The sequence below is a fragment of the Kribbella caucasensis genome, assembly GCF_004361855.1.
Classification (GTDB): domain Bacteria; phylum Actinomycetota; class Actinomycetes; order Propionibacteriales; family Kribbellaceae; genus Kribbella; species Kribbella caucasensis.
In genome coordinates, this window is sequence record NZ_SNWQ01000012.1 from 190,715 (window position 1) to 246,169 (window position 55,455).

General features: G+C 68.4%; 59 protein-coding genes (2 of these 59 only partly in view). 27 read left to right on the top strand and 32 right to left on the bottom strand.

The features are described from left to right. The 3 genes in view from EV643_RS45845 to EV643_RS24530 are tightly spaced (at most 36 nt apart) and all read left to right on the top strand, a layout consistent with a single transcriptional unit that may run on beyond the window. Nucleotides 1–206, top strand: the 3' portion of a protein-coding gene (locus EV643_RS45845; RefSeq protein WP_238165767.1) for a transporter substrate-binding domain-containing protein. It extends 169 nt beyond the left edge of the window; only the last 206 of its 375 coding nucleotides appear in the window; its start codon lies beyond the left edge, outside the window; the stop codon is at nt 204–206. Then, nucleotides 203–526: a type 2 periplasmic-binding domain-containing protein gene (locus tag EV643_RS45850; RefSeq protein WP_238165768.1), complete on the top strand. Its 324-nt coding sequence runs from the start codon at nt 203–205 to the stop codon at nt 524–526. The genes EV643_RS45845 and EV643_RS45850 overlap by 4 nt, the downstream gene beginning before the upstream one ends. A gap of 36 nt (nt 527–562) precedes the next feature. Continuing rightward, nucleotides 563–2,440, top strand: coding sequence for an ABC-F family ATP-binding cassette domain-containing protein (locus EV643_RS24530; RefSeq protein ID WP_133802474.1), 1,878 nt, complete (start codon nt 563–565; stop codon nt 2,438–2,440). 456 nt (nt 2,441–2,896) lie between these two features. Here EV643_RS24530 and EV643_RS24535 read toward each other — a convergent pair whose 3' ends face one another. Beyond that, complete coding sequence (locus tag EV643_RS24535) at nt 2,897–3,394, bottom strand: MarR family winged helix-turn-helix transcriptional regulator (protein ID WP_133802475.1); 498 nt, start codon at nt 3,392–3,394, stop codon at nt 2,897–2,899. 121 nt (nt 3,395–3,515) lie between these two features. On the opposite strand from EV643_RS24535, the gene EV643_RS24540 reads away from it, so the two are divergent. Both EV643_RS24540 and EV643_RS24545 read left to right on the top strand, forming a co-directional pair. Beyond that, a complete protein-coding gene (locus tag EV643_RS24540) occupies nt 3,516–4,412 on the top strand; it encodes a methyltransferase domain-containing protein (protein ID WP_133802476.1) in 897 nt (298 codons plus the stop codon). Further along, nucleotides 4,412–4,759 carry a VOC family protein gene (locus EV643_RS24545; RefSeq protein WP_133802577.1) on the top strand — a complete coding sequence of 116 codons (348 nt, stop codon included), beginning with the start codon at nt 4,412–4,414 and terminating at the stop codon, nt 4,757–4,759. Before EV643_RS24540 ends, EV643_RS24545 begins: the two co-directional genes overlap by 1 nt. A gap of 23 nt (nt 4,760–4,782) precedes the next feature. On the opposite strand, the gene EV643_RS24550 is transcribed toward EV643_RS24545, so the two are convergent. The 16 genes from EV643_RS24550 to EV643_RS24625 all read right to left on the bottom strand — a co-directional run bounded on the left by EV643_RS24550 (nt 4,783) and on the right by EV643_RS24625 (nt 18,543). Beyond that, entirely contained in the window at nt 4,783–7,242 is a 2,460-nt protein-coding gene (locus EV643_RS24550; protein WP_133802477.1) for an ABC transporter permease, read from the bottom strand. Between the two features lie 3 nt (nt 7,243–7,245). Continuing rightward, nucleotides 7,246–8,025: an ABC transporter ATP-binding protein gene (locus EV643_RS24555; protein WP_133802478.1), complete on the bottom strand. Its 780-nt coding sequence runs from the start codon at nt 8,023–8,025 to the stop codon at nt 7,246–7,248. A 134-nt stretch (nt 8,026–8,159) separates the two neighbouring features. After that, entirely contained in the window at nt 8,160–8,834 is a 675-nt protein-coding gene (locus EV643_RS24560; protein WP_133802479.1) for a response regulator transcription factor, read from the bottom strand. Then, complete coding sequence (locus EV643_RS24565) at nt 8,831–10,078, bottom strand: sensor histidine kinase (RefSeq protein WP_133802480.1); 1,248 nt, start codon at nt 10,076–10,078, stop codon at nt 8,831–8,833. Before EV643_RS24565 ends, EV643_RS24560 begins: the two co-directional genes overlap by 4 nt. A 77-nt stretch (nt 10,079–10,155) precedes the next feature. Continuing rightward, complete coding sequence (locus EV643_RS24570) at nt 10,156–10,758, bottom strand: TetR/AcrR family transcriptional regulator (protein WP_238165769.1); 603 nt, start codon at nt 10,756–10,758, stop codon at nt 10,156–10,158. 114 nt (nt 10,759–10,872) lie between these two features. Next, nucleotides 10,873–11,874 carry an acyl-CoA desaturase gene (locus tag EV643_RS24575; RefSeq protein ID WP_238165770.1) on the bottom strand — a complete coding sequence of 334 codons (1,002 nt, stop codon included), beginning with the start codon at nt 11,872–11,874 and terminating at the stop codon, nt 10,873–10,875. A 262-nt stretch (nt 11,875–12,136) separates the two neighbouring features. Further along, nucleotides 12,137–13,408 carry a site-specific integrase gene (locus tag EV643_RS24580; RefSeq protein ID WP_133802482.1) on the bottom strand — a complete coding sequence of 424 codons (1,272 nt, stop codon included), beginning with the start codon at nt 13,406–13,408 and terminating at the stop codon, nt 12,137–12,139. After that, nucleotides 13,405–13,584 (bottom strand): helix-turn-helix domain-containing protein, encoded by a 180-nt coding sequence (locus EV643_RS24585; protein ID WP_202869737.1) that lies wholly within the window; start codon nt 13,582–13,584, stop codon nt 13,405–13,407. The genes EV643_RS24580 and EV643_RS24585 overlap by 4 nt, the downstream gene beginning before the upstream one ends. Before the next feature lie 17 nt (nt 13,585–13,601). After that, a complete protein-coding gene (locus EV643_RS24590; protein WP_133802484.1) occupies nt 13,602–15,179 on the bottom strand; it encodes a replication initiator in 1,578 nt (525 codons plus the stop codon). Further along, nucleotides 15,176–15,376, bottom strand: a complete 201-nt coding sequence (locus EV643_RS24595; protein WP_133802485.1) for a hypothetical protein — start codon at nt 15,374–15,376, stop codon at nt 15,176–15,178. The genes EV643_RS24590 and EV643_RS24595 overlap by 4 nt, the downstream gene beginning before the upstream one ends. Next, on the bottom strand, nt 15,373–15,762 hold the full coding sequence (locus tag EV643_RS24600) for a WhiB family transcriptional regulator (protein WP_238165771.1): 390 nt from the start codon (nt 15,760–15,762) through the stop codon (nt 15,373–15,375). The genes EV643_RS24595 and EV643_RS24600 overlap by 4 nt, the downstream gene beginning before the upstream one ends. After that, complete coding sequence (locus EV643_RS24605) at nt 15,759–17,171, bottom strand: type IV secretory system conjugative DNA transfer family protein (protein WP_133802486.1); 1,413 nt, start codon at nt 17,169–17,171, stop codon at nt 15,759–15,761. The genes EV643_RS24600 and EV643_RS24605 overlap by 4 nt, the downstream gene beginning before the upstream one ends. 7 nt (nt 17,172–17,178) lie before the next feature. Beyond that, a complete protein-coding gene (locus tag EV643_RS24610) occupies nt 17,179–17,454 on the bottom strand; it encodes a hypothetical protein (protein ID WP_133802487.1) in 276 nt (91 codons plus the stop codon). Between the two features lie 5 nt (nt 17,455–17,459). After that, nucleotides 17,460–17,729: a hypothetical protein gene (locus tag EV643_RS24615; protein ID WP_133802488.1), complete on the bottom strand. Its 270-nt coding sequence runs from the start codon at nt 17,727–17,729 to the stop codon at nt 17,460–17,462. Beyond that, nucleotides 17,729–18,121 carry a hypothetical protein gene (locus EV643_RS24620; RefSeq protein ID WP_133802489.1) on the bottom strand — a complete coding sequence of 131 codons (393 nt, stop codon included), beginning with the start codon at nt 18,119–18,121 and terminating at the stop codon, nt 17,729–17,731. Before EV643_RS24620 ends, EV643_RS24615 begins: the two co-directional genes overlap by 1 nt. Before the next feature lie 5 nt (nt 18,122–18,126). Further along, a complete protein-coding gene (locus EV643_RS24625; protein WP_133802490.1) occupies nt 18,127–18,543 on the bottom strand; it encodes a plasmid replication, integration and excision activator in 417 nt (138 codons plus the stop codon). A gap of 127 nt (nt 18,544–18,670) precedes the next feature. Between EV643_RS24625 and EV643_RS24630 the strand changes: the two genes are divergently transcribed. Further along, the gene (locus tag EV643_RS24630; protein WP_166665561.1) at nt 18,671–19,459 is read left to right on the top strand and encodes a GntR family transcriptional regulator; all 789 of its coding nucleotides are present in this window, start codon (nt 18,671–18,673) and stop codon (nt 19,457–19,459) included. Beyond that, nucleotides 19,456–20,079 carry a GNAT family N-acetyltransferase gene (locus EV643_RS24635; RefSeq protein WP_238165772.1) on the top strand — a complete coding sequence of 208 codons (624 nt, stop codon included), beginning with the start codon at nt 19,456–19,458 and terminating at the stop codon, nt 20,077–20,079. Before EV643_RS24630 ends, EV643_RS24635 begins: the two co-directional genes overlap by 4 nt. A gap of 369 nt (nt 20,080–20,448) precedes the next feature. Here EV643_RS24635 and EV643_RS24640 read toward each other — a convergent pair whose 3' ends face one another. Further along, on the bottom strand, nt 20,449–20,835 hold the full coding sequence (locus tag EV643_RS24640; RefSeq protein ID WP_133802492.1) for a hypothetical protein: 387 nt from the start codon (nt 20,833–20,835) through the stop codon (nt 20,449–20,451). Between the two features lie 386 nt (nt 20,836–21,221). Here EV643_RS24640 and EV643_RS24645 point away from each other — a divergent pair, with 386 nt between their 5' ends. The 3 genes from EV643_RS24645 to EV643_RS24655 all read left to right on the top strand — a co-directional run bounded on the left by EV643_RS24645 (nt 21,222) and on the right by EV643_RS24655 (nt 25,105). Beyond that, nucleotides 21,222–22,556: a hypothetical protein gene (locus tag EV643_RS24645; protein ID WP_133802493.1), complete on the top strand. Its 1,335-nt coding sequence runs from the start codon at nt 21,222–21,224 to the stop codon at nt 22,554–22,556. Nucleotides 22,557–22,640: 84 nt separating this feature from the next. Beyond that, nucleotides 22,641–24,110, top strand: a complete 1,470-nt coding sequence (gene glmU, locus EV643_RS24650) for a bifunctional UDP-N-acetylglucosamine diphosphorylase/glucosamine-1-phosphate N-acetyltransferase GlmU (protein WP_133802494.1) — start codon at nt 22,641–22,643, stop codon at nt 24,108–24,110. Nucleotides 24,111–24,124: 14 nt separating this feature from the next. Next, a complete protein-coding gene (locus tag EV643_RS24655) occupies nt 24,125–25,105 on the top strand; it encodes a ribose-phosphate diphosphokinase (protein WP_133802495.1) in 981 nt (326 codons plus the stop codon). 4 nt (nt 25,106–25,109) lie between these two features. Here EV643_RS24655 and EV643_RS24660 read toward each other — a convergent pair whose 3' ends face one another. After that, nucleotides 25,110–25,790 (bottom strand): hypothetical protein, encoded by a 681-nt coding sequence (locus EV643_RS24660; RefSeq protein ID WP_133802496.1) that lies wholly within the window; start codon nt 25,788–25,790, stop codon nt 25,110–25,112. A 135-nt stretch (nt 25,791–25,925) separates the two neighbouring features. On the opposite strand from EV643_RS24660, the gene EV643_RS24665 reads away from it, so the two are divergent. The 3 genes from EV643_RS24665 to EV643_RS24675 are packed head-to-tail and all read left to right on the top strand — an operon-like array spanning nt 25,926 to nt 29,309. Continuing rightward, nucleotides 25,926–27,887 (top strand): sensor histidine kinase, encoded by a 1,962-nt coding sequence (locus tag EV643_RS24665; RefSeq protein WP_133802497.1) that lies wholly within the window; start codon nt 25,926–25,928, stop codon nt 27,885–27,887. After that, the gene (locus tag EV643_RS24670; protein ID WP_133802498.1) at nt 27,875–28,516 is read left to right on the top strand and encodes a response regulator; all 642 of its coding nucleotides are present in this window, start codon (nt 27,875–27,877) and stop codon (nt 28,514–28,516) included. Before EV643_RS24665 ends, EV643_RS24670 begins: the two co-directional genes overlap by 13 nt. 28 nt (nt 28,517–28,544) lie before the next feature. Then, nucleotides 28,545–29,309 carry an NAD(P)-dependent oxidoreductase gene (locus EV643_RS24675; RefSeq protein ID WP_133802499.1) on the top strand — a complete coding sequence of 255 codons (765 nt, stop codon included), beginning with the start codon at nt 28,545–28,547 and terminating at the stop codon, nt 29,307–29,309. Here the strand turns inward: EV643_RS24675 and EV643_RS24680 are convergent, their stop codons facing one another. The 8 genes from EV643_RS24680 to EV643_RS24715 form a co-directional block, all read right to left on the bottom strand. Then, nucleotides 29,310–29,990, bottom strand: coding sequence for a hypothetical protein (locus tag EV643_RS24680; protein ID WP_133802500.1), 681 nt, complete (start codon nt 29,988–29,990; stop codon nt 29,310–29,312). Between the two features lie 111 nt (nt 29,991–30,101). Further along, nucleotides 30,102–30,740, bottom strand: a complete 639-nt coding sequence (locus tag EV643_RS24685; RefSeq protein ID WP_133802501.1) for a choice-of-anchor M domain-containing protein — start codon at nt 30,738–30,740, stop codon at nt 30,102–30,104. Continuing rightward, nucleotides 30,737–31,399, bottom strand: a complete 663-nt coding sequence (locus EV643_RS24690) for a choice-of-anchor M domain-containing protein (RefSeq protein WP_133802502.1) — start codon at nt 31,397–31,399, stop codon at nt 30,737–30,739. Before EV643_RS24690 ends, EV643_RS24685 begins: the two co-directional genes overlap by 4 nt. 11 nt (nt 31,400–31,410) lie before the next feature. After that, the gene (locus EV643_RS24695; protein WP_133802581.1) at nt 31,411–32,238 is read right to left on the bottom strand and encodes an anchored repeat-type ABC transporter permease subunit; all 828 of its coding nucleotides are present in this window, start codon (nt 32,236–32,238) and stop codon (nt 31,411–31,413) included. A 35-nt stretch (nt 32,239–32,273) separates the two neighbouring features. Further along, nucleotides 32,274–33,017 (bottom strand): anchored repeat-type ABC transporter ATP-binding subunit, encoded by a 744-nt coding sequence (locus EV643_RS24700; RefSeq protein WP_133802503.1) that lies wholly within the window; start codon nt 33,015–33,017, stop codon nt 32,274–32,276. Then, on the bottom strand, nt 33,014–33,856 hold the full coding sequence (locus EV643_RS24705; RefSeq protein ID WP_133802504.1) for a TIGR03773 family transporter-associated surface protein: 843 nt from the start codon (nt 33,854–33,856) through the stop codon (nt 33,014–33,016). Before EV643_RS24705 ends, EV643_RS24700 begins: the two co-directional genes overlap by 4 nt. Then, on the bottom strand, nt 33,853–35,403 hold the full coding sequence (locus EV643_RS24710) for an anchored repeat ABC transporter, substrate-binding protein (protein WP_370452353.1): 1,551 nt from the start codon (nt 35,401–35,403) through the stop codon (nt 33,853–33,855). Before EV643_RS24710 ends, EV643_RS24705 begins: the two co-directional genes overlap by 4 nt. Further along, a complete protein-coding gene (locus EV643_RS24715) occupies nt 35,400–37,904 on the bottom strand; it encodes a TIGR03773 family transporter-associated surface protein (RefSeq protein ID WP_133802506.1) in 2,505 nt (834 codons plus the stop codon). Before EV643_RS24715 ends, EV643_RS24710 begins: the two co-directional genes overlap by 4 nt. 342 nt (nt 37,905–38,246) lie before the next feature. Here EV643_RS24715 and EV643_RS24720 point away from each other — a divergent pair, with 342 nt between their 5' ends. Genes EV643_RS24720 through EV643_RS46980 form a run of 5 tightly spaced genes read left to right on the top strand, consistent with a single transcriptional unit; the run spans nt 38,247 to nt 44,938 of the window. Next, nucleotides 38,247–38,894: a 50S ribosomal protein L25/general stress protein Ctc gene (locus EV643_RS24720; RefSeq protein WP_133802507.1), complete on the top strand. Its 648-nt coding sequence runs from the start codon at nt 38,247–38,249 to the stop codon at nt 38,892–38,894. 50 nt (nt 38,895–38,944) lie between these two features. Beyond that, entirely contained in the window at nt 38,945–39,520 is a 576-nt protein-coding gene (gene pth, locus EV643_RS24725) for an aminoacyl-tRNA hydrolase (protein ID WP_133802508.1), read from the top strand. A gap of 13 nt (nt 39,521–39,533) precedes the next feature. Further along, entirely contained in the window at nt 39,534–43,193 is a 3,660-nt protein-coding gene (gene mfd, locus EV643_RS24730; protein WP_133802509.1) for a transcription-repair coupling factor, read from the top strand. A 25-nt stretch (nt 43,194–43,218) separates the two neighbouring features. Next, nucleotides 43,219–43,842: a SurA N-terminal domain-containing protein gene (locus EV643_RS24735; protein ID WP_133802510.1), complete on the top strand. Its 624-nt coding sequence runs from the start codon at nt 43,219–43,221 to the stop codon at nt 43,840–43,842. A 34-nt stretch (nt 43,843–43,876) separates the two neighbouring features. Beyond that, on the top strand, nt 43,877–44,938 hold the full coding sequence (locus EV643_RS46980) for a nucleoside triphosphate pyrophosphohydrolase (protein ID WP_133802511.1): 1,062 nt from the start codon (nt 43,877–43,879) through the stop codon (nt 44,936–44,938). 3 nt (nt 44,939–44,941) lie between these two features. On the opposite strand, the gene EV643_RS24745 is transcribed toward EV643_RS46980, so the two are convergent. From EV643_RS24745 to EV643_RS24755, 3 genes are read right to left on the bottom strand one after another with little or no spacing between them, the layout of a single operon-like run. Next, nucleotides 44,942–45,373: a type II toxin-antitoxin system VapC family toxin gene (locus tag EV643_RS24745; RefSeq protein ID WP_133802512.1), complete on the bottom strand. Its 432-nt coding sequence runs from the start codon at nt 45,371–45,373 to the stop codon at nt 44,942–44,944. Then, on the bottom strand, nt 45,370–45,603 hold the full coding sequence (locus EV643_RS24750; RefSeq protein ID WP_133802513.1) for a hypothetical protein: 234 nt from the start codon (nt 45,601–45,603) through the stop codon (nt 45,370–45,372). The genes EV643_RS24745 and EV643_RS24750 overlap by 4 nt, the downstream gene beginning before the upstream one ends. Continuing rightward, nucleotides 45,596–46,135 carry a hypothetical protein gene (locus EV643_RS24755; RefSeq protein ID WP_133802514.1) on the bottom strand — a complete coding sequence of 180 codons (540 nt, stop codon included), beginning with the start codon at nt 46,133–46,135 and terminating at the stop codon, nt 45,596–45,598. The genes EV643_RS24750 and EV643_RS24755 overlap by 8 nt, the downstream gene beginning before the upstream one ends. A 69-nt stretch (nt 46,136–46,204) precedes the next feature. On the opposite strand from EV643_RS24755, the gene EV643_RS24760 reads away from it, so the two are divergent. Genes EV643_RS24760 through EV643_RS24785 form a run of 6 tightly spaced genes read left to right on the top strand, consistent with a single transcriptional unit; the run spans nt 46,205 to nt 50,933 of the window. Next, nucleotides 46,205–47,056 (top strand): LysR family transcriptional regulator, encoded by an 852-nt coding sequence (locus tag EV643_RS24760; RefSeq protein ID WP_133802515.1) that lies wholly within the window; start codon nt 46,205–46,207, stop codon nt 47,054–47,056. Next, nucleotides 47,053–47,607 carry an RNA 2'-phosphotransferase gene (locus tag EV643_RS24765; RefSeq protein ID WP_133802516.1) on the top strand — a complete coding sequence of 185 codons (555 nt, stop codon included), beginning with the start codon at nt 47,053–47,055 and terminating at the stop codon, nt 47,605–47,607. The genes EV643_RS24760 and EV643_RS24765 overlap by 4 nt, the downstream gene beginning before the upstream one ends. A gap of 40 nt (nt 47,608–47,647) precedes the next feature. After that, nucleotides 47,648–48,928: a phosphopyruvate hydratase gene (gene eno / locus EV643_RS24770; protein WP_133802517.1), complete on the top strand. Its 1,281-nt coding sequence runs from the start codon at nt 47,648–47,650 to the stop codon at nt 48,926–48,928. A 4-nt stretch (nt 48,929–48,932) separates the two neighbouring features. Next, entirely contained in the window at nt 48,933–49,544 is a 612-nt protein-coding gene (locus tag EV643_RS24775; protein WP_133802518.1) for an FtsB family cell division protein, read from the top strand. Further along, nucleotides 49,541–50,023 carry a DUF501 domain-containing protein gene (locus tag EV643_RS24780; protein WP_133802519.1) on the top strand — a complete coding sequence of 161 codons (483 nt, stop codon included), beginning with the start codon at nt 49,541–49,543 and terminating at the stop codon, nt 50,021–50,023. Before EV643_RS24775 ends, EV643_RS24780 begins: the two co-directional genes overlap by 4 nt. Beyond that, nucleotides 50,016–50,933 carry a Ppx/GppA phosphatase family protein gene (locus EV643_RS24785; RefSeq protein WP_133802520.1) on the top strand — a complete coding sequence of 306 codons (918 nt, stop codon included), beginning with the start codon at nt 50,016–50,018 and terminating at the stop codon, nt 50,931–50,933. Before EV643_RS24780 ends, EV643_RS24785 begins: the two co-directional genes overlap by 8 nt. Nucleotides 50,934–51,121: 188 nt before the next feature. Here EV643_RS24785 and EV643_RS24790 read toward each other — a convergent pair whose 3' ends face one another. After that, a complete protein-coding gene (locus tag EV643_RS24790; RefSeq protein ID WP_133802521.1) occupies nt 51,122–51,595 on the bottom strand; it encodes a luciferase domain-containing protein in 474 nt (157 codons plus the stop codon). Between the two features lie 52 nt (nt 51,596–51,647). Here EV643_RS24790 and EV643_RS24795 point away from each other — a divergent pair, with 52 nt between their 5' ends. The 3 genes from EV643_RS24795 (at nt 51,648) to EV643_RS24805 (ending at nt 54,300) form a co-directional block, all read left to right on the top strand. Then, nucleotides 51,648–51,992, top strand: coding sequence for a winged helix-turn-helix transcriptional regulator (locus EV643_RS24795; protein ID WP_133802522.1), 345 nt, complete (start codon nt 51,648–51,650; stop codon nt 51,990–51,992). A 9-nt stretch (nt 51,993–52,001) separates the two neighbouring features. Beyond that, nucleotides 52,002–52,898 carry a uracil-DNA glycosylase gene (locus EV643_RS24800; RefSeq protein WP_133802523.1) on the top strand — a complete coding sequence of 299 codons (897 nt, stop codon included), beginning with the start codon at nt 52,002–52,004 and terminating at the stop codon, nt 52,896–52,898. Between the two features lie 91 nt (nt 52,899–52,989). Further along, nucleotides 52,990–54,300 (top strand): NAD(P)/FAD-dependent oxidoreductase, encoded by a 1,311-nt coding sequence (locus tag EV643_RS24805; RefSeq protein WP_133802524.1) that lies wholly within the window; start codon nt 52,990–52,992, stop codon nt 54,298–54,300. Between the two features lie 60 nt (nt 54,301–54,360). Here the strand turns inward: EV643_RS24805 and EV643_RS24810 are convergent, their stop codons facing one another. Continuing rightward, on the bottom strand, nt 54,361–55,455 hold the 3' portion of the coding sequence (locus tag EV643_RS24810) for a GH92 family glycosyl hydrolase (RefSeq protein ID WP_133802525.1). Its footprint extends 1,275 nt past the window's final position; only the last 1,095 of its 2,370 coding nucleotides appear in the window; the start codon falls outside the window, past its right edge; its stop codon occupies nt 54,361–54,363.

The window sequence follows — 55,455 nt, forward strand, 5'->3', positions numbered from 1 at the left end:
TCTGCTTCGACGCGGCGCGCAAGTCGTTCGAGGCGATGACGTCCGGCCAGGCGGACATCTGCTTCCTGGCGATCGAGCCGGCTCGTGAGGCCCAGGTCGCGTTCACCGCGCCGTACGTCGTGATCGAGGGCGTGTACGCCGTGCCGACAGACTCCGAGCTCGCCACGGTGGCCGATGTGGATCGCGAGGGTGTCCGGATCGGGTGAAGCGCGGATCGGCGTACGACCTGTTCCTCACCCGGACCCTGGAGCACGCGACCGTGGTACGGGGTGACGAGGGCGTCGACATCTTCCGCGCCGACGGGCTGGAGGTCGCGGCCGGCATCCGTCAGCCGCTGACCGCCTACGTCGCCGCGAACCCGGACCTCCGCGTGATCGAGGACCGCTTCATGGAGATCCGCCAGGCCCTCGGCACCACTAAGACCCGAACCCCCGAGACCGTCCAGTTCCTCACCGACCTGATCGAGGAACTCAAGGCGAACGGCTTCGTCGCGGACTGCCTCCAGCGCTCCGGGCGAGACGTCTGATCAGTCCCCTGACCGATCACGTACGCTGGCTCGGTCATGGCTGGTACTTCTGCACCTAATCTGGTCAACCTGGAAGCTGTTTCGAAGGGCTTCGGGACCCGCGTTCTGCTCGACAAAGTGAGTCTCGGCGTCGGCCGGGGCGACCGCGTCGGCGTGGTCGGGCGCAACGGCGACGGCAAGTCGACGCTGTTGCAGCTGCTGGCCCGCCGGGAGGAACCGGACGACGGCCGGATAACCCATAACCGGGACGTCCGCCTGGGATACCTCGGCCAGAGCGACGACCTCGACCCCGAGCTGACCGTGCTGCACGCGGTCCTCGGCGACGTCGAGACCTACACATGGGCAGCCGATCCGCGCGCCCGCTCGGTGATGGAGCACCTGCTCGGCGGCGTCGATCACCAGGCACTGGTCGGGACGTTGAGCGGTGGCGAACGGCGACGCGCGTCGCTGGCCAGGTTGCTCCTCACCGATGTCGATCTGCTGATCCTCGATGAGCCGACGAACCACCTGGACATCGAGGCGGTCAACTGGCTCGCCGCGCACGTGGTGGACCGGGCCGGTGCGCTGATCGTGGTAACTCACGACCGGTGGTTCCTGGACGCCGTGTGCACCGACACCTGGGAGGTCCAGGGCGGCCGGGTCACGTCGTACGACGGCGGCTATGCGGCGTACGTGCTCGCCAAGGCCGAGCGATCCCGGACCGAACAGGTGACCGAGACGAAGCGGCAGAACCTGCTGCGCAAGGAGCTGGCCTGGTTGCGTCGTGGTGCGCCGGCGCGGACGACCAAGTCGAAGTTCCGGGTGGACGCGGCGAACCAGCTGATCGAGGACGAGCCGGCTCCACGGGACAAGCTCGCGCTGTCGCAGCTGGCCACCTCGCGGCTGGGCAAGGACGTGTTCGACGCCGAGGACGTCAGCCTGGTGTTCGGTGACCGGGTGATGCTGGACCGCGTCACCTTCCGTCTCGGCCCGGCCGACCGGATCGGCCTGCTCGGCCCGAACGGCGCCGGCAAGACCACGTTCCTCAAGGTGCTCACCGGTCAGCTCCCACCGGACCACGGTTTGGTCAAGCAGGGCAAGACGGTCCGGATCGCCAACCTCTCGCAGACGCTGGAGGAGATCGACGACTCGGTGACCGTACTCGCGCACATCACCGCGATCCGCCGTACCGCGGCTCTGGCCGGGCGCGGCGGCGAGCTGACCTCGTCGCAGCTGCTGGAGCGGTTCGGGTTCACCGGTGACAAGCTGACCACCCGGATCAGCGATCTGTCCGGTGGCGAGCGGCGGCGGCTGCAGTTGCTGCGCATCTTGCTGGACGAGCCGAACGTGCTGATCCTGGACGAGCCGACCAACGACCTGGACGTCGAGACGCTGACCGTGCTGGAGGACTTCCTCGACAGCTGGCCGGGCGTCGTCGTGGTCGTCACTCACGACCGGTACTTCCTCGAGCGGGTCAGCGACATGGTCTACGCGGTGATGGGCGACGGCCGCATCCGGCACCTCCCGCGCGGAGTCGAGCAATACCTCGACGAACTAGAAGCCGGTACGCCGCCCCGCCGCCCCACGACCGCCAAGCCGACCGCGAACGCCGGCAACGCCAAGCCGAACGCCGGCGCCAGGTCGACCGTGGAGGCCAGGGCAGGCTCCGATGCCCAGGCCGCCCCGGTCGGTGAGGGCGCCGACTCGCGGCCGGTTGATGCCACCGCGGCACGGGCGGCGAAGAAAGAGCTCAACCGGATCGAGCGGCAGTTGAGCAAACTCGGCCAGCTGGAGGCGAAACTGCACGACCAGCTGGCCGCGCACGCCGCCGACTACGAACGGCTGGCCGAGCTCGACACGGAACTCCGCAAGCTCACCGAAGAACGCGAGGAGCTGGAAACCGCCTGGCTGGAAGCAGCCGAACGCGCCGAATAATCGCGGCCGGCACCCCGCTCTGGGCGGTGCCTCATTACGGGTTGAATAGCCGTCATTGCAATTGTGTATACACGCCTAACGAGTCGCGGCGCACCCTCCGATCCCCTGTGATGTGGGAGGGTGCGCCGCGGCTTTACGGGTGAGCGGGCCCTGGTCGGCCGGCGTTGTCCGGGCCCCGAGCCCCGGACACCGTCGGCCGGTTCGGCGGACCACCTCTTGCCGCCGAAGTCACCAAGAATTGGACGATATGTAGTCGATCAGGTACCGACAGTGAGGACCTTAGTCCGGTCGCTCACCGGGTGTCGATAGTCGTCCGCTACAGCAGTCTCACGATCTCGTTGCAACTAGCAACGATCGTCCAGGGTATTAAGTGACGGGGCGTCTTTTCTGTTTATTCCAATTGCATTTCGGTGGATGACTTCCGATCCTGTGGAAAACCATCCTGTGGAAAAGTCGTCAGTGCTTTTCCTGGTCGAACGGGCCGACGAGTTCGCGCAGCAGGCCGGCGATCCTAGCCTGGTCGCGTTCGCTGATCGCGCCGAGCAGGTTCCGTTCGTGGGCGAGCAGATCCGCCATCGCGGCGTCGACCGCGTCGCGGCCTGCGTCGGTCAACTGGACCAGCACGCCGCGCCGGTCGGCCGGATCGGGCAGCCGCTCGACCAGACCACGAGCGGCCAGCCGATCCACCCGGTTCGTCATCGTCCCGGACGTCACCAACGTCTCCTTGAGCAGCCGGCCGGGGGACAGTCGGTATGGCATGCCGGCCCGGCGGAGCGCGGCCAGTACGTCGAATTCCCACGACTCCAGGCCGTGCGTCTCGAACGCCTGCCGCCGGGCCCGGTCCAGGTGCCGGGCCAGCCGGGTGACCCGGGACAGCACTTCCATCGGCGCGACGTCGAGATCCGGCCGCTCCCGGCGCCAGGCCTCGATCAGCCGGTCGACCTCGTCTCTCATGGTCCCGAGCGTATTCCATCAAGACTCTTGACATCAAGACAACTCGCAGGCGTAAAGTATCTCGACGTCAAGACAAACCTCGAAGCGAACCCCAGAATCGAACCGAGCATGGAGGTGCCGGATGCGCACATCACCGGTCTGGAGCCCAGAGCAGTACGGCACGTACGCCGACGAGCGAGGCCGCGCGTTCGCCGACCTCATCGGCCGGATCAAGGCGGAGGATGCGACGACCGTCGTCGATCTCGGCTGTGGCCCAGGAAACCTGACTCTTACCTTGCTGGACCGCTGGCCGTCGGCAACGATCCGCGGCGTCGACAGCTCACCCCAGATGCTCGCAGCCGCCCAGAAACTAACCGCCGACCTACCCGCCGAGGCGCCCGACGACGCGCGTGGCGAGGCGCCCGGCGGGGTGAGCGGTGGGATGCCGGGTGGGGTGTCCGGCGGGCGTGGGCGGTTGAGGTTTGAGTTGGGGGATCTGCGGGACTGGTCCGCGGAGCCGGAGTCGATCGACATCATCGTGACGAACGCGACCTTGCAGTGGATTCCTGAGCAATTGGACTTGCTGCCCGGTTTCGTCAGGGCCCTCAAACCCGGCGGCTGGCTGGCGATCCAGATCCCCGGCAACGGTGACGCGCCCTCGCACGCGATCCTCCGCGAGCTCGCCGCCACCGATCCGTACGCCGAGTACGCCGCGGACAGGTCGTTGCGCCCGGAGGTGCCCGGTCCGGCGGAGTACATCGCCGCGCTCAGCGCCGAAGGGTGCACGGTCGACGCGTGGGAGACGACGTACTTCCACGTGCTGTCCGGCGACAACGCGGTACTGGAGTGGGTCAAGGGAACCGGTGCGCGGCCCGTCCTGCAGTCGTTGCCGGACGGGTTGCGGGAGCGGTTCGAGGCGGAGTACGGGGCTCGGCTTGCGGAGGCGTACCCGCAGCGCGAGTTCGGCACGGTGCTGCCGTTCAGGCGGATCTTCGCCGTTGCTCAGAAGAGGCCTGTTGCTCAGGAGGGACAGGCGTGATGAAGCTCGACCACGTGCAGGTGTCCTGTCCGGCCGGTGGAGAGGAGGTCGCGCGGGCGTTCTACCGGGACGCGCTCGGGATGACCGAGGTGGAGAAGCCGCCGCTGCTCCAGGCTCGGGGCGGGTGCTGGTTCCGGGCCGGCGAGGCGGAGATCCACATCGGCGTCGAACCCGTGTTCCAACCAGCGAAGAAGGCGCATCCGGCGTTCAAGGTCGACGACCTGGACGCGCTGGCGGCCAAGCTCGAGGGACTCGGCTACCCGATCATCTGGGACAACGACACGATCCCGGGCCGCCGGCGCTTCCACACCGCCGACGGCCACGGAAACCGCATCGAAATCGTGTAGTGCCCTGCGGCACTGGCGCCGGCCTACTCGGTTGCCAGGGCACCGGCGGGTGCGACCTTGGCGGCACGGCGGGCCGGTAGGACCGAGGCCAGCAGGCCGGCCACCGCGGCAACCACCGCGATCGTGATGAGCAACCGGCCGGGCACGGCGTACTCGACGGCGCCGCTGGTCTGCGCGCCCATCAGGGCAGCCGTCCCGGTCCAGCCGTAGATCAGGCCGAGCGCGATCCCCAGGCCGGCCGCGACGAGTGCCATCAGCAACGATTCGATCGCGAGCATGCCGCGCAGCTGGCGTCTGGTCAGGCCCATCGCCCGGAGCAGGGCGTTTTCGCGGGTCCGCTCCAGCACCGACAGGCTGAGCGTGTTGCCGACGCCGACCAGCGCGATCAGCACCGAGACGCCGAGCAGACCGACCGCGACCGCGAGAAGCACATCGAAGACCTTCGTGTACGCGCTGCGTTCCGCGAGGCCGCCCTCGACCGACATGTCCTTGACGGAAGGGATGGACTGCTCGACCGCGTCGATCACCTCCGGTCCGTCCGCCTTCGGGTCCGTGGTCAGCCAGAATCCAGAGATCCCGGCGTTCGGCGACAGCCTGCGCAGATCGGTCTGGGTGACCGTGAACGACTCCAGACCGTTCCCTCGGTAGGCCTTCAAGGTGAGCTTGCTCTGCCCGGCGACGAGAGTGACGTCCGCTCCGTCCTTGAGGTCGAGCGTGGTCATCGTGGCGCGATCGAGCAGCGCGACACCTGGCTTGAGCTGACCAACCAGGTCCGGGTTGTGCACGACCGCGGGCGCCTTCGTCTGATCGATCCCGGTGACGGTCAACTGTTGCTCGCCCGCCTTCACCTCGACGGTCCGGACCGGGACGACCTCCGTGATCCCCTTGATGTCGCGCAACTGCTGCTCGGCACTGGCCGGCATCTTCTCCTGGTAGGCCTTCACCATCAGGTCGACCGGATACGCCTCGTCCATCGTCGCGTCGAACGTCTTGCGCACCGAGGCGATCCCGACACAGGTCAGGCTGATCAAGGTGACGCCGATCAGCAGGGCCGACGTGGTCGCCGCGGTCCGCTTCGGGTTCCGGACCGCGTTGCCGACGGCGATCCGCGCGGGCACGCCGCCACTCCGCGCCGGTAGTGCGCCCAGCAGCCGGACGAGCGCGGGCACCAGCAACGAACCGATCGCCAGCACGCCGAGGAACGAGATCACCCCGCCGCCGACACCGACCAGCACCTCGTTCGTGCTCGCACATACCGCCAGCAACGATCCGCCACCGGCCAGCAGCAGGAAGCCGAACACCAGCCGGACCACCCCTGCCTTGGACGCGGCCACCGGCGCCGCCTCCGGCCGCAGCGCGGCCAGCGGAGCCACCCGCGTCGCCCGGCGGGCCGGCACGACGGCCGCGAGGATCGTCGCGATCGTGCCGAGCAGGAGCGGCAGGAAGATCGAGGCCAGGTCGAGGTGCAGCTGCACCGGCGGAATGCCCCAGTCGAACTCACGCGCCAGGGCCAGGCCGAGCGCGGACAACGCGATGCCGAACACCACACCGATCGTGGAGGCGACCAGGCCGACGATGCTGGCCTCGGCGATGACCGAGGAGAACACCTGGCGGCGGGAGGCGCCGACACAGCGCAGCAGGGCCATCTCGCGGGTGCGCTGCGCGATCACGATGGTGAAGGTGTTCGCGATCACCAGGCAGGCGACGAACAGGGAGATCAGGGCGAACATGCCGAACACCCCGCCGATGACGTCGATGCCGTTGGTGAAGCCTTGCACCTCGTGCTGGATCCAGCCTTCGCCGGTGTAGACCGTCAGGCCGCTACCGATCACCGGCGTGATCGCGGCGGCCAGGGCGTCCTGGCTGACGCCGGGCTTGGCGGCCACCTTGACGGAGTTGATGTAGCCGTTGGGCTCGAACACCTTGACCGTCTGCGCCGTCGCCACCGCGTTCGACGGGCCGACCGTGGTGCTGTCGTCAAGCAGGCCGACGACGGTCACCGTCCACCGCTTGTCGTCGTACGAGCTGATCGTGAGCTTGGTGCCGAGACCGACCTGGTACTTCTCGGCCAGCTTGGCCGGCAGGGCGAGCTCCAGGGTGCTGTCGGGCAGCCGACCCTGGATCGCCTTGGGGCCGGCGATCCGGGACGTGTCGTAGCGGGCCGCGATGCCGAGGTAGTCCGGCCGGACCTTGCCGGCCCAGGCGACCTGCATGTACGCGCTGGTGTCGACCACGACCGAATCCGCCTGCGGGAGCTTGCGGATCGCGTCGACCTGTTTGGGCAGGATGGACTCCCGGTCGGCTGTGACCGCCGCGTCGACGCCGGCGTTGGCCTTGCCGATCGTCTCGTTGACACCGTGGGACGCGGAGGCGTGCGCGGTCATCGCCAGGGCGCCGAAGCCGACCCCGAGCACGATCGCCAGGCAAGCGGCGATCAGGCGGCCGAGGTGGGCCCGCAGCGAGGAGAGGATGGAACGTCGCACGGTTCAGGCCCCCAGCTGCCGCAGAGCGTCGAGCACGGTCTCCGGGGTCGGCTCCAGCAGCTCGCCGGCAAGCTTGCCATCGGCAAGCATCACGACGCGGTCCGCGTACGCCGCCGCGAGCGGGTCGTGGGTGACCATCACCACCGTCTGGCCGAACTCTCGGACCGAGCGACGGAGGAAGCCGAGCACCTCGGCCCCGGACCGGGAGTCCAGGTTGCCCGTCGGCTCGTCGGCGAACACCACCTCGGGGCGCCCTACCAGGGCACGAGCGACGGCGACCCGCTGCTGCTGACCGCCGGACAGCTCGGACGGGCGGTGGGTCAGCCGGTCGCCGAGGCCGAGGACATCGACCAGGGTGGACATCCACTGCTGATCGGGCTTGCGGCCACCGAGCTCCAGCGGGAGCAGGATGTTGTCCTTCGCCGTGAGCATCGGCAGCAGGTTGAAGGACTGGAAGACGAACCCGATCCGGTCCCGGCGGATCCTGGTCAGGTCCGCGTCCGGCAACCGGGTCAGCCCGGTCTCGCCGAGCAGCACCTGACCGTCGGTCGGAGTGTCCAGCCCGGCCAGGCAGTGCATCAGTGTCGACTTGCCCGACCCGGACGGCCCCATGATCGCGGTGAACCGGCCGACCCCGAAGTCCACCGAGACGCCGTCCAGCGCCGCCACCGCGGTGTCGCCCTGCCCGTACACCTTGCGCAGCTCGTGCGCCCGGATCGCCGTCCTGGGCAAGCCGTCCTGGGTCAACCGCCCGAGCGGAAGCTCACCGGTCTGGATGCTCATCGGTCTCCTTGAAGTCCCTCGGTGGTGGGGCTGTCCCACCACCCTCCAAGAAGCTATTCAGGATCACCATGAACTGAATCGGACCTGAGACTGCACTCTTCGTACGACCTGGGTCGTACGACTCCGCCGACCACTCAGCCGTTGGGCTTGACCAGGCCGGTTTCGTAGCCGAGGACCACCAGCGCCACCCGGTCGCGGAGGCCCGTCTTGGCCAGGATGCGGCCGATATGGGTCTTGACCGTTGCCTCGGACAACGTGAAGAGCCTGGCGATCTCGGCGTTCGACAGACCGCGGGCCACCTCGAGCAGGACCTCGCGCTCGCGGGCGGTGAGGTCGGCCAGATCGGGCTGTTCGCGGTCCCCGTCGGGGAGTGCGCCGGCGAAGTGCTCGAGCAGCCGGCGCGTCGTACTGGGGGAGACGACCGCGTCGCCGGAGTGCACCTGGCGGATCGCGTTCAGCAGGTCGGCAGGCGGCGTGTTCTTGAGCAGGAACCCGGCCGCGCCCGCCTTGATCGCGGCGAACGCGTACTCGTCCAGGTCGAAGGTGGTCAGCACGATCACCCTCGGGGCCTGCGGCAACGACTGCAGCCGCCTGGTCGCCTCGACGCCGTCCAGCCGCGGCATCCGGACATCCATCAGCACGACGTCGCTGCCGGTCACCTGCAACTTCTCCAGTGCCTGGCCGCCGTCGCCGGCCTGACCGACCACCCGCATGTCGGGCTGCGAGTCCACCAGCATCGTGAACCCGGCCCGGACCAGCTCCTGGTCGTCCACCAGGAAGACCCGGATCACCCCGTCGGTCTCGCTCAATGCACTCCTCCAGTCGGCAAACCGCCGCCGTTGCCCGGCAGGCGGCTGCTGTTGTCCGGCAGGTTGCTGCCATTGTCCGGCAGGTTATAGGGCAGCTTGGCGATCACCTCGTAGCCACCGCCCGCCTTCGGCCCGGCGTTCACCGTACCGCCGGAGATCGAGGCGCGCTGCCGCATCCCGACCAGGCCGTGACCCGGATCGCTGCTCGGCGCGACCCCCGCACCCCGGCCGTCGTCGGTGACCACCACGGTCAGCAGCTCGCGTCCGAAGTCCAGCGTGACGGAGGTCCGCGCTCCCGGCCCGGCGTGTTTCAACGTGTTGGTCAACCCTTCCTGCACGATCCGGTACGCCGTGAGGCCGAGCAGCGCGGGGAGATCGCGAGGCTGTCCCGTCACCTGGTAGTCCACGGTCAGCCCGGCGTCGCGGACGTTGTCGATCAGCTCGGGCAGTGACGACACCCCGGGTTGCGGGCGTGGCTGGTTCGGGTCGAGCTCGTTCTGCTCGTCCTGTTTCAGCAGACCGAGCATCTTGCGCATCTCGGTCAACGACGCCCGGCCCGTGTCGCCGATGGTGGCGAGCGCCTTCTTGGCCTGCTCGGGGGACGCGTCCGCGGCGTACAGGCCGCCGTCTGCCTGGACGATCATGATGGACAGGCCGTGCGCGACCACGTCGTGGATCTCCCGGGCGATCCGGGTCCGCTCGTTCGAGACGGCCAATGCGGCCTCACGATCGCGGTCGCGTTCGAGTTGGGCGGCGCGCTCCTCCAGCTGTGCGACGTACAGGCCTCTGGTCCGGCGGCGTTCGCCGATCGCCCAGACCCCGAAGACGAGGGCGCCGAGCGCGACCATCATGGTGATCTGCTGGCGCCAGTCGGAGTTGCCGTAGTACCTCGCGGTCGCCATCAGCACGCCGAGCCCGCCGACGCCGAGGGCGATCCGGCTGTACCGGACCTCGCCGTACACCGAGATCGTGTAGAGCGCGACGAGCAGTCCGACGTTGCCGGCCATCAGGTTGGAGCCGCTCAGCCATTGCAGCACAGCCACCGACGAGACGGCGAGGAATACCGCCTCCGGATGCGTCCGGCGCCAGACCAGCGGGACCAGCATCGCCACGCCGAGCAGGCCTGACCACCGTTCCTGGGCGAGCGACAAGAACCCGAAGAACATAGTGAGCCCACCGGCCAGCAGCAGATCGAACGCCTTGCTGCTCGCCGGTAACGGCCGCGCCTCGAGGATCCCCGTCATGCGGGCCAGGGTACGGCGGTCGATGGGCTGGTACGTCGTTCCGCGGGCTGATGTCGGCTCGTCCTGGGGGAGGACTCCTACTTGTGCGGCCGGGTCGACAGGGTCGGCTTGGCCTCGAGTCCGGACAGGCCGTTCCAGGCCAGGTTGACCAGGTGGGCGGCGACGTCGGGCTTCTTCGGTTTGCGGGCGTCCAGCCACCACTGACCGGTCAGGGCGACCATGCCGACCAGCATCTGCGCGTACATCGGCGCGTTCTTCGGGTCCAGCCCGCGGCGCTTGAACTCCTCGGCCAGGATGTGCTCGACCCGGGTGGCGACATCGCTGAGGATCGAGATGAACGAGCCGGTGGCCGAGCCGACCGGGGAGTCGCGGACCAGGATCCGGAACCCGTCGGACGAGCTCTCGATGTAGTCGAGCAGGGCGAGCGCGGCCTGCTCCACCAGCTCGTGCGCGCGGCCGGCGGTCAACGAGGCCGTGACCGTGTCCAGCAGGCTGCGGACCTCGCGGTCCACCACCACGGCGTACAGGCCTTCCTTGCCGCCGAAGTGTTCGTACACGACAGGCTTGGAGACTTCGGCACGGGCCGCGATCTCCTCGACCGAGGTCGCTTCGAACCCCTTCTCGGCGAACAGGCCGCGGGCGATGGTGATGAGTTGCTCGCGACGCTCCGCACTCGTCATCCGGATCCGTCCGGATCGCCGCGGTTTGGGTTCCGTCACGTCGAGATCACGTCAGCATCATGCCGTACAAAGGTGTTTCCAGGTCGGAGATTTACAGCGCGGGGAAGGTCCGTCTCAGGCCGCGACCTTATCCGCGGCGGTGACCCGGCGGGCCTCCAGGCGCTCCTTGACCGGCCAGCGGACGTCGGACACCCAGCCCATCTTCTCGAAGAACCAGATGCACCGGGCCGACGTGTCCAACTGGCCCTTCAGTACGCCGTGCCGCGCGCAGGTCGGGTCGGAGTGGTGCAGGTTGTGCCAGGACTCGCCCTGGCTGAGGATCGCCAGCCACCAGACGTTGCCGGACTTGTCCCGGCTCTTGAACGGCCGGTCGCCGATCGTGTGGCAGATCGAGTTGATCGACCAGGTGACGTGGTGCAGCAGCGCGATCCGGACCAGCGAGCCCCAGAAGAACGCGGTCAGCGCGCCCTCGATCGACCAGGACAACAGCCCGCCGATGACGGCCGGCAGCAGCACCGAGATCAGTACCAGCAGCGGGAACAGCCGGGACACCTTGACGATGTCCTTGTCCCTGAGCAGATCCGGCGCGTACTGCCGCTGGGGGGTCTGCTCGGTGTCGAACAGCCAGCCGACGTGCGCGTGCAGGAAGCCCTTGGTCAGCGCGCCGACGGTGTTGCCGTACTTCCACGGGCTGTGCGGGTCGCCGTCGCGGTCGGAGAACTTGTGGTGCTTGCGGTGGTCGGCCACCCAGCGGACCACCGGCCCCTCGATCGCGAGCGAGCCGGCGATGGCCAGCGCGTACTTGAGCGGGCGGTTCGGCTTGAACGACTTGTGCGTGAACAGCCGGTGGAAGCCGATCGAGATGCCGTGCCCGGCGATCGTGTAGAAGACGACCGCGATCACGATGTCCCGCCAGCCCAGCCAACCACCCCAGGCGATCGGCACCGCCGCCAGCACGGCGAGGAACGGGATACCGATGAACAAGGCCAGGGCGACCTGTTCCCAGGGCCGCTTCTGCTCACCCCCGAGCGTTCCGGTGTCGACGTCGAACTCGTCGGCCTGGGCGCGGCTGGGCGCCTCCGGTGTTGCCACGGCGGGTGGAGTCATTGTGTTCATCCCTCGACTGGAGGTTTCCTTACCTACGCAACCGTAACCTACGGAGCCGTAGGTTAGGAACCCCTTGGCGTGTCGGCACCCCCTGCATGGCACACTCTTTCCGGAGTCCCGCGATCCCCCGTGGGGTAATCGGCAGCCCGCGAGACTTTGAATCTCGAAGATCTGGATCGAAACCAGGCGGGGGAGCAACACGAACCCCCAGGTCAGAGCGCTTCTGACCTGGGGGTTCTCTCATGCAGGGGCCGTTTTGCTAACGGATTTGCTAACAAGCGACTATGGCCGGTGCCTCGCCGTCGTCCTCATCGGGGTCGGTCGTGACCGGCGGAGTGGTCCCGTCAACGGCAGCGGCGAAGGTTGCTGCGACGCCGTCCGCATGCTTCCGGATCACGTGCGCGTAGACCCGAAGTGTGATGGCCGGGTCGGCGTGGCCGAGCCGTTCGGCGACGACGTGGACCGGCACGCCAGCCGACAGGAGCATGGTGGCGTGAACGTGGCGGAGGTCATGCAGGCGAGCCGGAGGCAGCGGCTTCGGCGGCCGAGGCAGTTCCTGACGGGGAGTCTTCCGGGTGCCCGGGATCGCGGGTTCATTGAATTGCCGAATGAGTACGGCGATCAGGTTGGTGACCGTGTCGGGTGGAACCGGCTTACCGAGTCCGGTCGTGAACACGTAGTCGCCGTCAACCCAGGCATCTCCCGCGATCTCCCGTTCAGCCTTCTGGCGACCCCGGTGCTCGCGAAGGATGGCCATGGTTTCAGGATCGAGGGAGACGGTGCGCTCACGACCGCTCTTCGGAGTGCCCTCGATTCGCTGACCGCCGACCATCCCAGCCGTTCCCCGGATGCGGATGGCGGGAGTTTTCCAGTCCACGTCTGGCCAGCGCAGGAACAGCAGCTCACCGCGACGAGCGCCTGAGTACGCGGACAGCCGGTAGAACGCGTAGAGCCGGTGAGACTCAGCCAGCCCGAGGAACGTCCGCAGCTCGGGAGCCGACCAGATGGTGCCGATCGACTTGATCTCACGACGGGGTCGCTTGGCCGTCTTGCACGGGTTGGACGGGATCAGCCGGTCGGCGTGGACGGCATCGTTCAAGGCCTTCCTCAAGATGGCGTTGATGTATTCCACACTCCGGCTCGACAGCCCCTTGCCGCCCCGCCCGCCGGAGATCGACAGGTCCTTGTAGAGCGAGGTCAGAGTTGCCGAACGGACTGCCTGGAGTCGCATGGAACCGATCGCGGGGAAGACGTACCGAGCGAGCCATTCCCGGTACCCGGCCAGCGTGCTGGGCTTGATCTCCATCGCGTGACCATCCAGCCAGCCGGAGAGGTACTCCTCAACCGTGATCCGGCTCTTTTCGATGTACTCACCCCGGCTCGCTGATCGGCGGGCATCGTCGCGTGCCTCTTTCGCGGCCTTCTCAGTCGGGAAGCCGCCGACCCATTTGGGCTTGCTCTGCCCGGTCACAGGGTCGGTCACGCGGATGACGTACGACCAGGTCTTGCCTCGCTTGGTGAGCCCATCGTTGACCTTGCTCATGCCGCCACCCCCAGAGACTCGACGTACGCCCGCAGGTCCTCGGCCTTGACCCGGCGCGAGCTGTCGATCTGGACCGACTTGAGTACGCCGTCCTTGATCAGTTCGTAGACCTTGGCCCGGCTCAGGCTCAGGCGTTCAGCGGCCTCCGGCACCTTGTAGAGCAGTTTGTCGTTCACGGTCGTATCCCCTCGTGTCATGCCGCCGTGGAGGCGGGGTTGTGGTCGGTTGCCGAACTGGTGTCGTCGGTGGTGGGTCCGGCCCGTTTGGCTTGCTCGTAGTCGGTTCGCCAGCGGATGCGTTCGTTGATGCCTCGGGTCATGAGTCCGTGCCAGGTGGGCAGGTCGTCATCGTTGGCACGGTCGACGGGCTCCCAGACGAAGCGTGGTGAGCCGTCCTCGAGGGATTCGGTTGCGGCGTAGCGGTCGGTGTCGTGCATCTCGACTCCGGCAGCGGCCAGGGTTTGGCGGACGACTTCGGCGCGGTCGGCCTTGTGCTCGGACAGCGTCTTGCCGGTCCACTGACGCGACACCAGGACCCGTCGACCACCAAGCCCAAGATGGTGCCGGTCGTGAGCCTTGGAGGGGCACCAGCCGGGTCGCATGCCCGCTTCGGCGCCTTGTGGCTGGACACCGAAGCGAAGCCAGTTCGAACACGTCGGCGAGCAGGGCAGCCAGCGCACCTCGCGATGGAGCCGGTCGAGGTGGATCGCCTGCGGGGTGGTGATCTCGTCGTCGTCGCCGTAGGTGTCGGCAATGGACTTGGCGAGGTACTTGGTCAGGTAGCCGATCGCCTTACCGACTTTTTCCTCAGCCGTGCCGATGATCCCTTGGTAGTCGAGCTGGGTACCGAGCTTGACCACGTGCGCCGGAGTAGCGGCCAGGTCGTCCCCGATCGCGTCCAGTGCCTCATCCCAGGTCGGCAGCTTCGAGCCGTTGACCGGGTCGACGAATCGGCCGGCAACGTCGTCCCACCGGGGCAGCTCGTCGCCGACGTACACGGGCTTGGAGCACTGCGGCCACCACAGTTGGGCGTAGGTGGCGGCGGCAACGTCTTTGACGGTCTGGCGGGGGATGACGCCCCTGACAGCGGCGTGCAGGTGTGGCGCGAGACGGCGCTGTGCTTCGACGGTCGCGAAGTACTGGACCTTGTACCCCGCACAGCGGCGCAGGTTCTGCCAGAACCGGTCGACCACCTTGGGGAAGTGCAGCGCGTCCATCGCGGCCCGGTGGTAGTCGTACGTCGCCGGGTCAGCAGGCGTGCCGTCCGGTCGGACCTTGCCGTAGCTCGGGAGGGTCAGGGTGAGGAACATTGACGGCCGGTAGGTCTGCCCGTTGGAGCCGGTGAACGTGGTGCCCACCGTGCGGTTCTCCATCGGCACCCGAGGCAGATCCGGAGCGTCCTGGCGGCGCCGGGTTGAGCGGACACGACGGGTCGATTCGTCGTCGGCCTGGTCCTCACCCTCGTTTTCGGCGTCGCCTGAGGGGTCATCGACCGATTCCGCGGGAAGGTCCTCGGCCAGGTAGTCGAGGCCGGGGATCTCGTCGTCTCGGTGCCAGCCCTCGCGGCACTGCTGCATCCGGAGCTTGCGGGCACGGTCGGCGCACGGAGGGCACTGCCGGTGCTGAGTCGACCCGCACGGGATCGGGACGACCGACTGCTCACCCGTGCTGGTATCGGTCAGCCGGGACAGCACCGGACGGACACAGACACCGTTGCGTACGGCAAGCTCATGCAGCACGTCCGGCGTGACTTGGCCAAGGGTGGAGATCATCGGGGACCATCTCCCCGCCGTGGCTGGTCTCGGTCACCGGCCCACGGAATCCGCGCCGTGAGGTAGACGCGGACACCCGGGGTCCCGTGGTTGGGGTAGATGCGGTCAGAGCCGGTGAAGTCGAACACCACTGCGAGGACCTTGAGCATGATCTCGATCTCTTCGGGGTCGCCGGAGACGCGGAGCTTGACGGTCATGACGCCTGCCTCCACAGGAATTCCGGTAGCAGGGTCGCCCCGTCGAGTGCATCAACCACCGAGGCCCCGTCGACCAGGTCTCGCACGAGCACGTCCCGTTGCAGCTCGGTCGTGCCGCCCCACACGCCGTACTCCTCATCGCCAGCCAGGGCGTAGGCGAGGCAGGACCGGCGGACCGGGCAGAACACGCAGCGGTCGACGGCAGCGGACTTGAGGCCGGTCTCGGTCGGCTCGGGAAACCAGGTGTCATCGGCAACGGACCGGCACGCCCCCATCGCTTGCCAGCCGGGTAGGACATGCGAGGTCAGTTCGGCCCGCAGGTCATCGGTCAACACCGGTACGTCGAAGACGAGTTCGAGCTGTCCGGGCATCTGACGTGTGCTCATGCTGCCTCTCCTGTCTCGGGGGTGTCGGTGTGGTTGCTGGGGGCATCGATTGCGTGTAGGACCCGGCGCGGTCGGTAGTCCCGGGCCATGGTGCGGATTTCGTTGTCGGTGACGTAGGCGGCCCGGACCCGGACCGAGTGGGCTTGGCCTTCCATCCGGACGTAGCCGATGCCGGGCAGGGACCGGGGGATCGAGTCGCAGAGAGCGCCGTTGTCCCAGGCGTCGTCACCAAGGACCATGTCGACCTCGGTCGCCTTGCCGAGCCGAAGCGCGATCTTGTCGGGGAACAGGTCGCGCCACTCACAGACCCGCTTGGTTACGTCCTGCACGGCGGCCAGGACGTGGAAGCCGGGAGCGCGGCCCTTGGTCAGCAGCAGACCGAGCGCGTTCTCAGCCCTGCCCTGGAGACGCCGGTCGGGTTGGAGTGCGGTCAGGGTCGCCAGCTCGTCGACGACCACCATCACCAGCGGTGTGGCGGTGGTCGGGTTGAACGTGCGGGTGGTTCCACGGAGCCGCTTGCAGCGCTCGTCCATCTGCTGAGCGGCGTCCTCCAAGAGGGTCACCATGGATTCGTAGTCGTCGCGTTCGTAGCGGGTGAACAGGTCCTTGCCGAACTCCAGTTCCATCCCGCCCTTGGGGTCGACGGCCCAGATCTCGACCAGCCCGGCCCGGATGAACGGACCCAGCGCCCGCAGCGTGGACCAGATGATGGAGCCCTTGCCCGAGCCGGTCGCGCCAGCGATGAACACGTGCGAGCCCCGGACTCGCAGCCGCCACGGTGTCCCGTCGTCGGCGTACCCGATCACCAGCCCATCCAGGATCGCCGGGTCCAGGGACTCGTCGACGGGGATCGCGGGAATCGTTGCCTGCAAGGGATTGCGCATCTCCAGGTCCAGCCAGACCCGGCCGGGACGGTCCTTGCGGATCCGGGCATCGATGGCGCGCATCGACTCAGCCAGGTGGAGTCGCTTGCCGTCCAGGTCAGCGCTCGTTAGTCCGACCGGGAGCTGTACGAGCAGCCGGTCGACGCTCGGGGTGTAGCGCATTTTGACGACGCGGGGCCGCATCGTCCGGCCGGTCGTTTCGTCCTTGATGCCGAGGCCGCAGCGGCCCATCCAGAAGCGCCAGGCCAGGCCGTAGCGGATCCAGCGGCGGTACCACTGCACGGCCGGGATCCAGACCAGCCGGTTGAACGAGGATCGGTGCTGACGTCGCCAGACCACGACGACGGCCAGGACCAGCACCAGGACCGATGCGCGGGTAACCCAGCCCCACCGGGCCACCTGCACGGCCACCACGACGGCGACCAGCAGGGGAACGGTGAGGCCCGGTCGGCGCAGCAGTGCGAACACCAGGTAGGCGACGGTCTTAACCAGCCGCCCCAGTACTTGAGCCAGTACGGTAACCATGCGCTCATCAACCCCGTCCCCGCTCGTGTTTGTGGAATCGCCGTTCGACCGTGAGCAGGTCTGCGCCTGCCCGTTCCAGGGAGCCCATCGCGAGGACGCAGCCGCGTGCCGCGTCAGGGTCCGGTGCGTTCACGAGAAGCCGGTTGGCCTTCTGGAGAACGGATCTGGCGTCGTCGAGCTGGTTCATCAGCCGGTGCAGCTCGACGATCGCGTCCAGGTCGTTGTCGACGCCGAGCGCCTTGGCCCAGGCGACCAGGAGCCGACCCTTGGGAGTTACCGCCATGGTCGTCACCGCCTCTCGTGGATACGAAAGCCGCGCAAGGCGTCCTCGACCGCGACCACCGACAAATCGATGCGGCCCAACGCCTTGCTCAGCTCGGTTTGGAGTTCCTTGCCCGGAGCACCCGACAGGGCTCGTGCCGCAGACCGCACCCGGTCCTGCCCATCCAGCAGCCGACCAAGCAGCCGCTGAAGGACCCCGACCGCCTCGTCATCGTTCGCGACCCCAAGCGAGTCAGCCCACGCGTCCAGATCACGCCGAGTCGCAAACAGCGGCATCAGATCCACCCCTCGGCGTACAGCAGCCGCGAGCCGGAATCGATCGGCGCATCGTCGTCTTCGTCGTACTCGAAGTCGTCATCGTCCAGCGGGTTGTCATCGACGGTCGGGTCGTCGTGCCGCTCCCAAGCGGTGCCGGACGCCACCTGTACGGCGGTCAGCCCCGCGAGGTCGACGCGCGCCTGTACCGCCGTGTTGATCAGCCGATCCAGCTCGGTCGGACCGAGGTACACGTGAGCGCCGCCGTCGCTCTCGCCGATCCTGAGCGTCACGTACGGGCTGCCGTCCTCGTGCGTCCGGACAGCAGCGGCCAGGACCGTGCACGGCCCGGCGTGAACGTGCGTCGAGATGGACGCCGTTGGCCTGTCGTCGAAGTACGCCATCGCCGTCATCGCTCTCAGGCCGCAGGCTTGTTCGCGGCGGCGGAGTTGCGCGGAGCCCGGACCTCAGTCGCACGGAACGACCAGGCCAAGCGAGCCCGGCCGTTACCGGTCTCCGCCACGTACGGGGTCGCGGTCATCCCCTCGAAGACGACCTGAGTGAACGGGCTACCTGGACTCGGAGCAGGCAGCACCGGCTGCACCTTCGACAGGATCTTGATCGACACCGTCCGGTCCGCCTTGCGGGCGTCGGGGTCGCCGTCGATCACATCAACTGACCAGATCGGCAGGCCGGTCTCTTCGTCAGTCGCGAACACAGCGCGGTCCTTCGTGGACCGGTCGAAGTCCCTGACCTCGGTCACGGCCGAGACCGCGTACGCGCCGTACGGGAAAGCGTCGTCGAAGGTCACCTTGATCTTGCGGGGCATCGCCATGGTGTGATCTCACCTTCACTGTTCGATTCGTACCAACCTTTGGTACATCACCGACCTTAGGTACAGATTGGTGCCAGGTCAAGAGGGATGAGACCATTTGTTGGGACAACTTTCGGAAGGCATGCTCATGGCGCAGTCAGACCCGCTCTATCGGCAGATCGCGGCCGACCTTCGCGAGCAGATTCGCGGCGGCCAGCTCAAGGCAGGGGACCGCCTGCCGACCGAGGCCGACATGCGAGAGCAGTACGGCGTCTCCCGCAACACCGTCCGGCTCGCCTTCGCCCAGCTCCAGAACGAGGGCATGATCACGAGCACCCAGGGACGCGGCACCATCGTTCGCGAGCAGGTCATCACGACCTATCACGCGAGCTGGGCCGAGAGCCGCGACCGGATGTCCAGTGACCAGGTCGACGCCTTCCATGCCGAGCAGGCCGCGCAAGGCCACAAGTCGGCGTACCGCGACTTTGAGATGCGGATCGTCCCGGCATCGCCAGAGCTGGCGGAGCGGTTGAGCGTCGACGAAGGCGACTCGCTCGTATCCCGATCGTTCCTCCGCCAGGTCGACGGCGAGCCGTCGAGCTTGCAGGACAGCTACTACCCGATGGACATTGCGCAGGAGTGCGGCCTACTCACCCCGCACGACGTACCGGGCGGAGCAATTCGGGCTATGGCTGCCAAGGGTCACGTCGAGATCGGCTACATCGACGAGGTCACCACGCGGATGCCGAGGCCGGACGAGTCGCGGAAGCTCGGCCTTGGCATCGGCACGCCCGTCCTCGTCTACGTCCGTACGACCTACAGCGATACGCGACCGCTCCGGCTGACGCTGACGATCTTCGCCGGTGACCGCAACCGGCTCGTCTACGAGCTCGGCGACATCAGCGGCTACCACGGCGAGAACGGATACGCCTCGTGATCATCGAGCAAGCGACCATCGACGACCTGCCGGTCATCCTTGCGATGCGCCAGGAGGCAAGCGACTGGCTCGCCAAGCAGGGCATCAACCAGTGGGCCGCAGCTTGGCCGACCCCCGAGGCTCAGTCCGAGCGCATCCTCAGCAGCATCCGAGCCGGAGAGACCTGGATGGTCCGCGACGACGACGGGGCAACTGCTGCCACGGTCGCGCTCGACTCGTTCTCTGACCCGAAGCTGTGGACGCCTGAGGAGCAGCGGCAGCCGTCTATGTACCTGCACCGCCTGATCGTCCGGCGAAAGTACTCGGGCCTCGGCACCGACGTGATCGAGTGGGCATGCAAGCGAGCCGGAGAACTCGGCAACCACTGGGTCCGGATCGACGTATGGACTGACAACATCGGACTCCACCGCTACTACGAACAGCGCGGCTTCCGCCATGTCCGGACGCTCGACCTGAGCGACTACCCGTCCGGCGCACTGTTCCAGCGGAAGGCCACCGACCGGCACCAGATCCAGCCCGACGCGGTGATCACCGAATTGGCGCACGACCTGCCGACCCCGAGCCAGCCAGACACCTCAGCTCGGCGGGTTCGGATCACGCTGGTCCCGTCCATCGCCTGACGCCCTCCCGGGCCGCTCTCCTTGCCGAATTTGGCTCTTATGGATCAAGGCGCGCCTTCGGCGCGCGGCCCGGCCGTGCGCATGCGGCCTCCGGCCGTTCACCGGCCGGGCCGACCCTCGGGTTCCTTCACGAGAGCCAAGAGCATTTGCCTCCGGCGGGGGCCTCACGACTCCGGGATGACGGGTCCGAATCGGCCGGCACTTTGGTCGGGGGTCGGGGTGCGTCTTCCCGTCTGCCGCTCAGCCCAGTCAGGACCTATCAGGAGACAGCAGAGGGGCCAAGATCGTTCGTCCGGTGGGGCGCTCCATCTTGGCCCCTCTGCTGTCTCCTGATCGCGCTACGCGTGGGCTGAACGGCAGACGGGAAGACTAAGGCAGGTCCCAAGCTTTGGCGATGCGATCGATCTCGTCGCTGATCATCACAGCCAAGGCTGGGCGATGGTCAACGCCGTCGAACCGCAGGGCCCCGCTGATGCGCGGTGTGAACTCCATCCTTGACCGGACATCATCGGCAAGATGTGGACGCAATGACAGGTACCACGTTTCTCGCAGAAAGTGGCGATCGTCCATCTGCCCAGATGCTTCGGCGATGGCAAGTCCAGTCCGCCACTCAGCAAGCCTTGCGGTCTGGCCACTCGCGCGTTCTCGGACCTTCTCGATCCGCCAGGTGACCCACGGCGCTGCCAGCGATGCAATCGACCCGGACAGAAGCCCTGCCACGGCTGCGATGACTGCTGTCTGTACCTGAATGCTCATGGAACATCGTGACCCACGGTGCCGCAGCGCGGGGCTCGCCGAACTCCGAATTTGCTAACGGATTTGCTAACAAGCGGGGTGGATTGGGATGGACGCCCAGGCACGAGCCGGGCCGGGACCACGCTCAGGCCAGGGGTGGTGAATGCCTCGTGTGGACCCGTGCGGACGGGTCTGCGGCAACTTTGAATCTCGAAGACCAGGATCGAAACCTGGCGGGGGAGCAACGCACAGCCCCGGCTCGGACCCCGAGCCGGGGCTTGTCCATTCAATGGACCTCGGTTGCTCATGCGTAGCCGTTCTGTGACGTGGAGAGTTTGTGCGCGACCCGTGGGTGGGCGACGATGGGCGCGCTGGGGTGTCGGGGCGGGTTGCGAGAGGGTCGGTTGATGCCGGGGTTTTCGGCGGCGGTGCGGCGCTTGGTGGTCGCGGTGCGGCGGCATGGGTGGCCGGCTGTGCAGTGGGGCGCGGTGTGGCCGGTGGCTCTGGCTGTATTTGTTGTTGGTGGGGGACTGTGGCTGGCTGTGCCGTCGAGTGGGCGTCAGGTGTCGGTGACAGCGGAGGCGATGTGGGGGCCGACGCTGGAGCAGGTGCGGCCCAGTGCGACCGGGGATGTGGATCCGCGGTTGGCCGGCGCGGTGGATGCGATCCTGGCGCGGCGTGCGATCGCGGTGAAGACGAACAATCTGCAGTTGTTCCTGTGGGATGTGGCGCCGGAGCTGAGGGCCGAGCAGCGGCCGGTGTTCCAGAACATGCGCAAGCTCGGGTTGAACGTGACGTACCGCCGGGCCGAGCCGTGGGTCAACTACGAGGCCGTACGCCGGTACGGGCTGGCCACCGGCACGTTCCGGGTCACCATGCGATACCAAGTCGCCGGCACCAGGCTCGCGCAGGCCTCCACCGACGTCGGGTACACCTACACCGTCCGTGAGGGCCGCCTCTACCTCGTCGACGACGATGACCTCGACCGCGCGATCGGATCGAACCGGCAGCCATGGGACTACGGTCCGATCGACGTGGTCCGCCGGAAGAACGTGCTGGTCGTTGTCAACCAAGGACGGGTCCCACTCGCCAACCAGCTGGCCGACCAGACGGTCGCGATGGCGCCGAAGGTCCGCCGGCTCTGGCGTGGCCCCCTGCAACTGGTCCCGATGATCGTGGCGATGCGGGAGCCCGGCGTACTGACGAACCTGCCGCCGACGTTGCCGGCCGACGAACCGGCCCGGGTGCAGGCGATGCCCAGCCCGTCCGAGAGCGGGCGCCCGGTCGGCGGCTGGGTGGTCATCCGGCCCGAGGACCAGCAGAAGTTCGACTCGGCGGAGATGACGCACGCGCTGATGCACCTGCTGCCGGTCCGGCTCGGCGAGGAGGCGCCCCGCTGGCTGGCCGAAGGCATGGCCCAGTACGCCGAGAACCTCCAGCTGGTCACCGCCGGCCGGGGCAAGGAGGTCGCTGCCCACCGGGCCGCGGTCCGGGAGCACTCGCTCGGCGACCTGACCCGGCTGCCGGCGGACGACGAGTTCACCACCACGGACAGTGACGACATCAGCTGGCTCGCGGTCGAGCGGCTGATCCAGCAAGCCGGGCTGACCGCGGTCACCGATTTCTACCTGCAGGTGGCCCGGCGCGGCTACAACGACTACGCGAGAGAGCGTTTGCTGGTCGAGTACACCGGCCTCACCGAGGCCGACCTGGTGGAGTCACTTCGATCTCTGGCGGGTTGAGCAAGTAGGCTTGCGCAGGCACCACTCCGAGTGCCCGGCCACCCTTCGGCGCAGAATTCGCAGGGAACTCGAGGAGAAGAGCGCGTGACTTCCCACCGTCCTTCGGCGGTCATCATCATGGCTGCCGGTCTGGGGACCCGGATGAAATCGGCGACCCCCAAGGTGCTGCACGAGATCGGCGGCCGCACCCTCGTCGGGCACGCGGTGGTCACCGCCCGCGCCCTCGCCCCGGAGCAACTCGTCGTCGTGGTCGGCACCGGCCGGGAGCAGGTCGAGGCCCATCTGGCCACGATCGACCCGGGCGTCAAGACCGCGGTCCAGGAGAAACAGCTCGGCACCGGCGATGCCGTCCGCGCCGGGCTGACCGCCGTACCGGCTGAGTTCGACGGGGTGGTGATCGTCACTTCCGGTGACGTGCCGCTGCTGCAGGCCGAGACGCTGCACGAGCTGATCGCCGAGCACGACAAGCAGTCCAACGCGGTCACCGTGCTGACCGCGCGGGTGCCCGACCCGACCGGCTACGGCCGCATCCTCCCGGGCGAGGGCGGTACGGTCGCGGGCATCGTCGAGCACAAGGACGCGACCCCCGAGCAGCGCCAGATCGACGAGATCAATGCCGGGATCTATGTCTTCGACGCGGCCACGCTGCGCGACGGGCTGAGCCGGATCACCACCGACAACGCGCAGGGTGAGCTGTACCTGACCGACGTGCTCGCGATCGCCAAGCGCGACGGCAAGCGGGTCGGCGCGTTCGTCACCGATGACGCGATGCAGACCGAGGGCGTCAACGACCGGGTCCAGCTGGCCACGCTCCGCGCCGAGCTGAACCGCCGGACCCTCGACGCCCTGATGCGCTCCGGCGTCACCATCGTCGACCCGAACACGACCTGGGTTGACCAGACCGTCCAACTCGCCCCGGACGTCACCCTGCTGCCGAACACCCAGTTGCACGGCACGACCACCGTCGCCACCGGCGCGATCATCGGCCCGGACACCACCCTGACCGATGTCGAGGTCGGCGAGGACGCGACGATCATCCGCTGTCACGGCTCCGGCGCGATCATCGGCGCACAGGCCTCGGTCGGCCCGTTCGCCTACCTCAGGCCCGGTACGACGCTGGGCGTGGCCGGCAAGATCGGCACCTTCGTGGAGACGAAGAACGCCGCGATCGCCGACGGGGCCAAGGTGCCGCACCTGACGTACGCCGGTGACGCGACGATCGGCGAGGGCGCGAACATCGGCGCCGGCACGATCTTCGCCAACTACGACGGGGTGGAGAAGAACCACACGACCGTCGGCAAGCACTCCTTTGTCGGCAGCAACTCGGTGCTGGTGGCACCGAGGACCATTGCCGACGGCGCGTACGTCGCGGCCGGGTCGGCGGTCACCGACGACATCGAGCCCGGCCAGATCGGCGTCGCCCGCGGCCGGCAGCGCAACATCGACGGCTGGGTCGCGCGCAAGCGGGCCGGCAGCAAGACCGCGAAAGCGGCCGAAGCCGCTCAGCAGGAGCCGAATCAGGCCCCGTTGAGCGACACTGACGAGAAGGCGTAACGGGAGGCGTGGCCATGAGCGGGATGAAGCGGACCACCGAGAAGAACCTGATGGTGTTCTCCGGCCGGGCTCACCCCGGTCTGGCCGAGGAGGTGGCCGAGCAGCTCGGCGCCGGCCTGGTGCCGACCTCGGCGTACGACTTCGCCAACGGCGAGATCTACGTCCGGTTCGAGGAGTCGGTCCGGGGCAGCGACGCGTTCGTGATCCAGAGCCACACCTCGCCGATCAACGAGTGGATCATGGAGCAGCTGATCATGGTCGACGCGCTGAAGCGGGCGTCGGCCAAGCGGATCACCGTGGTGCTGCCGTTCTACGGGTACGCCCGGCAGGACAAGAAGCACCGCGGCCGGGAGCCGATCTCGGCCCGGCTGATGGCCGATCTGTTCAAGACCGCCGGCGCGAACCGGCTGATCTGCGTCGACCTGCACACCGCGCAGATCCAGGGCTTCTTCGACGGCCCGGTGGACCACCTGATGGCGCTGCCGATCCTGAGCGAGTACGTCGCGGAGAAGTACGGCGACCAGCAGCTCGCCGTGGTCTCGCCGGACGCCGGCCGGATCAAGGTGGCGGAGCAGTGGTCTGCGCGGCTGAACGGCGCGCCGCTGGCCTTCATCCACAAGACCCGCGACATCGACCGGCCGAACGAGATGGTCGCGAACCGGGTCGTCGGTGAGGTCAACGGCCGGGTCTGCATCCTGGTCGACGACATGATCGACACCGCCGGCACGATCACCAAGGCGGCCGACGCGCTGATCGCCGAGGGCGCCGCCGGCGTGGTGATCGCGGCGACGCACGCGATCCTGTCCGGCCCGGCGGTGGACCGGCTGAAGAACTGCCAGGCCGCCGAGGTGATCGTCACCAACACGCTGCCGATCCCGGCCGACCGGAAGTTCGACAAGCTGACCGAGCTGTCCATCGCCCCGTTGATCAGCCGCGCGATCCGTGAGGTGTTCGAGGACGGCTCGGTCACCAGCTTGTTCGAGGGCCGCGCCTGAGGGCTCAGGCAGTCCGGGGCCGGTAGGCGTAGTAGGCGATGCCGAGTGAAGCGGCGGTCATCGGTACGGCGGTGATCAGCCCGGCCAGACCGTTGCCGGGGATCACGAAGGTGACCGCGATCGTGAACATCAGCACCGGGATCCAGCGCGGGACGGCCCGCGACCGCCAGAGCCCGACCACCTGGATCAAGGTCCCGATCGCGACCAGGAGCGCACCCACGATCATCGGGCCGAACAGGTGCACGGGATCGTCCGCCGCCTGCTCCATCACGGCCGTGCCGGCGGCAACGTCGACCCCCGGAGCGGTCGCGAAGTAGTACGCCGCGGCCCAGCCGCCCACCGCGACGGCGTAGAAGGCGGTCCCGATCCACATCACCGTGCCGCCGACCGTCGCCCAGCCTGCGCCCCTGCGGCGGACGATGACCAGAGTCGCGATCGCCTGCGCGATGACGTTGAGCACCAAGTTGGCGCTGAGGAACAGGAGCAGCGCCCACCACTGATCGCGGAGCGGCTCGATGTCGGCGTACGCGTAGGTCTCGCCACCACCGGTCGGTGAGGGCCACAGCAGACCGGCGGGCATGGCGAGGACGGCCGTGACCGTCAGTACCACGGCGACGATGCCGATGCGCTGGCGAGTGACACGGTCGGGAGTTGCGACCTGTGTTGAGGTTGTTGCGGTTGACATGGAACCCTCCCCGGTTGAGAACTGACACCTCAGCGAACCGCCAGCGGTGGTAGTCACACATCGGAGCGGGCACGGAGCGCCATCTCCGTGCTGGCTCGGAGCCCCGATCAGGGCGGCCGCACTTACAGTGGCGACATGCGGTGGCCACGGTGGGTCGCGGTCGGTACCTTCCTGCTCGTTCCGGCGATGCTGGCGGGCACCACCTGGCTGCTCATTGCCCACCGCACCGAGCCCGGCACGGCCCGAAACTTCATCGGCCTGGCCGTCGTCGGCACCGGCATCGCCCTGCTCGGCCTGGTGATCAGCCGCCGGGAGCCACGCAATCCGGTCGGTGCGCTGCTCACCTGGATCGGCACCATCGGCCTGTTCCTGACCTCCCGGGACGTCTACTTCAGCATCGTCGTCACCGAACCGGGCACACTGCCACTGGACAGCCGAGTGGTCGCCTGGTTCGACGAAAGTGGCTGGTGGATGCTCGTCGCCGTCGGCCTGCTGTTGCTCTACTTCCCGGACGGCCGCCTCACGAGCCCTCGCTGGCTCCCGTTGACGTTGGTGCTGCTCGGGATCGTGCAGCAGGCGTTCGGAGCGTTTGCCTCGACACCGTTCCTCGAACCCTTGCAGGACCTGCCCCGACCGTACGAACCGCTGCCGCTGCCCCTCCGGATCGTCAGCGAGGTCGTCTTCTTCGCGATGCTCGGTCTCCTGCTTGTCTCTGCCTACTACGTCGTACGGCGCTATCGCCGCGCGACCGGTCGCGTCCGGGCCCAGCTGAAGTGGTTGTCACTGGCCGGAGTGGCCGCCGTGCTCTACCCGTTCGTCTGCCTGGCCGAGATCGTCGTCACAGGTGACACCGGCATCGTCGCGACGGTGTTCGGCGTCGCGGCCCTGGTCAGCCTGCCGGCGTCGGTGGGTGTGGCGATGCTCCGGCACGACCTGTACGACGTGGACCGGGTGCTGGCCGACACGGTCACCTACGGGATCGTGATGGTCGTTCTGCTCGGAACGTACGCGGTCGCCGCGGTGTCGTTGGGCGTCGTACTCGGTCGCGACTCGGCTGTCGTGGCCGCCGCGGCGACTGCGGTGTGCGCGTTGATCCTCGCGCCGCTGCGGTCTCGTCTGCAGCGGGTCGTCGATCGCCGGTTGTATCCGCCCCGTCGGGCGGCGCTGCTGGCGATCGAGGACCTCCAACGCCGGATCCACACCGAACAGGCCCAGCCCGAGGAACTCGAGAACGCTCTGCGCACCGCACTCCGCGACCCGGACCTCCGCGTCGGACTACTGGTCCCGGGAGCGAGCGGTTTCGTCGACGCCACCGGTACGCCGGTCGTCGGGCCGCAACTGGTCCCGGTGATGCTCGGTGGCACGCAGATCGGCGTACTGGCGTCAGCGACTGGTCCGGCCGTGCTGAAGGCGGTCGCCGCGGGGGCGGCCAGCCTGGTCGAGGTGACGCGGTTGCGAGCGGAATTGGCCGGTGCACTCCGGGAGGTCGAGGCGAGCCGGACGAGGTTGGTCCAGGCCGGCGACGCCGAACGCAGACGGCTCGAACGCGATCTGCACGACGGAGCTCAGCAGCGACTCGTCTCGCTGGGCATGGCGATGCGGCTGGCGCAACGGCATCTCGGCGACGGCACGATCGACGTGAACCGGCTGCTCGACCAAGGCGTCGCCGAGCTCACCACCGCGATCGCCGAGCTCCGGCAGATCGCCCACGGCCTGCGCCCGACCAGTCTGGACGACGGACTGCACGCGGCCCTGACCGCGATCACCCAGACCCTGCCGATCCCGGTCCGGTTGCAGATCCCATCCGACGAACTGCCCGAGGAGTTGGCGACGACGGCGTACTTCGTCGCGGCCGAGGCGGTCACGAACGCGGCGAAGTACTCGAACGCGACCTCGATCGCAGTACGGGTGGCGCGGTCGTCGATCGAGATCAGGATCCGGATCGAGGACGACGGGTGTGGTGGTGCGCGGCCGCGTCCCGGCTCGGGGCTCGCGGGTCTGGCCGATCGGGTCGCCGCTGTCGGTGGATCGCTGTCGATGGACAGTCCGGCGGGCCGTGGTACGACGATCGAGGCGGTGCTGCCGTGCGCATCGTGATCGGCGAGGATTCGGCGTTGTTCCGTGAAGGGCTGGCCCATTTGCTCGCCGATGCCGGGCACGAGATCGTCGGCCTGGCCGGTGACGCGGTGCGGTTGATGACCGTCGTCGACGAGACCACGCCTGATCTCGCGGTGATCGACATCCGGATGCCGCCGGACGGGACCGACGACGGCGCGCGGGCGGCCCGCCGGTTGCGGGAGCTGTATCCGTCGTTGGGCATCGTGCTGCTGTCCCAGCACGTCGAGACCCGGCACTCGGTCGAACTCGTGAGCACCGGGCGGTTCGGGTACCTGCTGAAGGACCGGGTGCTGGCGGTCGAGGAGTTCCTGGACGCGCTGGATCGGGTCGCGGCCGGCGGATCGGCGCTGGATCCCGAGGTGGTCGGCCGGCTGATCGGGCAGTCCCGGGCCGAGGACCGGCTGGCTGCGTTGACGCCGCGCGAACGCGAGGTGCTCGCGCTGATGGCTGAGGGCTGCACCAACATCGGGATCAGCCGCCGGTTGTATCTGACCGAGCGGACCGTCGAGACCCACGTCGGCAGCATCCTGGCCAAACTCGGGCTGCTCTCGAACGACGAACAGCACCGGCGGGTGCTCGCCGTCCTGACCTATCTTGGTCAGCACTGACATCTTCTCGACGATCGGATGCGTTGACATGCGGATCGCTGTGTTCCACCCGGGGGCGATGGGGTCGCAGCTCGCGGCTCAACTGGTCGGCGCCGGACACGAGGTGCACTGGGTGCCGGAAGGCCGCAGTACGGCGTCTGTGCGGCGGGCTGAGGAGGCCGGGCTGATCGGGACGCCGTTCGCGGACGCGGTGCGGGAGGCCGAGGTCGTGTTGTGCTCGTGTGCGCCGCAGGGTGCGGTGGAGATCGCCGAGCAGGTCGGCCGGGAGGGGTTCGCCGGGTTGTACATCGAGGCGAACCCGCTGTCGCCGAAGTCGCTCGCGCAGGCGCAGGAGGCGTTGCCCAAGGCAACCTTCACCGACGCGGGGGTGGTCGGGCCGCCGCCGAAGGGTGGTTCCAGCCCGACGCATCTGATGCTGTCCGGTGCGGCGGCGCAGCAGGCCGCCGACCTGTGGGCCGGGACGGCCGTCACCCCGATGGTCGTCGGGGCCGAGCCGGGTGCGGCGAGCGCGGCCAAGTCGGCGTACGCGCTCTACAACAAGGGCAAGGCCGCGTTGGCGGTGCTGGCGTTCCAGCTGGCCGAGAAGCACGGGGTGACCGAGGCGCTGACGGCTCAGCAGGTCCGGCAGGACGCCGGGTCGCTGACGGATCCGCAGCTGCCCGAGACGCTGACGAGCGTGGCTTGGCGGTGGGGGCCCGAGTTCGACGAACTGGCCGAGACGCTCGACGCCGCCGGCCTCGAAGGCGACGCGGCCCGCGGCCTGCGCCAGGTCTGGACCAGGCTCAGCCGCTAGTCAGTACGTCGCCTGGCCGTAGTCGCGGAGGACGAAGGGTGGGATTCGGTCGATGACGCCGGCCATCGCCTCCAGCCGGGCCAGCGTGTCGGGCACGACGTACGGGCCGGTGCCCCAGGAGATCAGGGCGTTGCCGGAGAGTTGCCACTCCAGACCGGGGTTGTAGAGGAGCCACTCCATCATCCGTGGGTGGATCACGGCCGAGGCGTACCGGTTGTCGGCGCAGCTGATCCGGAAGGCGTCGTTGAAGGTCTGGTTCTCCAGCTCCAGGTCGCGGCCGCCGAAGAACCGCTTGAGCTTCGAGTCGGCTGTCACCGTCAACGGCGGCAGCGCGACCGGCAGGTTCAGGGCGACGAGGTGCACGTGGTGCGTGGTCGTCGTTGTCTGGCCATCTGTACCGGACGAGGTCGTCTCGTAGGTGTAGTCCAGCGCGCACATCCCGCGACCGCGGAAGTCGCCGGCCACCATCTCGCCCGGCCGGCCGCGCTTCCACAGGTTCGCGGCGGCCCCGACCAGCCACGGGTTGGGCGGAGCCGGATACCACCCGCACTGCGCGGCCTCGTACGCCCGCTTGCGGAGGAACTCCTGCCGCCGCTTGACCAGCCACACGATCAACGCGATCAACGCCGCGGCGGGCACCGCCAGCATCAACATGCCGATGATCAGGCTGGTCGCAAACACCCCCCGAACCTAACGGACCAGCCGGGCCACCCGATGGATTCAGCGACTTTGGGCACCCATCGGCCGTTTGGGGCGACAATTCCTGGCCGGCGGGTGCCCAAAGTGGGCGGGTTAGGGCTGGACGGTGAAGGTGTACGTCTTCTGGCCGGTGGTGACCGCGGTGCCGGAAGAGGTGGTGGCGGTGGTTTCGAAGGTGAGGGTGTAGGTGCCCGCGGCCTCGAAGGCCCAGTTGGCGTGGGCGTGGGTGTTGATGGCGAGCGCCCGGGTGTCGGGCAGGCCGTCGCCGCTGTTGAACCAGATCGTCGGCGTGCCGAGCGCGCTGGTCGTGTACACGTTCACGTCAGCGGGTCCGGTGGCCGACATCAGCCTCAAGGTCACGCTGTTGCCCTGCAGCGCACCCGACGGCACGCCTTCGGTGTTGAACCCAGGCCAGACGATGCTGGCGTTCTGGGTCTGCGGCAGGATCCACACCGGCGACCCCGGCGTCCCGAGGAACGAGTACGCCGAACTCGAGGGCACCGTGGTCTTGCTGGCGGACACGGCGTTCAGTACGACGTCCGCCGGGTCACGATCGACCGCGGGGGTAACGGTGCTGTCCTTGAGATCCAGGGTGAGCGCGGATCCGGTCCAGTCGACATCGATGGCGTCCACGTGGCCGGACGAGATGGTCGTCACGGCGTACGCGGGCGAGACCGAGAGCAGGGTCATCAGTACGGCGGCAGCGGTGCCACCAATCAACTTGGCTTTCATGCGCTGACCACCTTGAAGACGTAGGTTGCGATCGGAGAAGTCACGTTCTCGCCGGTGGCGGCCAGCGTTCCGCTGACCCGCACCTTGAGCTTGTAGGTCCCGGGCGCCTCGAACGCCCAGTTGGCGTGCAGATGACCGCCGGCCGAGGTGTTGATCCGGTCCGGCAGACCGTCACCGCTGTCGACCAGTACGGTCGGCGCCCCGAACGCGTCGGTGGTGAAGATGCTGACGTCGGCCGGACCGCTGGCGCCGACGATGTCGACCTTCAATGCGTCACCGCTGAAGACGCCGGGCTCGACCTCCTCGGCGCCGATCCCGGGCCAGAGCAAGTCGGGGTTCTGCACCTGCGGCAGAACCCAGACCGGATCGCCCGCGGCACCGAGGAACCCGTACTGCGGGTCGTCGGGCACCGCGATCTCGGAGCCGGGCTTCGCCACTAGTTGCACCTCGTCGGGCGCGTACTCGGCGGCGTTCTCCTCATCGTGGACATGCAGGTCGAACGCGCCGTTCTCGAAGGCGATCCCGATCACGTCGACATGACCCTGATCGAGGACGACACAGGGTGCGGCCTGGGCCGGCAGGCCGAGACCGGACAGGGTGAGACCGGACAGGGCGAGGACTGCCGCGGCGGGCAGCGCCACGCGATAACGCTTGCGCATTGTTGTTCCTTTCAAGGGCGGGCGGGAAGTGCGGCCGTCGCGATCTTGCGACGGTGGCTGAGCAGGCCGTGCCGGGGCGCGAACACCCAGCAGGCGACGAACACCGCGGTCGCGGTGAGCACGATCAGCCCACCGGCGGCGAGGTTGAACGCGTAGGACAGATAGAGGCCGGTGAGGCCGGACAGGGCGCCGATCGCCGGGGCGATCAGCATCATCCGGCCGATCCGGTCGGTCAGCAGCCGGGCGCAGGCGGCCGGGGTGATCAGCAGGGCGAGGACGAGGATGTTGCCGACGGCCTGGATCGAGATGACGATCGCGATCGTGACCATCGCGTACATGGCCATGTCGAGCCAGAAGATCGGCAGGCCGACGGCGCGGGCGGTCTCGCGGTCGAGGCCGATGGTGACGAACTCCTTGTGCAGGACGCCGGTTGTCAGCAGCAGGACCGCTCCCGCGATCGCGACGGTGATGACGTCGGCGCTGCCGATCCCGAGTACCGAGCCGAAGAGGAACGACTCCAGCGATCCGCCGTACCCGGGGGCGGTGCTCATCACCACGATGCCGAGTCCGAAGGCGGCGGCGAAGAAGACCCCGATCACGGTGTCCTCCTTGAGCCGGCGGTTCTGCGAGACCACGGCGATCGCGAGGGCGGTGACGAGACCGGCGACGATGCCGCCGACCACCAGGCTGGTCTGCAGGGCGAACGCGATCGCGATCCCGGGGAAGACCGCGTGCGCGACGGCGTCGCCGATGAACGCCATCCCGCGCAGGGCGACGTGGCTGCCGATCACGCCGCAGACGACGCCGGACATCAGGACGACCAGGAACGCGCGCTGCATGAACACGTGCTGCCAGGGTTCGGTGAAGAACTCGATCACCGGGTCACCCCCAGGCTGTGCAGGAGTTGCTCGGACCGGGCGACCCCGAACGCGCGCAACCACACGGCCGGGTCGCGGAGTTCGTCCGGTGGGCCATCGGCGACGACGGTCTCGTTGAGCAGGCAGAGCCGGCTGCAGGTGTCGGCGGCCGCGGGGAGGTCGTGGGTGGTCATCAGAATCGCGGTGCCTTCGGCGGTCAGGTTTTTGAAGAGGCGGGTGAGGATCTCCTGGGTCAGTACGTCGAGTCCGGTGAAGGGCTCGTCGAGAAGGAGGAGCTTCGGCTGTACTGCGAGCGCGCGGGCGACCAGGACTCGTTGGCGTTGGCCGCCGGACAGTTCGCCGATCGGGCGGCGGGCCAGGTCGGTGAGGTCGACGCGTTCGAGGGCTTGGTCGATGGCGGCGTGGTCGGCCTTGCGAGGTCGGCGGAGCCAGCCGATGTGGTGGGTACGGCCGGTCATCGCGGCGGTGCGGACGTCGACGGGGTAGTCCCAGACGAACTCGTGCCGCTGGGGGACGTAGCCGATGGTGCCGCGCGCTTCGGCCGGCGTACGGCCGTTGATGGTGATGGCGCCGGAGCGGAGGGGGAGCAGGCCGAGGAGCGAGCGGAGCAGGGTGGTCTTGCCGGCGCCGTTGGGGCCGATGAGACCGACTTGTTCGGAGGCGTCGACGGTGAGGTCGACGTCGTGGAGAACGAGCCGGCCGCCGAGTTCGACCGAGATCGCGTCGACCTGCAGGCTCATGGGGTGGTCCTTCTGGTCCGGCGGATGATCAGAGCGACTGCGCCGAGCAGGACGACAGCACCGGCTCCTGTCGCGATCCACCAGGTCGGGATGTTGTCGTCGGCCGCCGGGATGGTTGCTCCGGCCGTTGCGCTCGGTGTTGCCGACGGGGTCGCGGTCGCGGCGAGGGCGGTTCGGGGGTCGCCGTCGCCGGCGTACAGGCGGAGGGTGCGGCGGTCGGTGACGGAGGTGCCGTCGGTGAGTTTCGCGGTCATCGCGACGTTGAGCAGATAGGTGCCCTGGGCATCGAAAGTCCAGTTGCCGTGTACATGGGTGTTGACGTCGATACCGGTCTGCTGCGGGAACGGTTTGCGGCTGTCGAACACGGGTGCGGGCTTGCCGAAGTCCGAGTTCAGGAACAGCGTGAACGTGCCCGGTCCCTGGACGCCTTCGAGCGACCAGGTGACCTCCCGGTCGACGCGGGACGCGACCTGCGGGTCCTGCGTGTTCCAGCCCGGCCACACCACGCCGGCCTGCTGGACCTGGGGAATCACCCACACCGGCTGCCCGGCCTTGCCGAGGAACGCGTAGGCGGGATCGGCCGGTACCGCGACCTTCGACTTGCTGTTGGCCTGGATTACGACGTCCTCCAGCGGTCGCCAGACGGCCGGGTCGACGGTGTCGTCGCGGAGCTGGATGGTCCACTTGCCGTCGACGAAGCGGGGTCCGAGGTCGACATGCCCGTCCGCGATCACGCTGTTGGTTGCCGGTGGCACCGATTGCGCATCGGCGGTGGCCGGTAGAACGGTGGCGGTTGGGAGCAGGAGCGTAGTACCGAGGATCGTGCGTAAGGGCTTCATCGGGTCTCCCCGAGGCAGCGTTTCAGCTCGTCGGCGTTGTGCCGCATCATCGCGACATACGACTGCGCGTGCTCATCGAACGAGTCGCCGTACAGCGAGCAGACCCGCACGTTCTGGTCCTTCGCGACCTGGGTGAGGACGGAGGCGCGCTGGGCCAGGTTCGGTTCGACGAAGACCGCGGGGACCTTGAGGTTGCGGATCGTCTCGGACAGTTTGCGGACCTGCTCCACACTCGGCTCCTGGGCGGGGTTGGGTACGACGAACCCGGCGATCGTCATCCCGTACGCCGAGGCGAGGTAGCCGAACGCGTCGTGGGTGGTGATCAGCTGGCGTCGATCGGTGGGGATCGTGGCCAGCTCGGTGCGGACGTAGGTATCGAGTTCATCGAGCTCGCGGAGGTAGTTCGCGGAGTTGTCGCGGTACACCTGTTCGCCGTCGGGATCCGCGCTGATCAACGTGTCTCGCATCAACTGCACGTAGGCCTTCGCGTTCGCGACGTCCTCCCACAGGTGCGGATCGATCTCGCCGTGCACGTGCTTGCCGAGAACCGCCTGCGGAAGCTGATGGATCTGCGCGCCAGGTTTGCCGAGGAACGCGAACCGCGGATCGTCCGGAACCGTCGCCAGCGCCTTGTTCGGTACGTCGATGACGACCTGCCCGGCCGGTACTTCGGACTGGGCGGCGCCGATCTTCTTGGCATCGGAGTATGCGGTGAGCCGGCCGCTGTCGAGGTCGACCGTGAGGTCGGTGTGCCCGTCGTCGAGGACGGTCGCGGTCCCGCCGGCGGCCGGTTTGACCGTGTGCGGGTCGACCCCGACGGCGAAGGTGAACGTGCCCGTGCCGAGCGGCTGCAGTGGTTTGCCGCCACCGATATCGAGGGCTCCGGTGAGAGTCAGGTGGTAGATCCCGGGTTTGGTGAACGCCCAGTTGAGATGCGTGTGCGCGGCCGGCGGGAGCGTCGTACTGTCCTGCGGTCCGAGGCCGTCGGTGGAGTCGAAGTACCGATCCGGCTGGCCGAGCGACTCGGTCAGGTACGCGACGAGCTGGCCGGGGCCGTCGAGCTTGGTCGCGGTCAGCTGGACCGAGGAGGTCCGGGTCGCGCCGCGCTCCTTGCCGGTACCGCGGACCCGCAGGCCGAGCCAGAGCACGTCCAGCCCGATGTTCTCCACCAGCGGGATCACGTGTGCGCCGTACGACTCGGCCGCCTCCGCCAGCGACACGTTCGGGGTGCCTTCGGGGGCGTTCGAGTCGATCGTTTTGATCAACGACTGCGGTTCGAGCAGCAGATGATTCGTGAACGTCACATCCGCCTTGGCGACTCGCTTCGCATCCGCCGGCGTCGGCTCATACGAATGCGGATCCCCACCCGCGGGCACCAGCGACGACGCAGCCACCCGATCCCCACCAACCCGCTGCGCCAGATCAGCCAAGATCTCGGTAGTCGCCACCACATTCAACTTCCCACCGGAAGCGCTGCTCGCTCCCGAACACCCAGCCAGTAGTGCGAACGCAACCGCCGCACCAATCACCCGCCCACCGCGCCTCACGCCGCACCCCCGGACTCCTGGTCCGAGGACTGCACGCCAGCCGGCCGCGCGACCGCACGCCGCCGAACGACAACCAGCAGCACGGTCCCGAGGATGACCAGCAAGACACCACCCGCGACCCACCCCAGCCCAGCCGACCCACCGGTCGTCGCCAACCGGCACCCACCCGCGGCGGGCGCGGCTGCGGCAATGTCACCTGCGAGCGGGGCGGCTGCGGGCGCGCCGCCGCCGCTTGGGGACGTGCTGCCGACCTCGAAGGTGAGGGTTGCTGTGTCGGTGGATTGTTGGCCGGTGGTGAGGGTTGCGGTGTGGGTGAAGCGGACCTTGTAGGTGCCGGGTTTGGTGAAGGACCAGTTGCCGTGGGCGTGGGTGCCGAGGGGGATGCGGTAGGTGTCGGGCAGACCGTCGCCGCTGTCGAAGAGGACCTTGGGCTGGCCGAAGGAGTCGAACTCGAAGATCGCCAACCGGCCGGGACCGTCGACCTTCTCGAGCTTCCAGTCGACGCCGCCGGAGACCTGCGCGGCCGACAGCTCCTCGGTGTTCCAGCCGAGCCAGACCACCCCGTCCTTCTGCGTCTGCGGTATCTGCCACAACGGCGAACCAGCCGCACCGAGGAACCCGAACGCCCCACCCGGCGCCGTCGTCTTCGCCGCATCCGTCAACCGCACCACCACTCGCAACGGATCACGCCAGACCAACGACCCGGCCCTCGTCCCGTCCTTGATCCGCGACACCAGCGATCCACCTTCCAGCCGTACGGCGTAATCCGCGTGCCCCGAGCTCAACGTCGTACCGGCCGGCGCCGATGTGGTCGCCGCTGGTGAAGGCGTCGACGATGCGGCAGCCGTCGAGGAGGTCGCCGACGGTGTGGACGTGACCACGCACGGACGCAGAGTCGGCGTGGTGCCAATCGGCTGGGTCGTCGCCGAGTTAGTTGGCGCATCACCAGTGGGCGTGGGGACGGTGGTCGGCTGACCCGGGCTGCTCGGTGTGCTTGTGGGCTGGGTAGTCGGTGGAGTGGCTGGTGGAGTGGAGACCGGGGGAGTGGTGGGCGGCGGTCCGCTCGGGCAGAGCGCGGCGAGGTCCGTCGCGCCGACTGCCACCGGCAGGGTCGCGGTGTCTCTCAGCCGCTGACCAGTCTTGGTCGTCGCCGAGTACGTGAAGGTGAGCTTGTAGATGCCCTGCTTGGTGAACGCCCAGTTCCCGTGTGCGTGCGTCGGCTCCGCCAGCGTGATCGCCTGCGGCAGCGCCTTCCCACTGTCGAACGAGACCAGCGGCCCACCGAACTGGTCGAACTGGTAGACCGCTGCCTTCCCCGGCCCCTGCACCTTGTCCAGCGACCACTTCACCGGACCCGACAACGCCGCGTAGTCCACCGACTCGGTGTTCCAGCCCGCCCACAACAGGTCCTCAGCCTGCGTCTGCGGGATCTGCCAGACCGTCGCCCCGGCAGCCCCGAGAAACCTGTACGCCGCCGAGTCCGGCACCCGCTCATCCGCCGACGGCCGCACGTGGAACGCAACAGTCCCCGGATCACGCCAGACCACAGCTCCGCCGGTCCCGTCCTTCACCTGGAACCGCAGCCGCCCGTTCACCGTCCGCGCCGCGACATCCACATGGCCGACCCCCAGCACCGCACTCACACAAGCCGGCGGAGGAGTGCTCGGCGGAGTAGAAGGCGGCGTGGTGGGCTGGGTCGTCGGTGGGGTCGTCGGCGATGTGGTGGGCGGGGTCGTTGGCGGACTGGTCGGTGGTGTCGTCGGAGGAGACGTGGGCGGGGACGTAGGGGGCGTGGTGGTCGGGGGAGTCGGCGGCTCATAAGGCCCGACTACGAACGTGTACACAACCGGCCCCGACGACACCCGTACGCCGGCCGCCGTGGTCGCCGCCGCCTCGAACGTCAGCTTGTACGTCCCCAGCTTCGTGAACGCCCAGTTCGCATGCACATGCCGCCCGAGCGGCTGCCGCAGCGTTCTGATCCCCGGATCCACCGAACTGAACAACCGCGGCACAGCCCCGGTGAACTCGTCGTAGTTGAAGAACACCTCGACGTTCCCCGGCCCCTGACTCCCCAGCAGCGTCAGCTCGACAACGTCGTCCCGGAACGCACCCGCCGGAAGAGTCTCCGTGTCCCACCCCGGCCAGATCAGCTCCGGATCCTGCGACTCCGGCGCGATCCAGACGAACTCACCCGGCGCTCCCAGGAACGCGAACGCCGGCGCATCCGGCAGTTCGACCTTGGCCGACCCCTTGTCCTCCAGGTTGAAGATCAACCCGGCCGGGTCCGCCTCGCGGTACTCCCCGGAGTTCCCGATCCGGGTGTTCAGCTTCAGCGCCGACCCGTCGTACGTCGTGTGCAATGCATCGGTGTGCACAGCCCGCAGTACCTCTGGGGTCGGCGCGGCGGCCTCGGAGTACGAGGACACGGCCCAGGGAATCAGCAGCAGGAGGGCGGCGAAGGGCAGCAGGACGCGACGAAATTCAACGTGAGTGGCGGTCACAGCACGGCACCTTAGCTGAACCGACAATCATTTTCATTAACTCAAATTTGTGACGCCTCGAATACCGCCGCGCGGTGCCGAAAAGTCGTGACGGTCCCTGGCGGCCACCAGGTCCCCAGACCGGATTTCCCGTCTGAGCGGGGTGGTGGGTAGACTGTTTTGGTTGCCTCGGCGAGGGACGCCCCCCGGACAAAGCCTCACGGCCTGGCGGGCGCGGCTCCGTGATCGACGCGGTGGTTCGTTGCCTGACCCCATCAGGGAGTCAAGACGTGCCCGCTGAGGCCGGCAACCGGTTCCACCCCTAGACAACAGATCACCGCAACGCTTGAGGGAGTTCAGCTCGTGGCCGAGGTCAAGATCCAAGCCGAGTCGCGCACGGAGTTCGGCAAGGGTGCTGCCCGCCGAATCCGCCGGGACAACAAGGTGCCAGCCGTTCTGTACGGCCACGGCACGGACCCGGTGCACATCACGCTGCCCGGTCACGACACCATGCTCGCCCTGAAGACCGCCAACGCCCTGTTGCTGATCGAGGTCGAGGGCAGCGAGAGCCTGCTGGCGCTGCCGAAGCAGGTCCAGCGCGACCCGCTCAAGGGCACCATCGAGCACGTCGACCTGGTCATCGTGAAGCGCGGTGAGAAGGTCCAGGTCGAGATCGCCGTTCACCTCGAGGGCGAGGCGGTCAGCGACACCCTGGTCGTCACCGAGCACGCCACCATCCTGGTCGAGGCCGAGGCGACCCACATTCCGGACGGTGTGACCGTGTCGATCGAGGGCCTCGACGCCGGCGCCCAGATCCACGCCTCGGACATCAAGCTGCCGGTCGGTACGACGCTGGCGATCGAGCCGGACACCCTGATCGTGAACGTGACCGCGGCCCAGACCGCCGAGCAGGTCGAGGCCGAGCTGGCCGAGGCCACCGCCGAGGCGAGCGGCGAGACCGCGCCGGTCGCTGAGCCGGCCGAGGAGCCGGTCGGCGCCGCGGCGGAGTGACCATCGTCAAGCAAGCCTCAAGCGCTAGGTAGGGAAGGGGCCGGGATCCGGTGGCGGACGACGTGTGGTTGGTCGTCGGGCTGGGGAATCCCGGCCCTTCCTATGCCAAGACCCGGCACAACGTCGGTCACCTGGTCGCCGACGAACTGGCCGCCCGGACCGGCGGTAACTTCAAGCAGCACAAGCAGGTCCGGGCCGAGGTGATCGAGACCCGGATCGGCGGGATCCGGGCGGTACTGGCCAAGCCCAGGTCGTACATGAACGAGTCCGGCGGCCCGGTGTCGGGGCTGCTGAAGTTCTTCAAGGTCACACCCGCCACACTGGTGGTCGTGCACGACGAGCTGGACATCGACTTCGGCACCCTGCGGGCCAAGTTCGGCGGTGGCGACAACGGCCACAACGGGCTGAAGTCGATCCGTAAATCACTTGGCACCGGCGACTACTATCGAATCCGGTTCGGTGTGGGCCGTCCGCCGGGCCGGCAGAATCCCGCCGATTTCGTGCTGAACGAGTTCTCCTCGACCGAACGCAAGGATCTGCCGTTCGCGGTCGACCGCACCGCCGACGCGGTGGAGTCGCTGCTGGCCGACGGCCTCGAAGTCACCCAAGGCAAGTACAACTCGTGAGGTTGGACAACTCGTGAAACTGGCCGGTCTGGTCGACACCCTGCTCACCGATCCGGTGGTCGCCGAGGCCGTTCGTGACGCTCGCGGCGAGGACGTCACGACGCTCGACCTGAGCGCGCCCGGACCGATCCGGCCGGTGCTGCTCGCCGCACTCGCCGCCGCCCGGAACGGCGCGGACCGCCCGGTGCTCGCGGTGACCGCGACCTTCCGTGAGGCCGAGGAACTCACCGAGGCGCTGCAGTGCCTGGTCGAGCCCGGCACGGTCGCCTACTACCCGGCCTGGGAGACCCTGCCGCACGAGCGCCTTTCGCCCCGGTCCGACACGGTCGGCCGTCGCCTCGCCGTACTGCGGCGCCTGGTGCACCCGGATCCGTCGGACGAGACCACCGGGCCGATCAAGATCCTGGTCGCCCCCGTGCGATCCGTGCTGCAGCCCCAGGTCGCCGGGCTGGCCGACCTCAAACCGGTTCAGCTGCACGTCGGCGACACCATGGAGCTCGACGACGTGGTCGAGCGGCTCTCCGGGGCCGCCTATCACCGGGTGGATCTGGTCGAGCGGCGCGGGGAGTTCGCCGTCCGGGGCGGCATCATCGACGTCTTCCCGCCGACCGAGGAGCACCCGCTGCGGGTCGACTTCTTCGGCGACGAGGTGGAGGAGGTCCGGTACTTCGCGGTCGCCGACCAGCGGTCCCTGGAGATCGCCCAGCACGGTCTGTGGGCGCCTCCGTGCCGGGAGTTGCTGCTGACCGACGAGGTGCGCTCGCGGGCCGGAGTACTGGCCAAGGAACACCCTGAACTGGCCGAGTTGTTCGAGAAACTCGCCGAGGGACACGCGGTCGAGGGGATGGAGTCGCTCGCGCCCGTCCTGGTCGACGACATGGAGTTGCTGGTCGACCTGATGCCGGCCGGGACGCATGTCGTGGTCAGCGATCCCGAGCGGGTCCGGGCCCGGGCGCACGACCTGGTCGCGACGAGCCAGGAGTTCCTGGAGGCGTCCTGGGCGGCCGCGGCCGGTGGTGGCCAGGCGCCGATCGACCTGGGCGCGGCGGCGTACATCTCGCTTGCGGACGTCCGTACGCACGCGCTGGACCAGGGCCTGGCCTGGTGGAGCTTCTCGCCGTTCGCGGCGGCTCCGACCGATGCGCCGGAGCTGCGGGACTCGATGGGCGAGCGGGTGTCGTTCGAGATCGACACCGACGCGGGTGCGGTGCGGAGCAGGGCGGTCGCGGCGCACGAGGTGAACCCGTACCGCGGTGAGACCGCCGCCGCCGTCGAGGACGTTCGCGGCTGGCTGCGCGACGGCTGGCGCGTGGTCTGCGTGACCGAGGGACACGGTCCGGCCCAGCGGCTGGCCGAGGTGTTCGCCGAGGCGGAGCTGCCGGCCCGGGCGGTCGACGCGATCGAGGCGATCCCCGAACCGGGCGTCGTACTGATCTCGCAGGGCGCGCTGGAGCAGGGGTTCATTGCCGACGGCATCAAGTTCGCGGTGCTCACCGAGAACGACCTGGTCGGCCAGCGAACGATGGCCGAACGGCGTTCCCAGCAACGGATGCCGAGCCGCCGGAAGAAGACGATCGACCCGTTGGAGCTCGGCCCGGGCGACTACGTCGTGCACGAGCAGCACGGCGTCGGCCGGTACGTCGAGATGATGCAGCGGACCGTCGGCACCGGCGCGCAGAAGACCACCCGCGAGTACGTCGTGATCGAGTTCGCGCCGAGCAAGCGCGGCCAGCCCGGCGACCGGTTGTACGTGCCGACCGACCAGCTCGACCAGGTCACCCGGTACGTCGGCGGCGAGCAGCCCACCCTCGACAAGATGGGTGGCGGCGACTGGGCCAAGCGCAAGGGCCGCGCCCGCAAGGCCGTCCGCCAGATCGCCGGCGAGCTGATCAAGCTGTACGCCGCGCGGCAGGCGACCAAGGGGCACGCGTTCGCCAAGGACACCCCGTGGCAGAGCGAGCTCGAGGACGCGTTCCCGTTCGTCGAGACGCCGGACCAGCTGGCCACGATCGACGACGTGAAACGCGACATGGAGCGGGTCACGCCGATGGACCGGATCGTCTGCGGTGACGTCGGCTACGGGAAGACCGAGATCGCCGTCCGGGCTGCCTTCAAGGCGGTCCAGGACGGCAAGCAGGCCGCGGTTCTGGTGCCGACCACGTTGCTGGTTCAGCAGCACTACGCGACCTTCGCCGAGCGGTACGCCGCCTTCCCGGTGAACGTGGCGCCGTTGTCGCGGTTCCAGACCGACAAGGAGGCGAAGTCCGCGCTCGACGGGCTCGCGGACGGTTCGGTCGACGTGGTGATCGGCACCCACCGGTTGCTCAGCGGCGAGGTGCAGTTCAAGGATCTCGGGCTGGTGATCGTCGACGAGGAGCAGCGGTTCGGCGTCGAGCACAAGGAACAGCTGAAGCGGCTGCGGACCGCGGTCGACGTACTGACCATGTCCGCGACCCCGATCCCGCGGACGCTGGAGATGTCGATCACCGGGATCCGGGAGATGTCGACGATCGCCACCCCGCCGGAGGAACGCCACCCGGTGCTGACCTTCGTCGGCGCGTACGACGAGGGCCAGGTGACCGCCGCGATCCGGCGTGAACTGCTCCGCGAGGGCCAGGTCTTCTTCGTCCACAACCGGGTCAACACGATCGAGAAGGCGGCCGCCCGGATCCGTCAGCTCGTCCCCGAGGCCCGGGTTTCGGTCGCGCACGGCCAGATGCCCGAGCATCACCTCGAGCAGGTCATCCAGGGCTTCTGGGAGAAGCAGTCCGACGTCATCGTCTGTACCACGATCGTCGAGTCCGGGATCGACATCTCGAACGCGAACACCCTGATCGTGGAGCGGTCCGACCTGCTCGGCCTGTCCCAGCTGCACCAGCTCCGCGGCCGCGTCGGCCGGGGTCGGGAGCGCGCCTACGCGTACTTCTTCTTCCCGCCGGAGAAGCCGCTCACCGAGACCGCGCACGACCGGCTCGCCACCATCGCACAGCACGCCGACCTCGGCGCCGGTATGCAGGTCGCGATGAAGGACCTGGAGATCCGCGGCGCGGGCAACCTGCTCGGCGGTGAACAGTCCGGCCACATCGCCGATGTCGGGTTCGACCTGTACGTCCGGCTCGTCGGCGAAGCCGTCGCGGAGTACCGGGGTGACACCCAGGCGGAGGAGCCGGAGGTCAAGATCGAACTGCCGATCGACGCGCACCTGCCGCACGACTACATCCCGTCGCAGCGGCTCCGGCTGGAGATGTACCAGCGGCTCGCGGCCGTGCGCGACGAGGACGGCGACCGGGGCGGTGGGGCGGGGAAGGTATCAAACATTGCCGAGTTGGTCGAGGAACTGCACGACCGGTACGGCGACATCCCGCAGCCGGTGCTGAACCTGATCGAGGTCGCGAAGTTCCGCAACCACGCTCGCCAAGCCGGGCTGAGTGACGTCACTCTGCAGGGCAACCTGATCCGGTTCGGGCCGGTTATGCTGCCGGATTCGAAGGTGCTGCGGCTGAACAGGCTGTACCCGAAGAGTCTGGTCAAACCGCAACTGCGTACGATCCTGGTGCCGAGACCTGCCACCCGGCCGGTCGCCGGTCAGCCGCTCCGCGACACCGAGCTGCTGGAGTGGTGCACCAGACTGATCGACGATGTGATCGCCGAGCCCGTGGGGGCGCCGGCCTGATGAGTTCCAGCTGGAGGAGAGTCCGTTGAGCAGAACCCTCGCCAAGGTGACCGGCGTGGCGCTGGCTTCGGTGCTGGTGCTGGGCGGTTGTGCCGCGGGCACCCACCCGGGTGCGGCGGCCGTGGTGGGCAAGACGGAGATCACCGTGAGCGATGTCGACGAGACCACCCGGTCCGTCAGCACCGCGCTCGGCCAGCCGTTCAGCACCAACGTGACGCTGCGCGAACTGGTGAACAGCGCCCTGGTCCAGCAGATCGCCGACCAGCGCTCGATCACCGTCACCGAGGCGGAGATCGCGCCCGCGATGAAGGCCGTGGTCGGCGACCAGACGACGTACGAGCGGTTCACCAAGGACCCGGTCGCGAACGCGTTCCTGCGCGACGTGGCGAAGGCCGCGGTCGGCACCATCAAGCTGGGCGGCGGCACTGGGATCAGCGACCCGAATGGGCAGCAGGCCCAGCGGGCCGGGCTCGTGGCGATCCGGGACGCCTCGAAGAACATCACCGTGGACATCGCCCCGCGGTTCGGGAAGTGGACCGACGGCGCCATCGACGGCAAGGTGTCCGGCTCGCTGTCGCAGGAGTCCGCCCAGGCCAAGGCGAAGCGCGAGGCCCAGGAGCAGCAGCAACAGGGCCAGCCGCAGGGCTGAGGGCTCAACCGACACCGCTGACGGGACTGGGCTTTTGATCAAGGTCGTTCTCACCAGCCCGCGGGTCGCACCGGGGCTGCTGACCCGAGCCGGGTGGCAGGCGCTCGATCAGGCCGAGCTGATCGGCGCCGCCGCGGGTGTCGAGAGCCCGACCGTCCAGGCCGTCGTCGGTTCCGGGCTGGTGGTGACGACGATCGAGGGTGGTCCCTCGGCCGCGTGGTCCTGGCTGGTCACGGCGGCCGAGGACGGACGCAAGGTCGCCTGGCTCGTCGGCGAGGACGGCGAACCCGTGTTGCTCCGGCTGATCGCCGACCACCTCAGCCGCGAACCACGCCCGGAGTACGAGATCGAGATCCTGCACGGCTCGTACGACGTACCGGGCGCCCGCCTGATCGACCTGGTCCGGGTGATGGACCGCCTCCGCCGCAACTGCCCCTGGGACCAGGAGCAGACCCACCGTTCCCTGGCGCGCTACCTCCTCGAGGAAACCTACGAAACCCTCGAAGCGATCGACACCGGCGACCAAGCCCACCTCCGCGAAGAACTAGGCGACCTACTCCTCCAGGTAGCCTTCCACTCCCGAATCGCCGAGGAAGCCATTGCCGATGAACCCATCGACGGGGCCGCCGATGGGGACGGTTTCTCGATCGACGACGTGGCCGCCGACATCGTCGAGAAACTCATCCGCCGCCACCCCCACGTCTTCGGCACCGTCGACGCGGCGGACGTGGCCACGGTCGAGGCCAACTGGGAAACCATCAAGGCCGCCGAAAAACAACGCACGTCGGTCCTCGAAGGCATCCCCCAGAACCTCCCCGCCCTGGCCCTGGCCGACAAAGTCCTGGGTCGTGCGGCCAAGATCCTCCCCCGCGAGCCGATTCCCGGCACCACCGCGACGCCCCCCGAGTCCGAGATCGACACCGACCTGGCGTCCCCCTCCGACGCCAAGCCCCGCAGCGAGCACGAAATCGGCGAACGCCTGCTGACTCTCGTCCGCGAGGCCCGCGACTCCGGCGTCGACCCCGAACAAGCCCTCCGCGACGCCACCCGCCGCCTAGCCACCCAAATCCGCACCGCCGAGTCCAACGGCACCTAACCGTCAGACCTGGTCGGCTGCCACGACGGAGATGCCTTGATGGTCTCCGATCAGAGCGGTGAGATCGGCCAGGTCGGAGGTTGCGATCACGACCGGTCCGGCCTCCTGCAGGGCAGTGGCCGCCAGAATCGCGTCGACTGCTTGGCCGGATCCCAGCCTCGCCTCGCCGATGAGCTGGCCGGCGCATTCGCCGATGGCCCGGGACACCGGCTCGACAGCCACCCCACCAAGAACCCGGTAGATTCCCGCGTCGCGCGATACGCCGCGGAAGGCTTCGGCCAGGATCGCCGCCGAGGTCACCACGCGCCGCCCATCGGCGTACGCGGCTTGTAGCCGGATGTACATCGCGCGGTCTGTTGCGGCGCGTGAGAGGCCTTCGTTGTCCAGCACCAGGGTGCCCTGTGGGGCTGAACGTGGCCGCTTGCGTGGGCTCACCGGCCGGGCCACTCCGCACGAGCTCTCGCGAGCTCTTCTTCTGTGACGGGGCCATGGACATCCGCCAACTCGGTCAGCAGGTCTCCGAGCCGGTCGTGTTCCAGCTGTCTGATCAGCGCATCCGTGACGTAGGCCGAGACATTCCCGCGACCTGCCCGCGATCGCAGTTCGGCGGCCACCTCCGATGGGACGGTGACGCTCAGCTTGTCCGTATGCGCCGACTCACTCATGGACCAATCCTACCTCTGGTGGGATCGCGACGGCGACCCCGATCGTGCCACGAGTCGCCCGCACCAACCGTTCGACACTCGCCCAATCCGCAGCCGCGACAACCCCGTCCGGGACCCGCGCGGACGACTGCGGTCCGAACAGATACCGATGCCGTACGACGCCCGCAAGCGCGTCGTGGACATCGGGTTTGTCGTCCACGAAATGCGTGATCCCCAGCTCCGCACAGTGGATCGCCTTGTCCGGCCGCCGCAAGGAGAACCGCACATTCCCCTCGGGTATCCCGGTCGACGCGAAGAACCGGTGATGCCGCAACCAGTCCAGCGACCGCTGCTGCACCCGCGGCCCACATTTGGACACCAGCCAGGCCTGCCCGTCGAACAGTTCGACCAACCGCGTGATGGTCTCGAAGGCACCCGACACCGCGGGCGTGCGGAGCATCGCGGCCGTGTCGCCCTGGAAGAACGACGTGTCCCCACCCCCGGCGGATCCGTCGATGATCACTCGTCCGATGTCGATTCCCAGTCTGTCCATGGTCCCAGCCTGCGATAGGAAACTCATCAGCAGAACTATCGACAAAGAGACTAGCTATAGTTTCAGTCAATGGATCGATTGGTGGCGGAGGATCTCGAGGCGTTCGCGGTGTTCGCCGCGCATCGCAACTTCACCCATGCCGCCGGGGAACTGCACGTCAGCCAGCCCGCCCTGCACACGAGGATCCGCAAGCTCGAGCAGCGACTGGGCAAGGCCCTCTACACCAGGCACGGCAGGCAATTGCGGCTCACCGAGACCGGCGAGCAGCTGGCCGCGTTCGCCAACGACACCAGGCGTCGCGCCGAGGCGTTCCTCACCACACTCGACCTCGCGCCCCGTCGTCCACTCGTCCTGGCGGCCGGCTCGGGTGCGTACCTCTACCTCCTCGGCGACGCGATCCGCCGGTACGTCGGCAAAGGCCACCAGCTTCGCCTGATCACCACGGACGCGGCGGCGACCGTGGCCGCGATACGGGACGGCTCGGCCGACGTAGGGGTGACGGCGCTCGGGATCCCGCCGGACGATCTGGAGTGCGAGTTGCTGGCGCAGTACCCGCAGGTGCTCGTGGTCCGGCCGAGTCACCGCCTCGCCGGGCGGCGCAGTGTCCGGCTCAAGGATCTCGACGGGGAGGCGCTGGTCGTTCCGCCGAAGACGAGACCGCATCGGCGTGCACTCGAACGCGCTCTGCTCGATCAGGGCGTGCGCTGGTCCGTCGCGGTCGAGGCCGAGGGCTGGGATCTGCTGGTGCAGTTCGTCCGGCTCGGGATCGGGCCGGCCGTCGTCAACGGATCCGTGCGCACGACGTCCGCAGTACGAACAGTTCCGGTGAAGGATCTGCCGCCGGTGCGTTACTACCTGATCACTCGGAGAGACCGGCCGGACGATCAACCGCTGGATGCGTTGAAGAGAATGTTGCTGTGAAGGACGTCGTACGGGACAGCAAACGCCTGTCCTGGTTGCTCCGCCACGGCGCCGGCGACCAGGGGCTGGCGATGACCGCAGACGGTTGGGCGGCGATCGACGACGTCTGCGCGCTGCTCGAACTCGACCGTCCGGCGCTGGATCGCGCGGTTCAGCACAACGACAAGAACCGGCTGCAAGTCGACGGACAGCGGATCCGTGCGTGCCAAGGGCATTCGCTGCAAGGGATGCCGGTCACGCGTGAAGCTTTGGAGAACAGTTGGCGTCGGGTGAGACCGGCCGGTCCGCTCTGGCACGGAACGACGCAAGCGGCGTACGAAGGAATCAAGGCGCACGGGTTGCTGCCGGGCCGTCGTACCCATGTCCATCTGGCGCCGAGCAAGGACAGCAAGGTGGGCAAGCGATCCGCGGTGGAGGTCCTGCTGCGGATCGATCCCGGCGAGTTGGACGTGTTCGAGGCGCCCAACGGAGTGTTGCTGACCCGGCAGGTGCCGGCTGATGCGATCGTGTGGGGTGACGCGGTCCACCGGGTCGGCTGGTCTGGCCGTTAGGCTCGGCAGTGATCCGTCATCCGAGAACTTGGGAGTAGATGTGGCCACCATCGAGGCCGTCGGCGCCCGCGAGATCCTTGACTCGCGCGGGAACCCCACTGTCGAGGTCGAGGTTCTCCTCGACGACGACACCGTCGCCCGGGCCGCAGTGCCGTCGGGCGCTTCCACCGGTCAGTTCGAGGCCGTCGAGCTCCGCGACGGCGACAAGTCCCGCTACGGCGGCAAGGGCGTGCAGAAGGCCGTCGAGGCGATCCTCGAGGACATCGACAAGGAGATCGTCGGCTACGACGTGCACGAGCAGCGGCTGATCGACCAGGCCCTGCTCGACCTGGACGGCACCCCGAACAAGGCCAAGCTGGGCGCGAACGCCATCCTCGGCGTCAGCCTCGCCGTCGCCAAGGCGGCCGCCGACAGCGCCGGCCTGCCGTTGTTCCGGTACGTCGGTGGCCCGAACGCGCACGTGCTCCCGGTGCCGATGATGAACATCCTCAACGGCGGCGCGCATGCGGACAGCAACGTCGACGTGCAGGAGTTCATGATCGCCCCGATCGGCGCGGCGACGTACTCCGAGGCAGTGATGCAGGGCGCCGGTGTCTACCACGCGCTGAAGGCGGTGCTGAAGGAGCGCGGCCTGTCCACCGGTCTCGGTGACGAGGGCGGTTTCGCGCCGAACCTGGCGACCAACCGCGAGGCGCTGGACCTGATCCTGGTCGCGATCGAGAAGGCCGGCCTGCAGGCGGGCAAGGACATCGCGCTGGCCATGGACGTGGCCGCGAGCGAGTTCCACACCGACGGTGTGTACGCCTTCGAGGGCGGCAAGAAGTCGGCCGACGAGATGATCGCGTACTACGCGGACCTGGTGTCGGCGTACCCGATCGTCTCGATCGAGGACCCGCTGAACGAGGAGGACTGGGACGGCTGGAAGAACCTCAGCGCCCAGCTGGGTGACAAGATCCAGATCGTCGGCGACGACCTCTTCGTCACCAACGTGGAGCGGCTGCAGCGCGGGATCACCGAGAAGGCGGCGAACTCGCTGCTGGTCAAGGTGAACCAGATCGGTTCGCTGAGCGAGACCCTGGACGCGGTCGACCTGGCCCACCGCAACGGTTTCACCTGCATGATGTCGCACCGGTCCGGCGAGACCGAGGACACCACGATCGCCGACCTGGCCGTCGCGACGAACTGCGGCCAGATCAAGTCCGGCGCCCCGGCCCGGTCCGACCGGACCGCGAAGTACAACCAGTTGCTCCGGATCGAGGAGGAGCTCGACGAGGCAGCCCGGTACGCCGGTCGCTCGGCCTTCCCGCGGTTCAAGGGCTGACCGGATGCCGTCCCGCCGGGATACCGGTGCACGTCCCGGCTCGCGTCCGTCGAGCCGGACCCAGTCGCGTCCACCGGCGCGGCGGGACGGCAACCAGCCCAAGCGACGGACCGCTGGTCCGCAGCAGCCTCGGCCGCCGCGGACCAGGGGTTCGCGCAACCTCACCGGCCGGGCCGCCGTGGTCCTGCTGGTGCTCGGCGCGTTGATCGTGTCGTATGCGCAGAGCCTGCGGGTCTGGTTCGACCAGCACCAGCAGATCAGCGCGCTGCAGCAGGAGATCCGGGACCGGGAGAAGCGGGTCGAGCAGCTGAACGACGAGATCACCCGCTGGGACGACGACGCGTACGTGCGCGCGCAGGCGCGGCAGCGGCTCGGCTGGGTGATGCCGGGCGAGGTCGGCTACCGGGTGATCGGCGCGGACGGCAAGCCGGTCGGCGCCCCGCCCGCTCCGACGGACCCGGCCGACGCCCAGGCGGACGAACAGAAGCCGACCTGGTACACCAAGCTCTGGGGCAGCGTCGAAGGCGCCGGCAAACCACCCACCCCGGTCCAGCCGACGCCCACCAAACCCACCCCGAAGCCGATACTCACCCCCTCGCCGAAGGCCAGCCGTTGAGCGTCAGCCCCGAAGACATCGCGGCGGTCAGTGCCCAGCTCGGCCGGACCGCCCGCGGTATCCGTTCCGTCGCGCACCGATGCAGCTGCGGCCTCCCCGACGTGGTCGAGACCGACCCGCGGCTGCCGGACGGCACCCCGTTCCCCACCACGTACTACGTGACGTGCCCGCGGCTTGCGTCGGCGATCGGGACCCTCGAAGCCGAGGGGATGATGAAGGAAATGACCGACCGCCTCGGTACGGACGAGGAGCTCGCCAAGGCGTACCAGGCGGCGCACGAGTCCTACCTGGCCCACCGCGAGTCGATCGAGCACGTCGAGGAGATCGCCGGCATCACCGCCGGCGGCATGCCCACCCGAGTCAAGTGCCTGCACGTCCTGGCCGGCCACTCCCTCGCCGTCGGCCCCGGCGTGAACCCCCTGGGCGACGAGGCCCTCGAAGCCCTGGACGACTGGGGCCGCCGAGGTCCGTGTGTCTGAGCGCGTTGCCGCAGTGGATTGTGGGACCAACTCGATCCGCCTGCTGATTGCGGACGTTGATGCCGGCGGGCTGAGCGAGGTCGACCGGCGGATGACGATCGTGCGGCTCGGGCAAGGGGTCGACAAGAGCGGTGCCTTCGCGGCTGAGGCGTTGGAGCGGGTCTTCAAAGCTTCAGATGACTTTGCCGCGGTGATTTCGCAGGCTGGCGCTACCCGGGTGCGGTTTGTGGCGACGTCGGCGGCTCGGGATGTGAGCAACCGGGACGAGTTCTTCGCCGGGATCCGGGCCAGGTTCGGCGTCGAGCCGGACATCATCTCGGGCGACGAGGAGGCCGCGCTCAGTTTCGTAGGAGCGACGGCCGGCCTCGAGGCGATGGACGTCCCGGCGCCGTACCTCGTCGCGGATATCGGCGGCGGGTCGACCGAGCTGGTGCTGGGGGACAAGTCCGGAGTGCTCAGGGCCGAGTCGCTCGACATGGGTTCCGTCCGGATGACCGAGCGGCACCTGCACACCGACCCCGCGACGACCGACGAGTGGGCTGCCGCGATCAAGGACATCGACGCCTTGCTCGACAACACATCCGTCCCGCTGACCGAGGCCCGCACGCTGATCGGCGTTGCCGGGACCGTGACGACTGTGGCTGCGGTCGCGCTCGGTCTCACGGAGTACGACCGGGCCGTCGTCCACCACGCGCGCATCGCGGGACCAGTACTGCGCGAGACCACCTCGTGGCTGATGGGATCCACACGCGCCGAGCGGGCCGCAGTACCGGTGATCCATCCGGGACGCGTGGACGTGATCGGCGCCGGCGCGCTGATCCTGCAGCGGCTGTACGACCGGCTCGGTGTGGACGAGGTGCTCACGTCCGAGCACGACATCCTCGACGGGGTCGCACTATCCCTAGCGTGAGGCGCGGACGCCTTCCTCGATCGATGGCGGTGCGCCACGAGCTTTCCAGCGGATTCGGGGAGGGAAATGTGCGGCTCCGAGCCAAGAACCCACCCCCGGTCGCGGCGAAAACCCTCCCCGGTCTGCCCGACGGTGTGCCCGGTCCGGTGGGACTCGCCACCACCCTCGCCTGGCGGTTACGGCCGGGGCTATGCGTCGCTTCTCGCCGGGGTGATCGCGAAGTCGTGGCTGACCTGGACGAGCTGCCAGATGATCTCCAGCTCGTCCGGGTCGCGCGGCCCGAACAGCATCACCAACGTGGTCGGCCGGAGCCCGTCCCGCGCGACCGGGTGCAACTCGCCCCATCCCTTCTCGATCACCTCCGCGACCACGTCGTACGGAAGGCACGCGTGCAGACTCCCGTCGGCCGGACCGTGGAGGTGTGCGAACTCCGTGCCGATCAGGAACCGCTCTGCTCCCGGCCGGGCCGATTCGGGTCGCAGGTGCAGCGCGCGTGTGTCGGCGAACGAGATCCCGCTAGGTCCCGTGGTGATGTCGCTCAGCGAACTCATCCGCCGCCAGAGCTCCTCCTGTAACTCGACCGGCGCGTTCTGGTCGAGCTGCTGATGCGGAATGGCCGGCCCCGTCCGTGGCGGCGGTCCGGATCGTGGTGAAAGCTTCATGATTCGACGTTACTATCCTGGGGATAGTGGTTACCAAGCAGAAAGTAGCGCGATGCCCGAGGATCCCTGCCCGATCGGCCCGGTCGTCGATGTGGTCTTCGGTCGCTGGACAACGCATGTGCTGTGGGTGCTGACGAACGACGGGCGGATGCGGTTCACCGAACTCCAGCAGCGGCTGCCGATGATCAGTCCGAAGGTGCTCACCCAGCGGCTCCGCCAACTCGAACGCGACGGCCTGGTCGAGCGCAGCTACTTCCCGGAGATGCCGCCCAGAGTCGAGTACGAGACGACCGAACTCGGCCGCACCCTGTCCCCGGTCTTCCAGACCCTCGCCGCTTGGTCGGACCGTCACCTCGACCAGATCGCCGCTGCCCGCCAGCGCTATGACGGGCCGTAGTCTGACCACATGCGACTGCCGCATCCGTTGACGGGCGAGCTGTTCGACAGCCCGGTGCCGCCGGGCTCAGGCTGGCCCGAGGATCCGGCTGTACGACGTACTCCGGTGGCCCGGGACGCCGACGAGGTCGTGAAACTGGCGAGGGTCGGCGAGCTGGCGACGACCGGTGAGCTGTCGAGGCCGAGTGGGCTGGGCCGGACGGATGAACTGGCTGAGCTTGATGCGCGGGTTTCGGTGTGCCGGGCTTGCGATCGCTTGGTGGAGTGGCGCGAGGAAGTTGCCGTGGGCAAGCGGAAGGCGTTCGCGGACCAGCCGTACTGGGGCCGGCCGATCGCCGGCTGGGGTGCGGCCGAACCGCGCGTGCTGATCGCCGGTCTCGCGCCGGCCGCGCACGGCGGGAACCGGACCGGCCGGGTGTTCACCGGCGACCGCTCGGGCGACTGGCTGTTTGCCTCCCTGTACCGCGTCGGCCTCGCGAACAAGCCGACCAGCGAGCACGCCGGCGACGGACTCCGCCTCCTCGGCGCCCGGATGATCGCCGCCGTCCGCTGCGCGCCGCCCGCGAACGCCCCGACCCCGGCCGAGCGCGACACCTGCGCACCGTGGTTCCGGGCCGAGCTGGAACTCGTCCTCCCGACCACCCGGGCGATCGTCTGCCTCGGCAAGTTCGGCTTCGACGTCCTGCTCAACGCGCTGCCGGCGGTAGGCGTCGCAGTACCCAAACCCCGCCCGAAGTTCGGTCACGCGCTGGAGTACCGGCTGACCAGCCCGTACGGCGAACTGACGGTCCTCGGCTGCTTCCATCCGAGCCAGCAGAACACCTTCACCGGCAAGCTGACCGAGCCGATGCTGGACGCCGTCCTGGCCCGCGCGAAGTCCCTCGGAGGAGTGAAGTCCGGTGGTTGAGATCACTCCCCAGAGTGTTTGTGAAAGTTTTCACGAGCTTGTAACCTGAAGTAGACATGAAGTCGGAGACCACTCAGGGAGAGTGAACCGCATGACAGCCCAGGTACCGCACATCCTCGTAGTCGGTGGCGGTTACGTAGGGATGTACACCGCCTATGGCCTGCGCAAGGCCGCCCGCCGGGGCCGGATCCGCGTGACCGTGGTCGACCCCCGGTCGGTGATGACGTACCAGCCGTTCCTGCCCGAGGCGGCGGCCGGCTCGGTGGAGCCGCGGCACGTGGTGGTGCCGCTGCGCAAGACGCTGAAGGGCTGCCGGGTGGTGACCGGCCGGGTGACCGCGATCGACCACGCGCACAAGGTGGCGAAGGTGATGCCCGAGGAGGGGCCGGAGTACGAGCTGGCCTATGACCAGATCGTGGTCGCGCTCGGCTCGATCGCCCGGACGCTGCCGATCCCGGGGCTGGCCGAGGAGGCGATCGGGTTCAAGAACGTCGAGGAAGCCATTGCCCTGCGCAACAAGGTGCTGGACCGGCTGGACGTCGCCTCGTCCCAGCCCGACCCGGCGCTGCGCAAGTCCGCGCTGACCTTCGTCTTCGTCGGCGGCGGGTACGCCGGGGTGGAGGCGTTCGCCGAGCTCGAGGACATGGCCCGCTACGCCACCCGGTACTACGACAACATCAAGCCCGAGGACATGCGCTGGGTCCTGGTCGAGGCGACCAATCGGATCCTGCCCGAGGTCGGCCCCGAGCTGGGGCAGTACACCGTCGAGCAGCTCCGCAAGCGCAACATGGACATCAAGCTGGAGACCCGGCTGGAGTCCTGCGAGAAGGGCCGCGTGGTGCTCAGCGACGGCGAGGAGTTCGACGCCGACACCATCGTCTGGACGGCCGGCGTGAAGGCCAACCCGGCGCTGGCGCAGACCGACTTCCCGCTGGACGAGAAGGGCCGGATCAAGTGCCTGCCGAACCTGCGGATCGAGGGTCTCGACGACGCCTGGTCCGCCGGTGACAACGCGGCCGTGCCCGACCTCACCGCCGAGGACCCCGGCGTCTTCACCGCGCCGAACGCGCAGCACGCGGTCCGTCAGGCCCACCGCCTCGCCGCGAACATCCTCCGGGTGGTCGACGGCCAGGAACCGCAGGACTACAAGCACAAGTACGTCGGCTCGGTGGCCAGCCTCGGCCTGCACAAGGGCGTCGCCCAGCTGTACGGCGTGAAGCTGAAGGGCTGGCCGGCCTGGTTCCTGCACCGCACGTACCACGTGTCCCGGGTCCCCACCTTCAACCGCAAGGCCCGGGTCGTCCTCGACTGGACCCTCGCGCTGTTCTTCCGCCGCGAGGTCACCAGCCTCGGCAGCCTCCAGATGCCCAACGAGGAGTTCCGCCGCGCGACCAGCTCCTGACGACACGTTGCGTCCGAAGAACCGAGGGTCATAGCGCTCGGTTCTTCGGACGCAAGCGTCTTAGCGGTCGACGGGTAGGGTGCCCCAGGTGGACGGGGTTGCGGCGAGGGTGGTGGTGATGTGGCCGCCGTGGGTGAGGAAGGACTCGGGGAGCCAGGATTCGGTGCGGGGCTTGCCGTTGAGGGTCAGCGATTGCACGTACTGGTTGGTGTCCGAGGTCTCGGGCGCCTCCACCGTGAGCCGTACGCCGTTGCTCCGCTTGAGCTCGACCTTCGGGAACAGGGGACTGCCGACCAGGAGTTCCGCCCGGCCCGGAGTCTGCGGGAACAGGCCGATCGCGGCGAACACGTACCAGGCCGACAATGTGCCGAGATCGTCGTTCCCGGGCAGGCCCGACGGTCCCACGCCGTACACGGTGTCGACGATCTCGCGGGTCGTGGCCTGCGTCTTCCAGGGTTGGCCGAGTCCGTTGTAGAGCCACGGTGCGTGCAGGCCGGGCTCGTTCGTCGGGTCGTACCGGAGTGCGCTGCCGCCGCGGACCGCCCAGTTGCCGTTCTCGTCATGGAAGAACGCGTCCAGCCGCTGTACTGCGGTACCGTTCATCGCTGCGGCGAGTCCGGAGACGTCCTGCGGAACCATCCACGTGTACGTCGCGCTCGATCCCTGCGCGAACCCGTCACCGGTCGACGGGGTGAACCCGGGGAGCCAGGTCCCGTCCGCCTTCTTCGCCCGCTGGTATCCGATGGCCGGGTCGAACGTGTTCTTCCACCAGGTGCCGCGGTCCTTCAGTGTCACCGCGTCCTCGGTCTTGCCCAGCCGCTGCGCCCATTGACCCAGCGAGAAGTCGGCGAGGGAGTTCTCCAGCGTCTCGGCGGCGCCACCCCAGCAGTGGCAGGCGTCCTGCGGCGCGTAGTGCTTGGCCAGGTACGTGTTCAGGGCCGGCCGTTGCCCAGTGCATTGCCCCGGGCAACCACCGTCGTTCTCCGCGTCCGCGTTCTGTACGGTTGCCTGGTGCAACAGTGACTCGTAGGCGTTGGCCGCGTCGAAGTTCTTCACGCCCATCGCCGCGAAGGTCGCCAGCGTCGGCGCCGCCGGGTCGCCGGTCATCACGTGCGTCGGCCCGTTGTTGTGCAGCCAGCGATCCCAGATCCCGTT

Bases quoted from the DNA above. Each gene is read 5' to 3' on its own strand.
- EV643_RS24640 (WP_133802492.1), bottom strand. From the start codon at position 20,835: ATGAGCATTCAGGTACAGACAGCAGTCATCGCAGCCGTGGCAGGGCTT.
- EV643_RS24615 (WP_133802488.1), bottom strand. From the start codon at position 17,729: ATGCCGCTGTTTGCGACTCGGCGTGATCTGGACGCGTGGGCTGACTCG.
- EV643_RS24580 (WP_133802482.1), bottom strand. From the start codon at position 13,408: ATGAGCAAGGTCAACGATGGGCTCACCAAGCGAGGCAAGACCTGGTCG.
- EV643_RS24755 (WP_133802514.1), bottom strand. From the start codon at position 46,135: ATGGACAGACTGGGAATCGACATCGGACGAGTGATCATCGACGGATCC.
- EV643_RS24545 (WP_133802577.1), top strand. From the start codon at position 4,412: ATGAAGCTCGACCACGTGCAGGTGTCCTGTCCGGCCGGTGGAGAGGAG.
- EV643_RS24645 (WP_133802493.1), top strand. From the start codon at position 21,222: ATGCCGGGGTTTTCGGCGGCGGTGCGGCGCTTGGTGGTCGCGGTGCGG.
- EV643_RS24760 (WP_133802515.1), top strand. From the start codon at position 46,205: ATGGATCGATTGGTGGCGGAGGATCTCGAGGCGTTCGCGGTGTTCGCC.
- EV643_RS24575 (WP_238165770.1), bottom strand. From the start codon at position 11,874: ATGAACACAATGACTCCACCCGCCGTGGCAACACCGGAGGCGCCCAGC.
- EV643_RS24605 (WP_133802486.1), bottom strand. From the start codon at position 17,171: ATGGTTACCGTACTGGCTCAAGTACTGGGGCGGCTGGTTAAGACCGTC.
- EV643_RS24610 (WP_133802487.1), bottom strand. From the start codon at position 17,454: ATGGCGGTAACTCCCAAGGGTCGGCTCCTGGTCGCCTGGGCCAAGGCG.
- EV643_RS24800 (WP_133802523.1), top strand. From the start codon at position 52,002: ATGCGACTGCCGCATCCGTTGACGGGCGAGCTGTTCGACAGCCCGGTG.
- EV643_RS24625 (WP_133802490.1), bottom strand. From the start codon at position 18,543: ATGGCGATGCCCCGCAAGATCAAGGTGACCTTCGACGACGCTTTCCCG.
- EV643_RS24705 (WP_133802504.1), bottom strand. From the start codon at position 33,856: ATGAAGCCCTTACGCACGATCCTCGGTACTACGCTCCTGCTCCCAACC.
- EV643_RS24805 (WP_133802524.1), top strand. From the start codon at position 52,990: ATGACAGCCCAGGTACCGCACATCCTCGTAGTCGGTGGCGGTTACGTA.
- EV643_RS24700 (WP_133802503.1), bottom strand. From the start codon at position 33,017: ATGAGCCTGCAGGTCGACGCGATCTCGGTCGAACTCGGCGGCCGGCTC.
- EV643_RS24530 (WP_133802474.1), top strand. From the start codon at position 563: ATGGCTGGTACTTCTGCACCTAATCTGGTCAACCTGGAAGCTGTTTCG.
- EV643_RS24690 (WP_133802502.1), bottom strand. From the start codon at position 31,399: ATGCGCAAGCGTTATCGCGTGGCGCTGCCCGCCGCGGCAGTCCTCGCC.
- EV643_RS24775 (WP_133802518.1), top strand. From the start codon at position 48,933: ATGCCGTCCCGCCGGGATACCGGTGCACGTCCCGGCTCGCGTCCGTCG.
- EV643_RS24535 (WP_133802475.1), bottom strand. From the start codon at position 3,394: ATGAGAGACGAGGTCGACCGGCTGATCGAGGCCTGGCGCCGGGAGCGG.
- EV643_RS24685 (WP_133802501.1), bottom strand. From the start codon at position 30,740: ATGAAAGCCAAGTTGATTGGTGGCACCGCTGCCGCCGTACTGATGACC.
- EV643_RS24660 (WP_133802496.1), bottom strand. From the start codon at position 25,790: ATGTCAACCGCAACAACCTCAACACAGGTCGCAACTCCCGACCGTGTC.
- EV643_RS24595 (WP_133802485.1), bottom strand. From the start codon at position 15,376: ATGACCGTCAAGCTCCGCGTCTCCGGCGACCCCGAAGAGATCGAGATC.
- EV643_RS24590 (WP_133802484.1), bottom strand. From the start codon at position 15,179: ATGATCTCCACCCTTGGCCAAGTCACGCCGGACGTGCTGCATGAGCTT.
- EV643_RS24600 (WP_238165771.1), bottom strand. From the start codon at position 15,762: ATGAGCACACGTCAGATGCCCGGACAGCTCGAACTCGTCTTCGACGTA.
- EV643_RS24570 (WP_238165769.1), bottom strand. From the start codon at position 10,758: ATGACGAGTGCGGAGCGTCGCGAGCAACTCATCACCATCGCCCGCGGC.
- EV643_RS24630 (WP_166665561.1), top strand. From the start codon at position 18,671: ATGGCGCAGTCAGACCCGCTCTATCGGCAGATCGCGGCCGACCTTCGC.
- EV643_RS24665 (WP_133802497.1), top strand. From the start codon at position 25,926: ATGCGGTGGCCACGGTGGGTCGCGGTCGGTACCTTCCTGCTCGTTCCG.
- EV643_RS24790 (WP_133802521.1), bottom strand. From the start codon at position 51,595: ATGAAGCTTTCACCACGATCCGGACCGCCGCCACGGACGGGGCCGGCC.
- EV643_RS24675 (WP_133802499.1), top strand. From the start codon at position 28,545: ATGCGGATCGCTGTGTTCCACCCGGGGGCGATGGGGTCGCAGCTCGCG.
- EV643_RS24620 (WP_133802489.1), bottom strand. From the start codon at position 18,121: ATGACGGCGATGGCGTACTTCGACGACAGGCCAACGGCGTCCATCTCG.
- EV643_RS24565 (WP_133802480.1), bottom strand. From the start codon at position 10,078: ATGACGGGGATCCTCGAGGCGCGGCCGTTACCGGCGAGCAGCAAGGCG.
- EV643_RS24655 (WP_133802495.1), top strand. From the start codon at position 24,125: ATGAGCGGGATGAAGCGGACCACCGAGAAGAACCTGATGGTGTTCTCC.
- EV643_RS24750 (WP_133802513.1), bottom strand. From the start codon at position 45,603: ATGAGTGAGTCGGCGCATACGGACAAGCTGAGCGTCACCGTCCCATCG.
- EV643_RS24555 (WP_133802478.1), bottom strand. From the start codon at position 8,025: ATGAGCATCCAGACCGGTGAGCTTCCGCTCGGGCGGTTGACCCAGGAC.
- EV643_RS24540 (WP_133802476.1), top strand. From the start codon at position 3,516: ATGCGCACATCACCGGTCTGGAGCCCAGAGCAGTACGGCACGTACGCC.
- EV643_RS24795 (WP_133802522.1), top strand. From the start codon at position 51,648: ATGCCCGAGGATCCCTGCCCGATCGGCCCGGTCGTCGATGTGGTCTTC.
- EV643_RS24695 (WP_133802581.1), bottom strand. From the start codon at position 32,238: ATGCAGCGCGCGTTCCTGGTCGTCCTGATGTCCGGCGTCGTCTGCGGC.